Source organism: Bacillus sp. FDAARGOS_235 (assembly GCF_002073415.2).
Taxonomy (GTDB): domain Bacteria; phylum Bacillota; class Bacilli; order Bacillales; family Bacillaceae_G; genus Bacillus_A; species Bacillus_A toyonensis.
Genome location: NZ_CP020437.2, coordinates 3547672 through 3605342, shown reverse-complemented (window position 1 = coordinate 3605342; position 57671 = coordinate 3547672). Strand labels below are relative to the sequence as shown.

Sequence of the window (57671 nt, the reverse complement as noted above, 5' to 3'; positions counted from 1 at the left end):
ATTACAAAAATAATTTTCCTGCTGCCATAAGATTGGCAGCTTTTTTCATCCCGATTGGTGAAGGCTAATAATCAGTGGTGGATGAACAGAATCCCCACTGATTAAAGTTTCACTTTATAAAAACTAACTTTTTCTTTACAAAACATTATTATTCCCTCAACAAAATCTTATTAAAATAGAAGCAAATATCTCCATATATATGTAGATGAGGGAGGAGAATCTTCATGAAGGTCAGTGGATTATATAAAATAGAATGTTACATTTTCAAAGGAATTAATCGCTACTTTGATCAAAAAACATTAAATATCTTTTTCAGCAATATTACTCATATTGGTGGTGCCACTTTCTCCATTGCACTCACACTTTTCTTTTTAATTTTCGCAAAAGGGACTTTGCATCAAGCTGCAATTGCAACTGCTATTTCTTTAGCAATTAGCCATATTCCTGTGCAAATATTAAAAAGATATTATCCACGAAAACGTCCTTATTTAACAATTCAGGATGCAAAATATCCAGTCCATCCATTAAAAGACCACTCTTTCCCGTCTGGTCATACAACGGCTGTTTTCTCTGTGTTCATTCCATTTATTTGCTATAATCCAAGCTTACTTGTTTTTCTATTACCGTTAGCATTATGCGTCGGGATTTCTCGCATTTATTTAGGGCTTCACTATCCGTCAGACGTATTCGTCGGTATGTGCCTCGGCACTTGCTCTGGCATCATCTCTTTTTATCAATGCATCCCACTCTTCACGTAAAGGAGCGATATGATGAGAGTCGCCATATTTACCGATACTTTTACACCACAAATCAATGGGGTTGCGAAAACATTAGAGCGATTAACACGTTACTTTCAAAAAGAAAATATCGCCTATTCTGTTTTCGCCCCTCAGCATACCGCTGAAGATAATTTCGTAGCAAATGTGAACAAAATGAGAAGTATCCCGTTAACAATATTATATCCAGAATGCCGCTTTTCTTTTCCTACTCCGCGCATTAAACGGGAACTTCTTACCTTTAAACCTGATATGATTCACATTGCTACACCTTTCAACATGGGACTTTGTGGATTGTATTATGCAAAAAAGTTAAACATTCCAGTTGTCGGTTCTTATCATACTGATTTCGATGCCTATTTACGCTATTACAAAATCGAATTCCTCTCTAATATGCTTTGGAACTATTTAAAATGGTTTCATAGTCATATGCAAAAGAATTTTGTTCCTTCCTCTGAAACATTACATCAACTAAAAAATAAAGGGTTTCAGTCCCTCTCTATTTGGGGACGTGGTGTAGATTGCACACTCTTTCATCCAGCTTATAATACAGACCTATTCCGAAAAAAATATAATATTACAGCGAAGTATGTCCTTTCCTATGTTGGACGGATTGCTCCTGAAAAAGATATTGATACGTTGCAAGACCTTATCGTTAAATCCGCGCATACTCGAAACGACATTCATTGGCTCATCGCCGGAGATGGTCCTCTAGCAGCAAACTTATGTGAAGCTGTCTCGAAAACAAATGTCACTTTTACTGGCTATTTACAAGGTGAAGATTTAGCTGAAGCATATGCTTGTTCTAACATAATGGTATTTCCATCAGCTACTGAAACGTTTGGAAATGTCGTACTCGAATCACTTGCATGTGGTACCCCTGTCATTGGTGCAAATAGTGGCGGAGTTAAAAATATTATTACAGATGGAAAAACGGGAGTTCTTTGTCCACCAAAAGATGCGGATGCATTTCTATCATCCATTTATTCTTTATTACAAAATAAAGAAAAACTTATACAGATGGGAATAGCAGCTTCGTCTTATGCGAAATCCAAAAGCTGGGATGAGATTTTTCGTGGCTTACTTAATCAATATGCAGAAGTCCTTCAGCACGCCACATCAGAATTACTCGCTTAAACACAAAAACTCCCTTCAAAAAAATGAAGGGAGTTTATTACACGAACACAAATTTTAGTTTAATAAATGATACATAAGGTTAAATATCACTTTATTTCTATATACATTATAACAAAAATAAACATAACTAAACATACTTGTAATAAAAACCCATAAAAATTAATATATGGTTATACAGTGTTTTTACTGTATAGTGATTTTAAGAATTCCCCTTAAAATCAGCTTACTCACATACCTTTATACAGCAATTGTTCCCCAATTCTGTATATCAAAAAACCTTTCATTCATTTGAAAGGTTTTTTTGAGCTTGCGCATATTCTTCTTTCGTATTTACATTTATAAACCATTCTGCATTTGCTTGTATATCTTCTCCGGCAACATATTTCACATTACATTGTAATAAAAGCTGCCCCATACTTCTTTTTTCTTCTTGAAGTAAAGTATAAATCTTTTCTTTCACACGGTTATGATACGCTGCAAGTAACGGTTGTTTTCTTCCATTAATAATAGGTACAACCGCATCATATTCATTGTTCGTTTGCTCTAATAAAATAGTAAACCACTCATGCGAAACATTTGGCGCATCGCAAGGCATAATAGCGTACCAATCTGCTTCTATATATTCCATTCCTGATACAATTCCAGCAAGTGGACCGTTTCCTTTATAGTGCGGAATATCTTCTATAACAGGAACTTGTACGAATTGCTCTACTCGCTCTTTTATATCAGAATGACTAATGACTACAACCTCTTGGAGCGTCCTTGTCATCACTTTCAAAATATGCTCAATAAACGTACTCCCTTGCCAGCTCGCTAACGCTTTCGGCTCACCAAACCTACTCGACATACCACCTGCTAATACAATTCCAGCCCACTTACTCATTGGCGATGCAGTTCGAATGTAATATGACCTAACTCCGGTAAAATCAACTTATTCATCGCAAGGCGAACTGCTCCGCTAGATCCTGGCATTGAAAAGACAACTTTTCGCCCAATTGTGCCACCAATCGCTCTACTTAACATTGCACTACTTCCGATATCTTCTAAATAACTAATCATGCGGAACAACTCACCAAATCCGACAATTTCTTTATCTAATAGCGCTGATACGGCTTCAATTGTGACATCACGTTTCGTAATACCTGTACCACCATTTGTTAATACAACATCAACATCTTCCTTATGATAACCAGCTAACACTGCTTGCTGAATACTTTCTTTATCATCTTTTACAATTGCATAAGAAGTCACTGTATGGCCTGCTTCTTTTAACAATTCATGTAATAGTTGTCCGCTCTTATCTGTCTCTTCCGTACGTGTATCGGAAATTGTTACAATCTTGCAACGCACTTCTTTTGGCGCTTGTTTTTTATGTTCATTGACACTCATTTTTCTTCTTCCTTTCTTAAAGACTTTTCTTCATTTTATCATACATACCTTTACACAATTATGTATGAAGACGATGATGCATCATGATACAATATAAGTATAGTAATCCACAAAAAGGAAAATGAAAAACATTCTTTCTTATCCCCCTAGACTTCACATCATTAGCTAACCTTTAACTTTTCTTATATTTTCTACATAGTAGAATTCAGTTTTTAAAATTGCACTACCAAATAAATCGGAGGTCTACCTATTATGGAACTATACAAAAAATTAACAACAACATTCATCCTCTTATTCGTTGCTTCCATCACTGTCGGTTTTTCTCTAAAAGGAGCAATTCCATACGCCACATTAGTAAGTATTATATTCGCAACGCTATTTTTACTAAGCAGTGCCTTTTGCGCGGGTAAAGCACGTCAAATGAAAGGTTGATTGCATATGTTACATAAGAAACGGACCATTTGTAAATCATGTGAAAAAGAAATACAAACATATGAAAAATCACGGATTCATATGCCATTTCCAGCAAGTGGTATGACTAATATGAAAAAATATATTGAGCTAGACGGAGAAGTGTATTGTAAATCATGCATTCAAATTGTAAGTAAAACGAAATAAAAAAAGCTTTGCGCTCACTGCGCAAAGCTTTTTTTCATATATTATAGACCAGCTTGCTCTTTTAAAGTAGCTGCTTTGTCTGTACGTTCCCATGAAAGATCTACATCAGTACGTCCAAAGTGACCGTAAGCTGCTGTTTGTTTGTAAATTGGGCGACGTAAGTCTAGCATTTTAATAATACCAGCTGGGCGAAGATCGAAGTTGTTACGAACTAGTTCTACTAGTACGTCTTCAGATACTTTACCAGTGCCAAATGTATCAACTGAAATTGATACTGGTTGTGCTACGCCAATTGCGTATGCAAGTTGTACTTCTGCTTTGTCAGCAAGACCAGCTGCTACGATATTTTTCGCAACATAACGAGCTGCATATGCTGCAGAACGGTCAACTTTCGTTGCATCTTTACCAGAGAATGCACCGCCACCGTGGCGAGCGTATCCACCGTAAGTATCAACGATGATTTTACGTCCTGTTAAACCAGCATCACCTTGTGGTCCACCAATTACGAAGCGGCCAGTTGGGTTAATGAAGAATTTCGTTTCTCCATCCATTAATTCTGCTGGAACTACAGCTTTAATTACATGCTCTTTTAAATCGCGATCGATTTCTTCCCATGTAACATCTGGATGATGCTGTGTAGAAATTACAATTGTATCTACACGTACAGGTTTACCATTTTCATCATACTCAATTGTAACTTGCGTTTTTCCATCCGGACGTAAGTATGATAATGTGTCATCTTTACGTACTTCAGTTAAACGGCGAGCTAATTTGTGAGCAAGCGAGATTGGAAGTGGCATTAATTCTTGTGTTTCATTACATGCAAAACCAAACATTAAACCTTGGTCTCCTGCACCAATTGCCTCAATCTCAGCGTCAGTCATTTGACCTTCGCGTGCTTCTAGCGCTTGGTCAACACCCATAGCGATGTCAGCAGATTGCTCATCGATAGATGTTAAAACTGCACAAGTTTCTGCATCGAATCCGTATTTTGCGCGTGTGTAACCAATGCCTTGAATTGTTTCACGAACGATTTTTGGAATGTCTACGTAAGTAGAAGTCGTAATTTCCCCCGCTACCAATACTAAACCAGTTGTTACAGTTGTTTCACAAGCTACACGTGCATTTGCGTCTTTTGATAAGATCGCATCTAAAATTGAATCAGAAATTTGGTCACAAATTTTATCTGGATGTCCTTCAGTTACAGACTCAGATGTGAACAGATGACGTTTTTTTGTCATGTGGTAAACCTCCCTACAGTAATTGTATATATTGTACGGAACTCATCCTTAATTTGCCACAAACTGCGACATACATTTATTCTCCCACACAAGCATACAGAAAAACCTTTCCTACTTAACATAGAGGAAAGGTTTAATTTGCTACTTGCATACTGCTTTTTGCCCTTTGCTCTTATCGTTCGAGACCATTAGCCTCGCACAGGTTTTAGCACCTATTCACATGTATTTACCACTACAAGTGAGGTTGCTGGGCTTCATCGGGCCTGTCCCTCCGCCAGCTCGGGATAAGAGAGTATCCGTCCCAACCTATACTAAAGAAATGATATTCATTTGTCAATTAATATTCACATTTTCCTGAAAGTTTTTCTCAATACGCCTGGAATGAAATATTAATAAGGAAATAATACATTCACACAAACAAAAATAAATAAATAGTATACATTATTTATATAATTGTGTTATACTATTGATGGGGATTACGAGAAATATTTCATTAAATGAAAAGGATGGTATATAAATATGAGTACTGTGAATGTCCAAATCGGTTTACATGAATTATTGAACGGAAGCAATGCACAGATTCAACTAAGTGTTCCGCAATTAGTGGAAAAAGTATTAATGCGAAATGAAGGGAAATTAACTTCTACTGGTGCAGTTTCTGCTTCAACAGGAAAATACACAGGACGTTCTCCTAAAGATAAATTTATTGTGAAAGAAGCATCGGTTGCTGACAAAATTGCTTGGGGAGCTGTGAACCAACCGATTTCTGAAGAACATTTTAATAAATTATATACTAAAGTTTTAGAATACTTAAAAGAAAAAGAAGAGTTATTCGTCTTCAAAGGATTTGCAGGCGCCGATCGCAACTATCGCCTACCAATTCAAGTTATTAACGAATATGCATGGCACAATCTATTTGTACATCAATTATTTATTCGTCCAACTGAAGAAGAATTAACAACTCATGAATCAGAGTTTACAATTGTTTCTGCACCGAACTTTAAAGCAGATCCAGTAATTGACGGTACAAACTCTGAAGCATTCATCATGGTTTCATTCGAAAAACGTATCGTACTAATTGGTGGTACAGAATACGCTGGAGAAATGAAAAAATCAATCTTCTCTATTATGAACTTCTTACTACCTGAACAAGATATTCTTTCTATGCATTGCTCTGCAAACGTAGGTGAAGAAGGTGACGTAGCACTATTCTTCGGTTTATCTGGAACAGGTAAAACAACTTTATCTGCTGATCCAAACCGTAAATTAATCGGTGATGATGAGCATGGTTGGTCTGATAACGGTGTATTCAATATTGAAGGCGGTTGCTATGCGAAATGTGTAAACCTTTCTCATGAGAAAGAACCACAAATCTTTGATGCAATCAAATTTGGATCTGTTTTAGAAAACGTTGTCATTAATGATCAAACACGCATCGCTGACTATAACGATACTACTTTAACAGAAAATACACGTGCTGCCTACCCTATGCATGCGATTGACAATATCGTGCTGCCAAGTGTTGCAGGACATCCAAATACAATCATTTTCTTAACTGCTGATGCATCTGGCGTATTGCCTCCAATCAGTAAGTTATCAAAAGAACAAGCTATGTATCATTTCTTAAGTGGTTACACTAGTAAACTAGCAGGAACAGAGCGCGGCGTTACATCTCCGCAAGCTACATTCTCAACTTGCTTCGGTTCACCATTCTTACCACTTGATGCATCTCGCTATGCTGAAATGCTTGGTGAAAAAATTGAGAAACACGATGCGAAAGTATTCTTAGTAAACACTGGCTGGACTGGTGGCGAATACGGTGTTGGTAAGCGTATGAACTTAGGTTACACTCGCGCAATGATTCAAGCAGCACTAAGCGGTGAACTTGCAAAAGCTGAAACTGCTAAACATGACATCTTCGGTCTTGAAGTACCTCTTCACGTACCAGGTGTACCTGACGAAGTATTAATACCTGAACAAACTTGGGCTGATAAAGCTGCTTACAAAACAAAAGCAATTGAACTTGCAAACGAATTCAAAGAGAACTTCAAAAAGTTCGACAGCGTTTCTGAAGCTATTATTAACTTAGGCGGTCCAATCGCTTAAGTTAAAACTTTCTGTTGGAATAACCCTTTACTCATATGAATAAGTGTCGTGTAACCGAAAAGTTTCGCGTACTCACCGACAAAACCCAATGCGGCTTAACGGTTACACACACTTACATAAAAAAGAAGCTTACGTTTTTACGTAAGCTTCTTTCTATCTATTTTTTATACAAGTACGGAGCTAAAAAAGGCTCTAACCGCTTCTAGCCACCGCTGGATCCTCTATCCCATCTAAAGAGCAGCTTTTATCTTTTTATCTCTTCGTTAATTCTTTCTCATCTTTCATGCTATAGTAGCCTAAATTAACAACAATTAAGAAATAACCGCCCATAATCCCTACTGCAAAAGCCCACATCACCATATGGTGCTCAATTTCGTACATAATAATAGCACCCAAAATAGCAGCGGCAAAACGGTTAAACATACCGAGCGTCGGTGCTTTCGTTTTCTTTACAATGCTATCTCCAAGCTTCTCAATTCGTCTCCCTAAAAGCCAAACACAATACATACTTACGATAAGTCCAATTCCTGCACCTAGAAAATGCGCTGAAAACGGCGTTAACATCCAGCCTAATAGCAGAATACCTAGTAAATAATACGATTGAATTTTAAACGATCTTAATGACATACTAATCATGCTGTACCCCTCTTCAGTAGTTTTAATCTATCCAACAAAAGCTGTATAACTCATTTCTTTCGAGTTCATACTACTTAAAATTCTCTTCACTCAAATTAAAAACAACATAAACCCAATGTTTATGTTGTTTAAATGTTTTCAGAAAATAATATTATACAAGATTTCGAACATCATATTCTTATAATTTGTGACGTTTTTCCAAACATTTTTCGTCCATTTATGAAAAAAGTGATATCAATCTATGAACATACGGATATGATGTAATAAATACACAAATAAAGGGGGCGTCTAATGATTTATTTTTTAATGGCTCTCATTCATCTCATTGTCCCTGCACTTATTGGACTTTCGCTATATTGGTACACGAAAAATCATAGTATTTTCTACGCTGTCCTCGGTGTTCTCCTTCCAGGTATTATTCTTATCACACTCTTCCGTATTCCATTTTTAAACTTAATTCCACTTATTACTGCTATCTTATTTCTCGTCTTCTTACCAAAAATAAAAAAATAGGAAAGCAGATCATAAGTGATCTGTTTTCCTATTTTGATATAGGTTCCTGTACGGTAGTATGAACTTTTACTTTCTCCAATTTTACAAACCATAGACCAAAGAAAATGATTATCCCACCGATCATTTGTTGTAATGAAATAGATTCATTTGCCCATATAGCTGCAAATAAAACCGCTACAATCGGTGTAATATACATATATACCATCGTATGGGATGCCCCAATTTTTTGAACACCGATATACCACATTACTAAACCAAATACTGTTACAAAGAAAATAGAATATAGTAAAGCAAATAGTGTCATCCCTTTTGTAATGTGAAACGGCATGACAAATACATGTGGACCACTTAATAATAAAAGCGGAATTGCTCCAACTAATGCCGACCATGCAGTAACACGTAGTGCTGAATATTTTTTAATTAATGGCCCTGCTAAAACAGGATAAAGCCCCCAGCATATTGATGTAATCATTCCAATTCCATTCCCGTAAAAAGAACTAGCGAGTGAATGCCCCGCTACTAAAACTAATGCTGCACCCACAAAGGCAATCATAGAACCAATTAACTTCCGAGAAGAAAACTTTTCTTGTTTCAAAAAAACCGCAAATAAAGTTGTAAAAATAGGTGAAATAGAAATGAGTAAAGAGGCATTTGTAGCGGATGTATATTTAACAGTTTCCATAAATAACGTTTGATATAGTACAATCCCTACAAAACTAACAACGATTAATCTTGGTATATCTTTTCGCTCCACATAAAGCGACTTTTCAATAAAGAATGTAAGCAATAACAGTAACGGTGCCGCCGCCATCATCCGAATAGCAGTAAACTCAATTGCTGTAAATTCTACAAGCCCATATTTTGCAATGGTATAGTTAATACCCCAAATCATAACCACACTTAAAATTAATAACTCAATTCCCCATCTTCTCATGCGTATCCCCTCCGCAAAGAAAATTATACAGAAAATTCAATCATGTGTACATTTCATTATGTGAAAAAATCTTTTTATTGTATCAAGAGCTTTACTTTGACACATGAAATTATATCGGCGATTTTTAAGTATATCGACTTATCAACAAAAAACGGCAATAATAACACCTTATGCAATAAAAAAGACGATTCCAAAAACATATTGGAACCGTCTTTTCTTTATTATACTCGAACATGTAACTTCATATTTGGATTATAAAACTGGCTCGGGCTTTTTAACTGAAGAGTTCCTCCACCTTCATGCCAATCAACCGTTAACTTATCATCCATAAATACAAGCTTTGTACGATCGGCGATAAAGCTAAGTGTACTTGATTCAATATCTACATCACGCTCATCTTTTTCAGCTACAGCTACTAAATCAATGATTCCGCTCATAACACAACCGCAACCTTCATTATCGTAAAATAATTTTATATATTTCGCTTCATTTGGAATCGTATCCATAATTTTTTTATATGCTGCTTCTGTTACAGTAACGTACATCTGTTAATGTTCATCCTTTCTTCTCATATCATTCATATATTGTACCACTATTTTTCTAAAACTTTGTATACAGAAAATTAAGACTAATATACAATGTATGTGATAAAGGAGGTTCTATCACTGATGTCTCAACTAAAGCGATATCCTATTTTATTAGGCCTATTAGGTAGCTTTTTTATTTCTAGCGGAATGATATTACAACATATACTTCCCTATTCTCCTTCTATTGGTTGGATTCTAGGTTTTATTTGTTTCCTATCCGCTTCTTATTTTGCCATGAACAATAAAAATAACTAATAGAGTAAGAATTAGTTTAAGGAGGATAACACAACATGCCAGCTTTAAAAGAAATAGAACAATCACTCAATCATATATTCCAAATCGAAAAATACGGAAAAGACATTGCCTTTAGTCGCTTTATCCCTGCTGTATATGATTCTATCCAATTTCCATGGCAACAATTTTTTGAAGCAACTTTTGTAGAGCTATTTAACGGTCTTATGATACGAGGGGCTGAAAATGTAAACAAAGTATTTTTATCTGTATTCCCTACAGATGACGTTCTTGAAGCTTTCATTTCACAATCGACACCCGGTGATTTACTCTTTATGCATCATCCACTTGTAATGGAGTGCGGTGATCCGCTTGGAAAATCAGGCCGTGGTTTTATTCCCATTCCAGAAAAATATTTGCAGGCGATAAAAGAAAAACAACTTTCTATATATACATGTCACGGACCAATGGATTTTCATCAAACGTATGGAACAAGCATTTCAATCGCAAAAGCACTCCAAGCCAGTGTAATTGACGGATTTGCTTACGGTGGTCCAGAAAGCGAGCCAGTCGGTCTCATTTGTGAAATAGATGAAACATCAACAGAAGCACTCCAAAAACGTCTAAAAAAACTCTTCCACATTCCTTACACAGACTTCGAAGGTAAACAACACGATTCCATTAAAAAAATTGCAATTATCGCTGGATGTGGCGATGTCGTATCTTTAATGAACGAAGCAGAAGAAAAAGGTGCTGAAGCATATATTGCAGGAGAAATCCATTGCCATATCGACAATGATTACGGTAGACATAAATACTCGCTCATTATGGATTATGTAAAAACAACGAATATGTCACTCATCGGTGTGTCGCACTCTGCCTCTGAATACTTAGTGAAAGAGACATTGATATATGATTGGTTTAAAGAGAACTTTCGTTTGGATATTACTTTAATTCCGCAGGAGAAATGGTGGTTATAAAAGGACACTTTAATTAGTGAAGATGGGTACACACATCAATTTATTTTTTACAGAATAAAAAAGGAGATCGCTCTCAAGTAAGTAATCTCCCTTTTTCCAATATTTTATCATTACATCGGCAACATTACCTTTACCGTCGTTCCAACTCCAACTTCACTTTCAAAGCTCATTTTACCGTTGTGGTCTTTAATAATTTTTTCTGTAACTACTAACCCTAAACCTGTGCCCGTTTCTTTCGTTGTGTAAAAAGCTTCATTTAACTTTGGAATTTTATCTTTTGGAATGCCGCACCCCTCATCTTTCACCTGAACGACGATTCCATCTTCTACGGTAACTTTAATCGTAATCGTCCCACCAACTGACATTGCTTCAATCCCATTTTTGATTAAATTAAAAAACACTTGTTTTAATCGTTTTTCGTCGCATGTAATTGACGGTATGTCTTTACTGTAAATACCTTGTATGTGCACCCCTTGTTCTAAAGCAGGCTTACCCATAACCCGAATAACATAAGCGATAATTTCTTGTATGTTATGAGTTTCTGATTCTAGCGATTTAGATTTCTCAAACCCACTAAGTTCTGTAGTAATTGTATGAATTCGTTCTACCTCTTGCTTCATAATATCGCTATAAATCTTATCCTCGGGATGCTTGTTCGCTTGTTTATTCACAAGTTTTTTTAAAGTTGCTAAAGGTCTTCTAATCTTATAGCCAATAACTGTTGCCATTTTTCCAACAGTTGCTAGCTTTTCTGTTTGTTTTATTTCTTTATCCATCATCTCAATCGTACGAATGTAAGACTGGAATCTCAAAAATATAATCCAACATATAATGGAGAATACGCTACATAATGCCATTGGGATTAAAACGAGAGAAGATTGAATAATGATTCCAATAAGAGCGTACCTTCCAACAATTATCCCTATAACTAACCAAAAATATTTTTTACTCACGAAGATTGGTGCAAATAAAATGAAAAATCCTTCTACTATATTTCCACCATCAAACTCAGCATCACTACCAGAATAAATCATAATATTATGGATAAAATCTAATATATTATAGCCAATTAAAATGATATACTTTACCGCAAATGGATTCTTCCATTTCATAAAATATATGCCGATGCAAAACAATATCACCATCCAAAAATAGAGCCATAAACCTAAACCATCTTCGAATTTTCCTACTCCTTCTTGTTCTCCCCCTATTAAAGGTACGATAAATTCATAGGCAAGATCATATACAAAAAATATAATAAAAAATAAGCTTAAAAATACTTTGAGTGCCTTTATTTCTTCATTTTTAAATATATAGCCTTTATTCATATGGTAACTCCTAGCTTTTCTTCCACTTGGATTTCATAATTTCCAAACTTCATTGGAAGAATGATGTCTATTCTTGTTCCAATATCTCTTTCACTTACAATGCATAATTCACCAAGATGCTCGGCAACAATTCGATCCGCTACCGTAAGTCCTAGACCAATTTTATCTTGTTTCGTTGTATAAAAAGCCTCTGTCACACGGGCTAAATTTTCCTTCTTAATACCGTAACCACTATCGATTATACTTATCATCACATAATCTTTCCCTTTATTTTCTAATCGCAAATCTAAAATGCCACCTTGCTCCATTGCCTCCAGAGCATTATTTATGACATATAAAAAAACTCCTCTTATTTTTCGTTCATCACATTCAACTTCCACTGTTTTTTCTTCCACATTAGAAATAAGTTGAACATTTGATTCATTCATTTTTTCGCGAAGAGTTTTTACTGCTTGTAATACAATTTTTCCTACATCATGTTTCTCATAAATAGAAGGTTTACATGTAGCAACTTCCATTAACTCACTTATCATATTATTCATATTTTCTATTTCAAAGATCATTCGTTTATAAATAGGATCATCTTCATGCTTCTCTCGCTGTAATTGTGTAAATCCTTTTAACGAAGCAAGTGGATTTTTAATTTCATGCCCGACTGTCGCTGCCATTTTTCCGATCACTGCTAATTTTTGTGATTCACTAGCAATCTTAATACTTTCCTTTACAGCTGAAAGATATTGTAAAAATCGATTTAAAATGATGTATGCAGCTATTAATAAAAGTGTGTACATAATAAGAAACATAAACGCTTTTACTTCCTCTAATACAAATAAATAAATCACATATTTCCCTATAATCGTAGCAAGTAAAAACACAAAATACTTTTTATTTAAAAATATAGGTACAAAGAAAATGAGAATAATTTCTATTATATTTACCCCATCAAATGCCGCCTTATTATAAAGAATATACGAAAGTATATTAGCCATTTCTATCCCTATGTATGCAAATAAACATGTATATTTAACAAGGTTTGCTTTCTCTTTTTTTATTAAATATATATTCACGCCGAGTATTGCTGTTCCACAAATAACTTGCCATAGTATGTTATGTCCCTTATCCGTTAGTGATTTATTTTCTAATACGATTGCATAGAAAATTTGATATGCAGTAACAGTAACAAATAGCACCCATAAGAAAATTTTTGCATTCCTTTCTTCTTCTTTATATGATAGAAAACTTTCTTTCACTTTAACACCCCTTCAAAATAATATCTCGAAGAATACCATTTATTATAATAAATGATTTTCATAGACAAACAAAGATAAATCGAACATTTGAGGAAAATCATACCAACAGTGTAATATCTTCAGACTATATGCAAGCATAAAAACTACAATCAATAATACGTATGTTATGGGAGGTGTTTTATATGGACGGCAAAAAAAATAAAAAGACAGAACAGCTCCAATCCTTTACACCCGAAAATGAAGGAAAGGAGATGACAACAAATACAGGTGTTAAAATTTCAAATGATGAAAACTCTTTAACTGCCAGTGATCGTGGCCCTACCCTTCTGGAAGATTTTCTTATGCGAGAAAAGCTTTCTCATTTTGATCGTGAACGAATTCCTGAAAGAGTCGTTCATGCACGAGGATACGGAGCACATGGCATTTTTGAGTTATATGAATCTTTAGAAGAGCTAACAATGGCACACTTTCTACAAAACCCTTCAAAAACAACACCACTTTTCGTTCGTTTTTCTGAAGTAGCGGGATCAAAAGGAGCCAATGAAACGAATCGAGATGTTAGAGGATTCGCTGTTAAATTTTATACAGAAGAAGGAAATTTCGACTTAGTAGGAAATAACATACCAATTTTCTTCATTCAAGATGGTATTAAATTTCCTGATCTTATTCACGCCCTTAAACCAGAGCCACATAATGAAATTCCACAGGGCCAAACAGCACATGATACTTTTTGGGACTTCATCGCCAATAATCAAGAATCAGCTGCAATGATGATGTGGATTATGTCCGACCGTACAATTCCAAGAAGTTTTCGAATGATGCAAGGATTTGGCGTTCATACATTTCGTTTCGTTAATAAAAATGGAAAGTCGCGATTCGTAAAATTCCACTGGAAGCCAAAGCTCGGTGTTCATTCGTTAATTTGGGATAGAGCATACTAACACATATAAGGGGGATACTTCATGTTTGTTACGGTCGAGAAAGATGTTCATATTTTTGTGCAAGACGTTAATCCCGGTCCCGGTAGTAAAACTGTTTTTTTCGTCCATGGCTGGCCTTTAAATCATCAAATGTATCAATATCAACTCAATGTTTTACCGGAGCACGGCTTTCGCTGCATCGCCATGGATATACGCGGAAATGGGCAATCTGATAAGCCATGGACTGGTTACACGTATGACCGATTAGCTGATGATATTGCAATTGTTCTGGAAGCACTCCAAGTAGAAAATGCTACGTTAGTCGGTTTTTCAGTCGGCGGTGCTCTTTCTATTCGCTATATGTCTCGCTACAATGGGCGTCGTATTTCTAAGCTCGCATTAATTGATGCCGTCTCTCCTTCTTTCGTGAAAAATCAAGAGTCCCCTTACGGTGTACCAAAAGAACAAGCAGATACCCTCATTCATCAAATGTATGTAAATTTACCAAAATTTTTAAGTGATGTATCTTTATCATTTTTCAATAGAAACTTAGGAGCTGCAACCCTTGAATGGTTTTCTTATCTCGGTATGCAGTCCGCTTCCTATGCTCTCATCAAAATTATGCAAGCAGCTGCAAACGAAGACGTAACGAAAGACTTAAGTAAAATTAACGTTCCAACAAAAATATTCCACGGCGTTCACGACCAACTGATCCCATACAAAAGTGCTGAACTCACGCAAAAACGGATTAAAAATGCTCAACTACATGCTCTTACAAATAGTGGTCACGGCTCTCCAATCGACCAAGCAGATGAATTAAATGCAGAACTTATAAAATTTTTAAATTCATAGTTTCCTTACAGCAAATTCTTTTTTATTAACTATCTTTTTTGTTTACCCAATTAAACCGGCCCATTCGTAAGTAAGAATAACTACGATACGAATGATACATTCTGTTATCTTCTCATCTCCTGTTTTAATTTATCCCATCGAATATCATTACAACTTATTTTTCAAAGAAAGTGAAAGTATATGCCCTATAGGTTATTTGTTGAAGTGAATGAAGTTTTCACAAAATAAAATTCACACATTTCTCACAAATCAATTAATAAAACGATTACATTTTTGTTTATACTAAATGTACAAGTAATACTCCCTAAACCCAGCTTGTCTGGTTACCCCGTTAAATACTATGAAAAAAGGACTTGTATCCTATACAAGTCCTTTTTTGTTTCCCCTATTTAAAGAGTATATCTTTACTATACTGCTTTCCAACGAGTAAATCATATTGAATCATTTTATATTGCTCTAACATTTCTTTTTGTTTCTTTGTTAAGTCTTTAATCTCTTCGCCATTTTTATCAACTTTTAATTCATCTCTAAGCACTGGGATTTCTTTATATAATCCCGATAAAAATTGATAAAATGGTGATTTATTTAATCCTGCGTAATCAAAAACAAGATTTGAGAAATACATTGGACTTACTAAACCTAAGTTGTCATTTGGTATATCAAAATTTGCATACATTAACAATGGTGTTTCTGCCATTGATAATCTTTCACTTACAGTTTCTTCATTCTCTATATATCCAGCCTCTTTATAAATAGCCTTATTTGTCCCTAGTACTGGTAAATGATCTCCAAAAAAGACTAATAAAGTAGGTCTTTCTAATTCATCAAGCTGGTCTATTAAATATTTTAAAGCTTCATCGGAGCGCCTTACACCTTCCGTATATATTTCTAATTCTGCCTTCGATGCATCTTCTGTTAATCCATTAACTTCTATTTGATTTTCTTCAAATCGTCCCGGATTATACGGAAAATGATTTTGCATCGTTACCGCATGAATAAATGTAGGCTGTTTTCTCTTATTCAATTCATCTATTATTTCTTTACTCATAGACAAATCACTAACATTGTCCCCAGCTAATTCTTTATGCTTCATCGTATCTTCTGCATTAAAGTTATCAAATCCAAATACATTATATACAGTATCTCGTTTGTAAAATGAGCGATCAAAAGCATGAATTGCACTTGCATAGTATCCTTGTTTTTTCAATTCACTTGCAATAGATGGGATTTCTTTCTGACCTGTAACAGCTTGTTGATACGGTATAGAACCGGGCATTAACAAACTCATTGAATAACTCGTTAGCGCTTCAAATTCGGTATTCGCTGTATTCCCCCCAAATGTAGGAGCTATTGTTTGTCCACCTGGAAAATTCTCAATATAATGATGTAGATTCGGGACTGGATCTTCGCTAAATGAAAGATTCGTTAGTTTTGTAGGGTCCCAAAAAGCCTCGCTCATCAGAAATATAATATTCGGTTTCTCAGCTTTTTTTTGTTCACTCACATTAACACCATATTGTTTCTTTATGTCATTCGCAATTTGAAGCATATTTTCCTTTGAATATTTTTCTGGTTCCTGAATAACTGTCGTATCTAAGTTACTTAAAAATCCTAAAACCAAGCCATTTTGACCATAGTTCATATTTTGATTCCATAAAGGGAAGTATACCCCACCCTTTACAAATAACTTATTCACAAATGTATTAGGGTAATTACTAAACGCATACACCATAAACAGAGATGTACATATTAAAACAATTCGCATACCGATATGGATTTTTATAGATTTAATATGCTTTCGAATAGTAAAAACAACAAATGCAAATACAACTATACTAATGATTCCTATTAATATATTTTTCAAACTAAAATAATCCATAACCATTGGTATAACTGACTGCATATGCCCTATTTGTGTAAAGTCAGATGGATATAGCGGCTCTCCTCTGAACATACTCTTGAAGTAATTAACAATCCCTAAAATAATAAAAGAACAACTAGTTAACATTACACTTAGTAAAATTTTTCCAATTGAATTGTAAACTAAAATATACACCATATAAATGAGTAAAACGCTGAATAGGTACTGTGTATACTGCAAATAAATCCAGTTATTCACAAGCAAAAAATTCATATATTCTTGTATGAATATATAAATAAAAACTATTAAATGAGCTATTGGCAGCAATAAAATATGAACTCTTATAGCTGGTCTAAGTTTATTGATTATCCCTTTATTCAAATAATCAATAAAAAATAGTATGCTCCATAAAATTATAGTAATTATACTTAACGTGATTCCTTCATTAAAAAATAACTTCGTCTTCTCTAATTCGAAATAGCCTAATGTAATAACAAACAACGTTTCTAAAAAAACAGTCCATATTCCGCTAATAATGAAAGAAAGTAATGGGCTCTTTCTTTCTTGCTGAACGGAAAAATTATAACGAAATTCATTTCTTCTTTGTTGCTGAACTACAAAATCCAAACTCAACTTATTTCCCTCTTTTCTCTTCTTGTTTTCTTCTCTCTATTTCACCCCGCATCAGTAAAAAACATTATACTTATGATCTTTATATCTATTTTTATTATATATATATAACCTTAAATACCCCTTAAAAAATAACATTTTTTCGTACTTTTTACAACAAAACAGATTCTAAAAAGTACAAAAATACTGCATATACAAACTATATTACAAAAGGATTCTACCTTCAAAAAAAGTTAAAATTCACCGTTATTTTAGGAGATATAATCTATTTATTATGCAAATTAAAATACGAAGCAAAACCTGATCAAACTTGCAGGTTTTGCTTCGTATTTTGATTTCTATTTTTTATTCCTTACAAACTAAGAGGACAAATCATGATGCCTTTAAGAACGTGTTGAAACATCTACTATAAAAGAGAAACTATCCACATTCTCCATATAATACATACGATTACTATAAATACAAAATCAAAAAAATCTAATCTCGGACCTTTTTCCATATGCATATGTAGCCACATATGCATCCATTTCATTTTTGTATATTTTTGAATGCTTTTCTTTGCAAATCGGTAAATGAGCAATTGTATAATAAAAAATCCAACTACGAAAATGAACAATAAAATGAGAAAATCGACCACAAAATCCCTACCTATTTTTGCAGTGATTTTTCTACTATCTGATTTCTCAAAACCCACTCCTCAAACTGAGCACTTCCAAATTCCCAGCTTAAATCACGAGCATGTACAGAAAAAACGTAATGACCAGCATATTCGTCCATAAACCTTCCTAACTCTACATCCTCTTTCTGAATACCGTATACTCCAAAATTAAAATACACATCCCATACGTCTTCATTCTTCCTCTTATAAGCAATCGATTCCATATCACATTCTGTTCCGAAATAATCAAGATGTAAATGTACGCTATCATCATATTCGTACTTCATTTTATCACCCCTTATATTTGTACTTCTTTATCACTCAAAAAATTCCTGCTATCTATACTCACATATGGGCACTTACCTACATATCATGCTTGTAGAGTGACTTCTAGGAGGTGTTATATAGTGAAAAAATTAATAGCTGTTTTTTGCATCATGTTACTAACTGTTTTCACTTTTGCTGCTTGTAGTAGTAAAAAAGAAGGGCCAAAAGATCAAACTCAAAACATTCGCGTCGGCGAAGTTACCCATTCTCTTTTCTATGCACCGTTATATGTTGGGATTGAAAAAGGTTTTTTTAAAGATGAAGGACTAAATATTGACCTACAAACAACAGCTGGCGGAGATAAGACGATGACCGCCCTATTATCTGGTGGAATTGATATTGCTCTTGTCGGTTCTGAAACGTCTATTTACGTTCATCAACAAGGAGCAAAAGACCCTGTTATTAACTTCGCACAGCTTACACAAACAGATGGGACATTTTTAGTTTCACGTAAAAAGCTAGATTCTTTTAATTGGAATGACGTAAAAGGTGTTACGTTTTTAGGTCAGCGCAAAGGCGGCATGCCGCAAATGGTTGGAGAATACGTTTTAAAGAAAAATGGCATTGATCCTCACAAAGATACGAACTTAATTCAAAACATCGAGTTTGCTAATATTGCAAATGCCTACGCATCTGGTACTGGAGAATTTGTACAGCTCTTTGAACCGACTGCAAGTATATTCGAAAAAGAAGGTAAAGGTTATATCGTCGCTTCGTTCGGAAATGAATCTGGTACTGTTCCTTATACATCGTTCATGGCAAGAGAAAGTTTCTTAAAGAAAGATAAAACTGCTGCTGAAAAGTTCACACGTGCGCTCTATAAAGCGCAGCAATGGGTTGATACACATAGTCCCGAAGAGATCGCTAATGCCGTTTCTCCGTTATTTAAAGACACTTCAAAAGACATTACAGTAAAAGTAATTGAACGGTATAAAAAGCAACATTCTTATGCGACAAATCCGCTATTAGATGCGGAAGAATGGAAACAGCTCCAAACTATTATGAAAGACGCTGGTGAATTACAAAAAGAAGTCCCACATGAAGCGCTCGTCAATACGAAAATTGCCGAAAGCGTTATTAAGAAATAGAGGCGAAGTGTATGAGTTTTTTACAAATACGTAACGTTTCTCACTGCTTTTTCGCAAAAGAGAACGCCAAACTAATTCTCGAAGATATGAGTTTACAAGTGGAAGAAGGAGAATTTATTTCTATACTCGGTCCAAGTGGTTGCGGCAAAACGACGCTTCTCTCGATTATCGCTGGGCTACTTGATCCAATTGAAGGTATCGTATTTTTAGATGGTGAACCAATTACAACAAAAAGTCCATCTATGGGTTATATGCTCCAGCAAGATTACTTGTTTCCGTGGAAAACAATTGAAGAAAATATTATGCTTGGACTGCATATTCGAAAGATTTATGATGAACGAACGAAAGAACATACTTTAAAGCTTTTAAAACAAGTCGGTTTGCATGATGTAGAACAGCAATATCCTCGTGAATTGTCCGGTGGTATGCGTCAACGCGCTGCACTCGTTCGAACATTAGCGACTGATCCAAAAATTTTATTGTTAGATGAACCATTTTCCGCTCTCGATTATCAAACAAAGTTAAAACTAGAGGATCTCGTCTTCACATTATTACGTAACTTTAAAAAAACATCTTTACTCGTGACACATGATATTGAAGAAGCAATTGCGATGAGTGATCGTATTTATTTACTACAAGCGAATCCTGGGAAAATTGCAAAAACGTTCGTCGTCCCAGAAAGTATTCGCTCCTTATCACCGTTAGAATCGCGCCATCACTACGACTTTCCAGCCCTTTTCCAAGACATATGGAAGGAGCTGGAGCGCCTTGGATAATATAAAACAGCTACATGAACAATTTCGAAAGAAAGAACGCAGGCGTGCATGGATTGCTCGCTCGCTACAACTTTTACTGCTCATTCTTTTCTTTGCATTATGGGAAATAGCTAGCAAAAACGAATGGATTGATCCTTTACTCTTTAGCTCTCCGTCGAGTATTTGGGATCTCTTTCTTAGCAAGTGGATTGACGGTTCGCTTTGGATTCATATATGGACGACGCTACTTGAAACAGGAGTAGGCTTCATTCTTGGAACAGTACTCGGGGCTATTATTGCCACGTTCCTTTGGTGGATACCACTTTTAGCTCGCGTTCTTGATCCATATCTCGTCGTCCTAAATGCAATGCCCAAAGTCGCACTCGGCCCTATTATCATTGTAATCTTCGGTCCTAATATTTCATCGTCTATTGCAATGGGCGTAATCATTTCCATCATCATTACCATTCTCGTTATTTACAGCGCATTTCAAGAAGTCGATTCTAACTATATAAAAGTAATGGACACATTTGGCGCAAATAAATGGCAATGCTATAAGCAAGTTATACTCCCCTCATCGTTCCCTGCAATTATTTCAACGCTAAAAGTGAACGTTGGATTATCATGGGTCGGTGTTATTTTCGGTGAGCTTCTCGTTTCTAAACAAGGGCTTGGCTACTTAATTAGCTATGGATTCCAAGTCTTTAACTTCACACTCGTCTTACTGAGTGTGCTACTCACATGTGTTCTCGCAACACTGATGTATGTGTTTGTAGAAGCATTTGAAAAACTTCTAATCGGAAAACGAAAAAGAAGCTGACTCAAAACGATATGCTAGAGTCAGCTTCTTTCTTTTACCTTTTATCACACATTTTTGTTTCATTTGTAACATTTCCATCGGCAACCGTAACTGTATGGAAACAGTCTTTCACACGTACTGTAACGACATTATCTTTTCGATCTATTACATGATAATCGTTGAACTTTTTATTTAGTGCACTACGAATTTGCTCCCCTTCAAAAATCGGAAAACCGTGAGACATTACCCAGATGAGACCAGCAACAGCAAGAATCGTTTTCATACGTTTCATTACCTCCTCGAGAGTAAACTTATAGTCCCTACAACACGCGCATTATAATTGTGTCTAAATTGTGACATTTTTATACTAATTCTCTTTTATAGCACTAGTTCCTTCTTCTTTTTTAAAAAAGACAGAATTTTCAACTTTCTCAACATAAAAAACGTAAAGAACTAAAATTCTTCACGTTTTCTCTTGGCTAAAATATATCGGATACATAGCTCACATTCGTGTCCAATTGGTTACTCTATCGTTTTCGAAACATCATATAATCCAGCTAACACTTCCGCTCTCATTTTTACAAGCTCAGGGAACTGATAGAAAAACGCAATTTTTTTATATTTTAACTCAGTTCCTTCTTCCACCTTTTTTGAATCTTGTAAAATAAACGCTGTAAATGTATCTGCAATGTCTTCTGCTACATTTGTCGTCCCGTAAAGAGAAACAAACTCATTTTGTTTCTCTTTAAAAAATTCAATTTGAACTTCTTCGCTTTCTTCCACTTTCTTTTCTGTCCACTCCTGCTCAATTGGTTTCCAGAACAAATTGTGGAATTGATTTATATAAGAGCTCTCCTTCGCACATCCTTCTTGCAAGAAAAGAGATTTACATTTATTTTGGTATGATGAAATATCTTTTTCTTCTTCAAAAGCCTTTAAGTATTTTTCATTTACTGATATTTGTTTATGCCCGAGTGTTAATACGTGTGCTGTCTCATGTATTAATGTTTTCATCACTTGATCAATATTTACTGCAGAATCAAGCGTATCTAAACTAAGGGTCCAATCTTTCGGATACTCTACACTCGGCATAACGTGGGCGACAATTCCATCGTAACCATCTGTTACCATGTCAAACTCTTTTATGTCAGTGCGATACTTAGCTGGAATAAGAGTGCTATACATCTCCCATAATGATTGATGATACGCTTTATCTTGACGTTGTTTTAGTATCTCTTCTTTCGCTTCTTTATCTTCTGCGAACGCCTTATTCAATCGTTTCCGATCTAGTTTATCGAAATACGGATCTACAATTTCATCACCATCAATATAATAAGAAGCTAAAAAGAAATAATTTTCATCATCCTCTTTTTTCATTTCCGCTTCTTTCATATCATTACTTGAATTTCCTTCTAAAACATAATCCTCTAGTACTTCAAGTTCTGAAAGTCCATCTATTTTTTTATATACTTTTTGAAGCGTCTTATCACCTATTTGTGCACATTCTTCTGTCGTTTCGCACACATCTTTTTTCTCTCTTTTTGAAGTTTGCTCCGACATATCACATCCAGCTACTAAGCCCGTTGAAATCATAAAACACACTAACTTGCCATACAGTTTTTTCATACACCCCTCCATTATTCCATTCTACAAAAATATCATAATCATTTTTTAACGAATATGCGATAATTAATTATAAAAACTGTATGGAGGTTTCCCATGATTCGAGCAGTCTTATTTGACTTAGATGGAACACTATTAGATCGTCGCCAATCTCTAGAGCAATTTATTCGTGATCAATATAATCGTTTCGCCTTTCATTTGATAAACATAGAAAAATTCGAGTATTGCTCTCGTTTTCTCGAGCTCGATAATAATGGTTACACGTGGAAAGATAAGGTATATTCCACTCTCCTTTGCGAATACAACATTACCACTTTAACGCCAGAGCAACTGTTGCACGACTACATTACAAACTTCCGACATCATTGTATTCCTTTCCCAGACATGCATGAACTACTTCAACAATTAAAACAGCGAAACATTAAAATTGGTATAATTACAAACGGCTTTACTGAATTTCAAATGAGCAACCTTCGAGCATTAAACATACATACGTATACAAATACAATTCTCGTTTCAGAAGCGGAAGGAATCAAAAAACCTCATCCTGAAATTTTCGAACGTGCTTTACAAAGGCTGAATGTAAAAGCCGAAGAATGTCTTTACGTTGGAGATCATCCAGAAAACGACGCGCTCGGTTCTGAACAAGTAGGAATTCTTGGCGTTTGGAAGAGAGATTTATTTTGGGGTGACTTCGAGCATTCACGTGTGATAGATGATTTATTAGATGTTCTTTCGTTTTTAGAGGTATAAATAAAAACAAGGTAATAGTAAATAAATTATATAAGCGATTTACCGCCAAAAAGAGGAGGCCGTTATTTAAAAACACCTCCTCTTCCTTTATTGTTCATAAACTGTAAACTGCGGTTTACTCGGATGATCTTTTACTAGTGCATCATCTGGAAACTTTGAAACTTTTTGATACAGAGCAATGTCACCAATACAACCTGCTGTTAGTAGAACCCCTAAAAATGAGATCGCTTGAACATTCATCGCTAATCCAATTGCAATTGGTAAAATTCCAGTAGGCAAAAATGGCAACATTAAAACTTTCTTCATTTGCTTTACTGTAATTTCTTTTTTAGAATGAGCGTATGCTACACCTAATTTCCAATTGACACCCCATGTTAGTTCACTCCACGGAACACCTCCGATATAGCGAAATCCTATTAAATGTATCGCTTCATGTATACAAACGAGAACAATCATTCCAATAATTAAAAGAAACATAACGGGCAATGTAATTTCAACTTGAAACCCGCCTGAAAAAAGCGCATGTAAAAAACTAATTCCAATCGCTAGAGCTAATATTATAAAAAATGAATAGATATTTAATTTAACCATCGAAACAGTAACAGTCGTTTCTTTTCTTTTATCCATCTTCTCCTCCTAAAATGTAAATACATCTTTACAAAATTGTATAATATACCCAAAATTATGTAAAGATATATTTACATTCTCGAACAAAAAAAGAAACCGGCCATTTTACTTCGTAAAACAGCCGATTTCTTCTATATGTTTCATCGTACGCGCTAATACATCGTCGCGCATAATAAAGCTAAATTTTCTATCAGTTTTAATGTTATCAGGAATGTCTTTTAATAAAACAGACCCTTTCGTTTCTTCGTAATGCGTATGTTCTTCTACCGCACTAATTGTTGCAAAATAAATGTTTTTAATGATTATTTTGTCTTTTCCAGATACTTTATATTGTCCTAAGTAAGTTAAATCCGAAACTATGCCGCCGGTTTCTTCATGAACTTCTCGAACCGCCGCTTCTTCCGGTGTTTCCCCTAGTTCTACTTTACCACCTGGAAATTCAAGACCGCGACGTAAATGATGCGTTAATAACCATTGATCCCCGTACCGGCATACAACCCAAACATGCTTTGGCTCAGGAGAAAATGGATAACGTTCAAACGATAATTGTACAGTGTTGTGGTAATAATCTTTAAATTTGTACATGCCATTACTCCCCTATTGATGGTTACAAGTTTTTCCTACCACAAATTGTAGCATATTCTCGCTTTTCTGCATAATATTATCCAATTACAATCCATTGATTATTCCCATTTGTGCGACTAATTCTTTCGTCTCATGATTTCCTAATTCGTAAATCATTTTATATGCTTTTTGTAGTTGTTCATCATATCGATCATTATTTGAATCGTGATGATATTCAACAAATGGAACGTGAGACCGTACAAATGAACCTAAATCCTCTACATATGCTTGATCAAAGTACGCTCTTAACTCCGTAATTTCCTCATCATTTGCGTAAACTTCAAAATTGTACGTATCTGCCGTCTTCACTTGTGAAATTTGACCATTACCTATTGATATATAATATGTTTTTTTCTTCTCCATGTAACACCCTTCTTTCATCCTTTTAGTTTCTATTGTTTTCATCAATTACAAAATTATGTAAAATAAAGAAAAGGAGGGATTTCATGTTCAAAATATTAATTATCGGTATTATAATCGTCCTAGTCATACTAGTACTCTCCGTCATGACGATTAATAAAGGCTATGCATACAAACATTCCGTTGATAAACCAGAAGATAATCCTTATACAAAAAATAATAAGGAGGATTCATAATATGCTTCGTGTACTTCGCATTGCAATCGCACTCACTGTGATCATAATGTCGATAATCGGGCTCTATACAGGTCAAAATAACTTTCTACCACTTTCACAATTTTTATTAGGAGCTCTCATGTTCCTCATTGCAATGGAACAAATAAAAAAGAAGGATTCAGGAACAGGATTCATTTGTATTGTTGCCGGTGCTTTCATTTGGATTGTTCTTATCATTAGCTATATAAAATAAAGGGGATACATGTATGCTAAAAGGATTGCGAATTACTTTTTCACTTATTGCTTTATGTATAGCAATCTATAGTTTCTTTACTAGTAATAGAGAAATTATGCCTTATATGTTCATCTTTTTAGGGATGATGGCTTTCGTTATTAGTATAGAGGAAATCTTAAAACAGCAAAAAGGTGGTAGTATACTTGCTCTGTTAGCAGGAGCTGGTGCTTTATTTCTTGGCTTCTCAGAAATATTTCGATAAATAGTCTCTTTAAAGGAGGTATACAATGCTAACTGGATTACGCTATTTTTTCATGCTTCTCACATTCTCTCTTTGCACTTATTCTCTTGCTACCGACAACTTCACACTTCTCCCATACATGCAATTTGCTCTCAGTTGTTTCTTTATTCTTCTAGGAATTAATGAACTGAAATCCGGAAGAAAATCAATGGGCATCTCGCATTTTTTCGTTTCTAGTCTTATGCTCTTCATTGTAATATCGAATTACTTTCACTAAAGATAACATGTAATTTCCAATCACCTACTGCCTTTCATTTCTTAAAAATGCTCATAAGTGAAACTCATTGTTTTTCTATAAAACCTGTACTTTTCTCTTTTACAAATAAAAAAACTGCCTTTTCACAGGCAGTTTTTCTTTATCCAAATACTTTTTCAAGTTCGTCTTTATCTTGGCTTAACCAGAAGTTCATTAAGCGTTGTGCTCCTTCTAAATCGTGAAGCTTCGCTTGGCCACATTGTGTTTCGTTTGCAGCTGGAATTTCTGTAATTTGAACCGCATCTTTTAATGTTAGTTCTAATAAATCAATGATTTCACGAACTGTTGGTGTTCCGCTTACAACAAGATAATATCCTGTTTGGCAGCCCATTGGTGAAATATCGATAATATCAAAATGCGGATAACGATCAATATATTTACGTAAATTAAATGCTAATAAATGCTCTAACGTATGAATAACATCTGGTTTCATTGCTTGTTTATTCGGTTGGCAAAAACGAATATCGAATTTATTTACAATACCGTCACTACCTACGTTATGAACTCCGCAATGTCTTACATAAGGTGCCTTTACAATCGTATGATCTAATTCAAAGCTTTCTACTGATGGCATACAACATCTCTCCCGCTTTTAATTTAATTCCGTTATATCCAATATGATATAACGGAAATACACATTAGTAAAGTATTATGTACAGTCGTGCTATAATACTTTAAGAATATGCTGAAAAGGAGACCATTATGAAACAGATTTTCATTGGAATTATACGCTTTTATCAAAAATTTATTTCGCCGATGACACCGCCAACGTGCCGCTTTTATCCGACTTGTTCTCATTACGGATTAGAGGCGTTTCAAAAGCATGGTGCATTGAAAGGTTTTTGGCTTACTTGTAAGCGTATATTAAAATGTCACCCTTTCCACCCGGGAGGATTTGATCCTGTCCCAGATAAAAAGGATGACAAAGTAAATTCTTAATTGTCGTAACCATTCACAACTAAATCTAATTTTCCTGTATCAGGATCTATAACAAGACCGTGAACAGGTACTTCTTCTGGAAGTAATGGATGATTGCGAAGTATTGATACACTATGTTCTACACTTTCTTCAACACTAGAGAACCCTTGTAGGAATCTTTCTAAATCGATTCCAGAATAACGAAGTGTATCTAATTTCTCATCTGTTACACCGCGCTCTTTCATCTTCTCAATTGTACTGCTTGCTTGAATTTTTGCCATACCACAATCATGATGACCAACTACACAAACTTCATCGGCACCAAGTTCGTATACAGCAACTAAAATACTACGCATAATACTTCCGAATGGATGGGAAATAACAGCGCCTGCTACTTTAATAATTTTCACATCACCGTTACGCATATTCATCGCTTTCGGTAATAATTCAACAAGACGAGTATCCATACAAGAGATAATTACCATTTTTTTATTTGGAAATTTTCCTGTTTCATACTCTTCGTATTTTTTCTCTTCAACGAATTTTTCATTGTATTGTAAAATCTCTTCTAATGACTTCATAGTACAGAACCCTCTTTTCTCTCATTTACATTACATATGTAGTGTACCAAAATTTGAAAAACTCAAAAAGGATATTGCTTTATAGTAAAAATGAGATATTTTCAGATAACCGACATAATTCTTTCAAAATATACACACACCTTTGTAACAAGTCTCACATACTTTAAACGTATTTTCACTATAAACTGATTGTAGATAATGTAAAAAAGGAGTGAATATTTATTATGTCCGACGTTCTGTTACTAAGTCGTTTTCAATTTGCAATTACTATTTTTTATCACTTTTTATTTGTACCTTTAACAATCGGACTTGTTATTTTAGTAGCATGTATGGAAACTCAATACGCCCGCACATTGAATCCAACATACCGCAAAATGGCAAATTTCTGGGGTAAATTATTTACAATTAACTTCGTAATGGGGATTATAACCGGGATTACGATGGAATTCCAATTTGGAACAAACTGGTCTGAGTACTCCAAATATATGGGAGATATTTTCGGATCCCCTCTCGCAATCGAAGCACTCGTTGCCTTCTTCTTAGAATCTACGTTCATGGGAATATGGTTATTCGGTAAAGACAAAATTTCACCAAAGTTCCGTGCCTTCTGTATGTGGATGGTTGCACTTGGAACAAATATTTCCGCACTTTGGATTATTACAGCAAACGGCTTTATGCAAAATCCTGTTGGCTATGTAGTACGTAACGGCCGCGCTGAATTAAATGATTTCTGGGCACTTGTTACAAATCCATATGCTTGGAACATGTTCTTCCATACTGTAATTAGTTGTTATATCGTTGGTGCTTTCTTCGTTATGGCCATTAGTGCCTATCACTTGCTACGTAAAAATGAAGTGGAATTCTTCAAAAAATCATTTAAGTTTGGTTTAATGTTAGGCTTATTCGCCGCAACTATTACACCGTTTATGGGACATCAATCTGGTGTATCGGCAGCTAAATATCAACCTGCTAAAGGAGCTGCGATGGAAGCAGTTTGGGAAACTGGAAAAGGACAAGGTTTCTCAATCATTCAAATTCCTGATGTGAAAAATGAAAAGAACTTTGAACTACTTACAATTCCAAAACTCGGAAGTTTCTTCTATACAAACTCATTTGATGGAGAAATTGTTGGTTTAAAAGATATTCCGAAAGAAGATCGTCCAAACGTTAACCTCGTGTACTATAGCTTCCGCTTAATGGTCGCACTTGGCATGTTCTTTATGGCATTAACTTGGTTCGGTTTCTATTTAAACCGAAAAGGAAAACTAGAAAACTCAAAACGTTATTTAAAAATTACAATGTGGTCTGTCTTACTTCCGTACATTGCGATTAACGCTGGCTGGATTGTCGCTGAAGTAGGTCGTCAACCATGGACAGTTTATAAACTAATGCGTACAGCAGAATCTGTATCACCTATATCAGTTCCACAAATTTGGTTCTCATTAATTAGTTTAATATTGTTCTATACTTTACTTTTAATTGCAGACGTATACTTAATGCTAAAGTTCGCAAAAAAAGGACCTGCTGCATTAGAAGAGCCTGCTACTGAAGGAGGTACAGCTCATGTCTCATGATATGCTTGCAATCATCTGGTTCGGTTTATGGGGCGTAATTTGGACAGTTTACTTCATTCTTGATGGCTACGCACTCGGTAACGGAATGATTTTCCCATTCGTTGCGAAAGACCGACAAGAACGAAATCAATTACAAGAAGCAATTGGTCCATTTTGGGGTGGTAATGAAGTATGGTTAATTACAGCTGGTGGCGCAACATTTGCTGCCTTTCCAATCACATATGCAAATATGTTTAGTTACCTATACACACCACTATTTTTAGTATTACTTGCACTATTTGCTCGTGCTGCTGGACTTGAATTTATGCATAAAGATGATTCACCAATTTGGCAAAAAACTTGTAAATGGGCATTTACAATTGGTAGTTTCCTAATCGCTTTTTTATTCGGTGTTACATTCGCTAACCTATATTACGGACTACAAATCGGAAAAAATGGCTATGAAGGAAATTTACTTAGCTTACTAAACCATTACGGTATTTTAGGTGGTCTGTTCTTCACTGCTATATTCGTCGTATCTGGTGCTCTTTGGGTTATGATTAAAACGACTGGTGAAGTATCCGATCGTGCTTATAAAATCGCAAGACCATTTTCAATGGCAGCTGCTATCATTTTAGCTATCTTCTATGTAGCAACTGCAAATCGCACAAACTTATTCCAAAACTTTACGGAATATCCGGTACTATTTATTCTTCCAGTACTTGCAATGTTAATGAGTGTACTCGCACTTATTATGGTGTACAAACATAAAATCGGCCTCGCCTTTACATTTGTTTGCTTAACAATCGCAATGTTTATGACAACTGGCTTTGCAGGTATGTTCCCAAGAATGTTACCTTCTCGCATTAACGACGCCTATAGTACAACGTTATACAACGCAGCTGGTAGCCAATTAAACTTAAAAATTATGTTCTTCGTTGCAATAGTTATGGTACCAATTGTTATTGGCTATCAACTTTGGAGCTACAGTATTTTTAAAAATAAAATCCATAAAGACTCTGCTAAAGGATATCACTAAGATAAAAAGACACTTCGTTTGAAGTGTCTTTTTTACGTATGATTTTCGATAAAGTGAAACTATAATCAGTGGGGATTTTGTTCATCCCCACTGATTATTAGCCCACACCAATCGGACATTTCCGGGCAGTTGATTCCCTACCTAAATACTCAGCACAAGCCGATCTGTGAGGTGGGAGTCTTACTGCCCGTAAATAGCAGGATAAGATGTTATACTTTCAATCTAACAACTATGATACAGAAGAATCACAAACAGCTCACAACTAAATTGTATCATAGGGCAAATTCATCATTTTATGCAATTTTACATATTGCACTATAAGGTAAATTGTATCTCTTGGTCATTTACATCATTATCCCTTACATCTGCTGTACTAATCCCGCTAAATGTTCTCACATTTAATCCAGTGTTCGATGATCCCGATCCATTATAAGCTTTCGTCTTTTCAATCGGTTGCACGTTATATTTATCCCCTAAATTAATCGTCCCATTGCAGTTTTCAATAATAACACCTTCAACAACTGCCGGCATATTGTCACCTACTTTCATTTCCTTACTTTCATTTTATGAAAATCGCCTATAAAAATAGCATGTTTCAATAAGAAAAAGCACTCAAAATGAGTGCTTTTTCTCTAAGCATGAATGGCAAGTTTGGAGACAGTTGACTTCTTCAAAATTTTATTAGGGGTAATATTTTGAAAAAGAAAGCCTTTCATATTTAACTTAACACCACTGGAATATATAGTAAATTGATAATGTTTATACGGAAGATTGCTAATGTTTAGTATAGATAGTTTCCACTATGTTAACAGTAAAAACTCATCTCCACTAAACAATAAAAAGTGCCCTCAAAGAAGACACTTTTCATAAACAGACACTATAAAACAGAATTATTTATCCCGCATTAACGGGCAGTAAGACCCCCACCTCAAAATTCAGCGAAAGAAAAAAAGTTAGGTGGGGGATCAACTGCCTGTAAATGCCCGATTGGTTCAACTAATAATCAGCTGGGGATGAATCCCCCACTGATTAAAGTTTCACTTTATTGTTATACGATTGTTAGATACAAAAAATTGAGGGAAATGCTTGTACAAAATTTTGCTTTATAAAGTCTGTCTACAACTTATATTTTAATCCTCTTCATTTGAAAATAAATATAATATGCACAATTACATACAAAAAAGAAAAGACACTCTACCGAGTGCCTTTTCAACCATTTTACTTTTAATATATCGCCTTACATACATTTTAACATATGTATCTATATAATTTATTGAGAAAATTCAAAATCCTTTTTCTTTCATTTTCACTTATGAAATCATGTAATATAAAAGATATGTCAAATTCTTATACAAGTTGAGGTGTACTATATTTATGCTGTATTTTGGAATTATTCCTCTTATTTTGTTTATTATTTTTCTTATCTCTTATTTAAAAGATCCGCGAAAAATCATAAACGGCTTTTTATTTAATGCCTTTATCTGTTTTTTCCTTCTTTTTTGCGTAATCGTATCTTTGAACTCAGATAGTGCTGTCTTGCGTTACATTATATTTTTACCTTTTTTAGCACTCCTCATTATGCTTCCTTTCGGTATTATCGCTTTAATGTTTGGATTATTTCTTAATGCAAGAATTTTAATGAAGCGAGAAGGACGGCGGTTCACTAACTGTTTAACGCTCCTTGCTGCTTTAGGGATGTTATTCTTTATGTTACTCCCTATTATAAATCCAGCAAGTTTGGTCTCATCACATTTAGAGCCTATTTTTGCAGGTATTTCTCTTATAAGCGTATATTTCTTTATACACTTATCTAACTTTTTAAGTGCTTATTTTCTATACCAATTCAACAGACCAAGACGTAATCAAGATTTCATCATCGTTCTCGGTAGTGGCTTAATTAATGATAAAGTACCACCTTTACTTGCAAGCCGCATTAATAAAGCTATCGACTTTTATTGGAAACAAGCAGCTGTGAATACACCACCAACAATTATTTTCTCTGGTGGACAAGGTCCAGATGAAGGGCTTCCTGAAGCAGAAGCGATGCAAAATTATGCGGTCGAAAAAGGAATTCCTCTTGAACATACAGTGCAAGAAAATCGCTCTGTAAACACATATCAAAATATGTCGTTCTCTAAAGAAATTATGGCCTCTTTAAAACCTGAAGGTAAGTATAGAAGTATTTTTACAACGAATAATTTCCACCTTTTCCGCGCTGGTATATATGCAAGACAAGCTGGCCTAAATAGCCAAGGAATTGGATCAAAAACCGCATTTTATTACTGGCCTAATGCAATGATTCGTGAATACGTTGCGATTGTCGTAATGGGACGTAAACGTCATATGAAGTTTTGCGGAGCTATTTTAGGATTCGCTTTATTCGTGTCAGTACTTAGCTTTATATTTTCTTAATAGCATCCCATCCTTTGAAAGGATGGGATTTCTTATACTCATTTCAAAAATATTTTAAAGATAATATGGCGATAATATTCCCTCCATACATCCATTAAAGGAGAATTTTTTCAAATTAAATGTTAAAATGAAATTTAGGTGTGAATGATGTAACAAACAAGAAACTAGTTTGAAACGAGGAAATTATATGGAGAAAACTATCAAAAACAAGCCCAATAAGCTAAAAATCGCTTCAAAAGCTTTGATGATTATTATTGGGGCATTTATTACAGCGTACGGATTAGAGGCTGTCTTAATTCCAAATAACGTATCCGACGGTGGTGTAACTGGTTTAAGTATCGTTAGTTCAAGATTATTTGGATTGCCATTAGGGGCTCTAATCGCAGTTATTAACATTCCTTTCGTTTGGTTAGGATATAAGCAAATCGGTAAAAGCTTTGCAATTTATTCCATTATCGGGATTGCCTCATTAGCAATAGGTACCGTTGTCATGCACGGAATACCAACTATTATTGAAGGCGATACATTATTAGTTACAGTTGTTGGTGGTATTATTATCGGTTTTGGTATGGGACTAGCATTACGTAACGGCGGAGCATTAGATGGAATCGATATGCTAGCTGTATTACTTTCTCGCAAGTTACCTTTTGGAACGAGTGACCTTATTTTATTCTTAAACATGTTCGTGTTTATTTTCGTATCAACAGTATTCGGTCTTCAAGGAGCTATTCTTTCGGCAATTGCTTACTTTATTGCTTCGAAAGTGATTCATATCGTTGAAGTTGGTTTAAGTGGTTCGAAAACATTTAAAATTATCACAAAAGAGCCTGAATTAATGGTAGAAACAATTCGCGATCGTTTAGGCCGAAGCGCAACGTATAACGAAGTATACGGTGGTTATTCAAGAGAGAAATTCAAAGAAATTTCTTGTGTAATTAACCGTTTAGAAGAAAGTAAAATGAAAGATCTTATTAATGAAATCGATCCAAATGCCTTTATTACAGTTTATGACGTAGCAGAAGTAAAAGGCGGTAATTTCAAGAAACGTGATATTCATTAATCGTTATGAAAAACGAGGCTGTGCCAACATTTTGGCACAGCCTCGTTTTATTATTAAGTTGCTATCGTTGTCAGTTTTTGTCGGTAAGTCGATATATTTCAATAATCGCTGATATATTTTGAGTTGCGGTCGATATATTCCAATAAGCGCTGATATATTTTTACTCGCCCCACCGGCTCCCTCGTTTAATCCACTCTACATACTTTTGAAAAACCGGCACTTCTTGTTGAAAACGAAGCGGAACATATAGAAAAAGAGTACATGTACATAGTATCCATAGAATACCTACTACAAAGTGAAATTTCATTGTTGTGCTAATAAACAAACTGAGGAATAAGACGAGGAACATAATCAAACTAAACCTTTTATATATAGTCATAATAATCTCCTCCTTATAACTTAATTGTACCAGCTACAAGGAATTAATTTCCATAATAAAAAGACCGAAAAGCAAATTCTACTTTTCGATCTTTTTAACTATCTTCGCTTCGTAATTTTTCCTGAACCACCGACCCTCGTTTTCGGAGGAGATGTATTCCTTGGCGGGGTTTTAATAGATGATTTCGGCTTCACATCTGATCCGCTTGAACCACCTGGTGTTTTTGTAATTTTCCCTTTGCTTCCGGTAGAAGGTGGAGGCGTCGTATTATTTCCTTTTTCAGTAATACTTCCCTTATCACCTACTGATGACTTCGAATCTACATTATCGCCTCGCTTAATGATAGATCCTTTCCCTTCCTTCGTAATTGGAGGCGGGGTTTTCTTTTCTTCTTTCGTAGGTGGCCTTTCCGGAATAACTGGTTTATGATTTTGTCTGTCATTATATCCTCGATAATCACCAGATGATGATTTTTTTGAACCGAATATATCGTTTAATATACTCCCCATAATATACCCTTGCAAGAAGGATGGTTGGTAATTTTGACGGACAAACTCTTTATTACTTATTTCAATTAACGTATCAGACGGTTTCTCTTTATCCTTTTGCAGATTATAAATCTTATCAGAATAAACGAGGAACATTTGATTTTCGTCTTCTTTAGATGCTTGCTTCGGTTCTCTTTCATTAATGAGTTCCTTTGCTACTTCAGGAACAGACCGATTGGCGGCCCTATACACGTAAGATTCTTGTTTACCTTCCTTTGCAACAGACTCGAGTGGATAACGGTCTTGAATCGACTTCGTCTGCCCGCCTTGACAGCCTGATAAAGCATAACCGGCAACAACAAGTAAAATAACGATAGCAAGTATAGGGATCACGAACGATTTAATCATGGTAAACAATCGGTTTGACATGATTACGCCCCCTTACGTTGCTCTTATAATTTGTACATCTGCAGGAATGATTGCTTCTCCCTCATACATCATTGTGCGACCATTTTGCCATTCAATACGTAATAATTTTCGGTTATCAGATTGAAATTCCCATACGTACTGTTCTTCTGAAGCAGAGAATGGTGTTTTTCCCATTACAACAACACGTCCGTTATATTGCTCTTCCATATGGTACTCGGTATCATCCATTTCAATTGTCGTCGGAACTTCATCAATTGAATCTAAACGACCATCAATTGGTGTATATAATTTGTAATACGTATTTTCACGATCTTCAATTTTCAAATAACGAATATCTTTCCCATCTTGCAGTGTTAAAACAATCTCCTTACGAGAATGCATGCTCGTTTTTCCAGTTAATTCGTACATAACTAATGAAACTTCAATCATATCGCCAGGAGCTAATGTCAAAAGACTCTTTTCCGGCTTCGGCGGCTCTGGACTTTTCATTATATTTTTAATTCGTTTAAATAAGCTCACAATCTACCCCTCCTTTTCTCTTTATAAACAAGCACCTAAAATAAGTGCACCAACAATATGTAATGATCCAGCTAACATCGCATGCGCAACACTGCCTTCTTTCGTACCTTCTTCTAAATCCAAACCAGACATTTTCTTTAACACAAACTCAATAAACATTTCTACCACTAGTAAAATAACGAAAGAAACTGCTGAAGCAAGTAGTGCTTGCCATAAGTCATTCGCTTTCGTTATTGATTGAGATAAAATGTACCCTTGTGCGAATAATTTCATGACGAAACGAGTTGTTACAGCTGTATTCCCATTTTTTATTTCTTTTAAATCATTGTATTTTGTAAAAATTGAATCAACCCACATAATTGCAAATAAAAGTACTGCACTCGCTCCAGTCCATACGAGCATGGCTACTACATTCATCCATGTCATTGCAAAACCTCCTCTAAATATAAAGTGAAACTTTAATCGGTGGGGCGTTTTCCATCCCCTACTGATTATTAGCTCCCACCAGCCTCTCTGCTTTCACGAAATGTTGGGGCGGGAGTCTTACTACCGGCAAATAGCGGGGTAATAGAAAACCGACATGAATTTGTTTAGACATGTCGGTTCATTTGTCTCTATTCTATATTATTTCTCATACTGCTTCATAATACGAGCTAATTCATCGTCAACAGCAGAATTTTTGTTTAAGCTTGCGAATTCATCATCTAATGACTTTTCTTTTTTGTAAACTTCACCGCTTGCTTCTGCTTCAGCTTCTAATTGAAGAGCTTTCTCTTCCATACGGCTTAAACCAGCTTTTGCTGAATTTGAATCAAACCCAGACATCGCCTGATTAATATTCTTTTGTGCTTTCGCTGCATTTACACGTGCTACAAGTGTTTCACGTTTATTTTTCAGCTCTGTTAATTGCTTACGCATTTCTTCTAACTTCGCACGAAGATTATCAGCAGCTGCTTTATTTTGCTCATAGCTTGCTTTATACTCATTCATTTTTTGCTCTGCATTTTGTTTTTCTTCTAGTGCACGGCGCGCAAGATCTAAGTTACTAGCTTGAACAGCCATATGAGCTTGATCTTCACGCTTTTTCACAAGTGCTTCTTGTTCTTCAAATAATAATTTAAACTTTTTCTCAAGCGCGATTTGAGCTGCTACACTTTTCTCAGCTTCTTGTACATCCGCTTGCATATCGCGTAAATATTGATCCGTCATCTTAACTGGATCTTCCGCTTTTTCAATTAATGAATACACATTTGACATTGTTAAATCTCGTAATCGTTTAAATACAGACATCCAAATTCCTCCTATGATATACCTCATATTTCAAATTCACTACTTGGAAAACTTAAAAATCTCCCTTTACAGTAAAGAATATTCATTTTTACAGCCTATGTGTTTATTATAACAAAACTAATATGTCCTTACATGTTATTTCCAAAATATAGCCAATATAATATGACATTCCAGATATAACATTGTATTCCTAATATATTATATTACCAATATATTATAATTAAAACCATCAAAAATTGACTTATTTTTATTTACTTTCACTAAATTACATTATTGTAATGTTACTGTAAGCTAACTCGATAGTTACATTCCGATATTTCTTATACACTAATACCAGAAGCAACAAACAAGCTTCTCAAACTGTAAGAACTAATACAAAAACTGTATTTACTATAAAACATATGACAAGGAGAAATCATCATGAAAAAATTAGTAGGAATCGGATTAGCAGCAGCAATTTCATTCGGAGCATTATCAGGTTGTTCTTTATTAGGAGAAAAGGCAAACGGCTTTGTATTGTACGGATCAGAAGAGCAAGTAACACAAATTGCAGATAAAAACAAAAAAGAAGTGAAAGAAAAAGACTTCTATAAAATGAAACTTACAACGTTAGAAGATAAAAAAGTTCTTGTAATGGATAAAAAAACTGGTGAAGAACTAGTGAAGAAAGAGTTACTTAGCAAAGTGGATGCAAAAGACGACACGAAACCACTTGATAAATTACCAGCTGTAACAACAGAACAAGGTGTATTATTCGCAAAAAACAAAGTTGAAAATGCTAAAATCGATGGCGCGAAATTAAAATATGAAGGCAACATAATTATCGGAAGTGGCCGTGCATATGCAGATATGTTCGCGATTGTTGATGATGCAACTTACAACAATGTAAAAGGTGAAGAAAAATCGGTGGGTGTATTAAAATTTGATAAGGACCCGAGTAAAGAATTCCCTGGCAAAAATGATGTAGAAACATCACAACTTGTAAAAATTAAAAAGTAAGAAAAAAGCTTTGCGAGATTCGCAAAGCTTTTTTTCTACTTGTGAGCGATTTGCTCCATATCCGGACTACAAGTTTGCGACTGGCATGACTTATTTAAAGAACATGCTGCGCATTTTCCTTTTTTACTTCTTTTTACGAAATTAACTAACGTATATGCTGCATAACCAAAAATGATAGCTCCAATTATAATATTGACCATCATCATACATCTCCTTTTAGAATCCGAGTAAAGATCCAACTTGGTATATAATAAGCGTTAATACATAAGCAACTACGAGCGGATAAACGACTGAGAAAATCGTCCATTTCGCTGATCCTGTTTCACGTTTAATAACAGCTACTGTCGCTAAGCACGGAACGTATAATAAAATAAAGAACATAAATGCATACGCTGATAATGCTGTATAATGTGCTCCCATTACGTTTCCAAGCACATCTTCTTTAACCGCATAAATAATCGCCATTGTAGAAACGACAACTTCTTTCGCTAAAAATCCTGTTAAAAGGGATGCTGCAGCTTGCCACGTTCCAAAGCCTAGCGGTGCAAATAGCGGTGCGATAAATCCACCAATCATCGCTAAGTAACTGTCTCCCATATCAACACCAAATCCTGATGGACCTGCATAATTTAATAGCCAAATGACAACCGAACCACCAAAGATGAATGTACCAGCTTTACGAACAAACCCTTTCCCTTTTTCCCATGTGCTAAGCCATAACGTTTTCGCTTGTGGCACGCGGTAAGGCGGTAGTTCAATGACGAAAATAGATTTTTCCGCTTTTAAAATAGTAAGAGACATTATTTTTGTAACTAATAACGCAAGGACAATCCCTGCAACGTATAAAGAGAACACAACAGTTGCCTGACTATGAGGGAAGAACACTCCCGCAAATAATGCATATACAGGTAAACGTGCTGAACAAGACATAAATGGTGTTACTAAAATTGTAAGTAAACGCTCTTTCTCCTGTTCAATCGTTCTCGCTGCCATAATACCTGGAACGTTACAGCCAAAACCGATAATCATCGGAATAAAGGCTTTTCCATTTAAACCGAAGAACTCCATAATTCTATCCATAACAACTGCAATTCGCGCCATATACCCTGAGTCTTCTAATAATGAAATGAAAAAGAATAGTGCAAAGATTTGTGGAACGAATACTAACACAGCACCAACACCGGCAATAATACCTTCTGTAACAAGCGCTTGAATAAAATCAGAAGCTCCAATACTTGTAAGTCCAGCCGTCACCCAATCCGTAAGCTGGCCACCAAAAAACTCATCTAACATATCCGATAAAGGTGTACCAATCCAAGTAAACGTAACCTGAAAAATAAAAAACATAACTGCTAAAAAGATTGGAAGTCCTAAAATTTTATGTGTAATTAATCTATCAATTTTTTCTGAAAAAGGAATTTTTCCTTCTTTCTCATGCTTCATAACATTTGTTTTTAACTTTTCAATATACGCTTCACGAGTTTTGTAAATGTGCTCTTCTAACGTACAATCAAGTTTTCCTTCTAAGCGAGATCGAATGGCTATGAGTTCCTTATAAATTGGTAATGCTTTTATTTCTTTTTCTACTACTTCGTTATTGCTTAAAAATTGAAGTGCTAACCATCTCGGATGCTCGTAATTCACTGTCTCTAAAAGAGCAATTACTTCTCCAATTCCTTCATCCATTTGTACACCATATGAAATAAGGAATGGCTTTTTCTCTTTTTTGTCATTTTCTTTAAGAGTCGTAAGCAGTTCTTCACAGCCTTTTCCACTTCTTGCAACGACAGGCACAACTGTTACACCTAATAGTTCTGATAATCGTTTTACATCAATTACAATTCCTCTTTGCTTCGCCACATCAACCATGTTTAAACCAATTGAGACTGGCTTACCAAATTCAAGTAACTGCAACGTTAAATGCATATTTCTTTCAAACTGCGAGGAATCTACGATATTTAACATATGATTAAATTCTTCTGTTAATAGAAAGTTTGTTACAACACCTTCATCACGTGAAACTGGATTTAAATCATAAACACCTGGTAAATCAATTAATGTTCCTTGTCTATCTTTTAATTTACCAACCTTCTTTTCTACTGTTACACCGCTCCAGTTTCCTACATATTCATAAGAACCAGTAAGTGCATTAAATAATGATGTCTTCCCTGTATTCGGATTCCCTAGCAAAGCTACCTTATTCACGCTAATTCCACCTTTATCATTTTCGCGTCACAATGACGAATACTAATTAACTGTCCACGACACTCCAATGTACAAGGACCTTTAAACATCGCTTTCTGTTTCAGGCGAAGTTCGCTTCCTTCAGCAAGACCGAAAGCAGCTAGTCTACGCTTTAATAGCTGATCTAAAGACTGAATACTTTTTACTAACACTTTCTCTCCAATTTTAATATCTACTAAGCTCATAACCTTCCCCCTCAGAAGAGAATGATAATTATTTTCAAAAAAATTATACCACACCCAATTTCTCTTGTACTATACCCTTTTGCTTCATATTTATTAACATTTCGCTACAATTGTATTTCAATTATTGTCATACTGTATTCGTTTGCCATTCTCATCCATTTCGCTTACAATAAACAATAGCAAATAAAGAATCTCGTTATCACTGGGGGAGCCATGCCGCTGAGAGGGAACACTTCGTTCCGACCCTTCGAACCTGTTAGTTAATGCTAACGCAGGGATTGTGCAAACGTCCGAAATACATACCTCATTTTTATTTACGTATTTCGTATCCTCCTATGATATCTATTCTTTTTTGTACAACTTGGATTTAGGGGGAGACAACATGCGTAACACTAATTTACAAGCGATGATCGAATCTGCTATTCTTGCAGCCTTCGCCATGGTCATCGACATTTTACCATTATCAATTAAACTTCCAACAGGCGGTTCTATCTCATTCGCTATGATTCCTATTTTTATTATTGCTTACCGCTGGGGCTTTAAATCAGCTTTCTTAGGTGGTTTAGTTTGGGGACTGTTACAAATTGTCGTAGGTGATGCCTACATTTTAACACCAGTTCAAGCATTCATTGAGTACTTCATTGCCTTTGCTTTTATCGGATTTGCCGGGTTATTCTATCGTCCAATTCAAAATGCACTTTTAGCATCTAATGCGAATGGCAACGAACAATCAAACTTAAGTAGCCATAAAGATAAACCTTCATCAAAACAAAACCAAGGAAAGAAAGTAATTGGATTCATTATCGTTGCTACATTTATCGGTAGTCTAGCTCGTTACTTCTGTCACTTTATTGCCGGTATTATTTTCTGGGGACAATATGCACCGAAAGGTCAATCAGCTGTGCTATATTCATTAATCGTAAATGGCAGCACAATGCTTGGTTCTTTTATTCTATGTACAGTTTTACTTATATTTTTATTTATCACTTCACCACGCTTATTCAAAAGCATCAATGCTTATCAAATAAATGCAAACAAAAAGGGCGCTTAACTAGCGCCCTTTTTTATATCAAAATTCTCAATGAGTAATATCGATAATAAATACAATAAATGCACAAAGAAAAATAAATACCATCACACCTAGTAAATTGCTATTCATGGCTAATCTACTCCTTACATAACCTCTTTTTCTAACAAGATTATATCTCTTAAAAATAAAGATTAGGTAAAGATAATATGAAAATAACTTAAAAAAAAGCGTAGCATGTATGATCTACGCTTTTTTCAGTAAGTAGAAGTAAAATAACACACCATCTTCTGTATTCTTTACCCCATATTCAGCATCGTGCAGTTCTAAAATATTCTTTGAAATAGCAAGCCCAAGCCCTGTTCCACCTTGTGAACGATGACGTGCTGCATCCACGCGATAAAAACGATCCCAAATTTTATCTAATTGCTCTTCTTCAATATGAGTACCTTTATTTTCAATACACACTTTTATACGATTTTTCTCATCTATTGTAGAAATAATAATATCCTCTTTATTCGGTGTATAACGTATGGCATTCGTAATGAAGTTCACGATGACTTGTTCAATCCGGCCTTGATTTGCGACTACTTCAAATGGACCTATATTTTTATGAACACGAAGTTCTTTTTTCTCTATTTCTACAGAAAGGTGTTCACATATATCTTCAATTACTGTATCGATATAAAATGAATCCATTTTCATTTTATATGTACCTGACTCAAATTTAGCTAACTCAAGCATATCTAAAATTAACGTATCCATTTTATCTACTTCTCGTTCCATCGCTTGAAAATAGTACTCTTTTTTATGTTCAGCTACCCCATCCTTTAAAATAGAAATACAGCTTTTCATAATACTTAACGGTGTTTTTAATTCATGTGAAACACCAGAAATGAATTCCTTCCGCGTCTTTTCTAGCTTTCTTTCCTTTTCAATATCTTGTTCTAGCTGTCCAATATGCGAATGGAGTTTATTCGATAGCGTATTAATATTTTTCGATAAATCACCAATTTCATCTTTTGAAGTAATTGGTATTTTTTCTGTGAAATCTAAATGCGCTATTTTTTTCGTTGTATCATTTATTTTTAGTAGCGGTTTTGCAATTTGTTTCGAGTAATAAAACGAAGCTAGAAAAACCAAAACGACTACAAATGCAATAATGTAAATGTAATAATCTTGTACCATTTGTACAGCCTCATCTACTGGTTGTAAAGAAGCCATCGCATATATATATGCTACTGATCCATCTTTTTCTTTTATTGGCTTAATTAATAATTTATATTTTATATCATTTTTTTCATAGTCCATTGTTTGTGTTGCATATTGTATGTGCTTGCTCTCTTTTAATAATAAATCCGTTTGAAATTCTTTTATGTTATCCAAGAATATACTATTTTTATAAATTGGATTCACAGGACCTTTTACATCTGGGAACTGTACTTTTGTAACACGTCCTCCTATGTAAAAGCCTAATTCCTGAGCAGCTTCTTCCTGAACAGCTGGTTTCTTTTCCTTAACAAGTTGCTCCCCAGCTGCTCTCCTTTTCTCCTCATCTAATTTAATTTTCTCCTGAAACGCTTTTTCTAATGGCTTATTAGATCCATTTAAATTTTGCTTACTTAACATGAAAGAGAATGGAATAAAACTATCTTCTTGTTTCACCCCAGAAACAGACATTGTTTGTCCTAAAAACTGATCTGATGATTTATTATCAATCTCCTCTATATTGACGAGATTGTATAAGGGAATCTTGAATATTTGTTGTCCAAACTCCTTTTGTTTCCTACGGTCTATCGTTACCTCAAAATAAAAATCATCCACATGTTTTAAATTCCCATTCTGATCTAATGTCGTAATCCACGTATTATTTTCTCTAAAAAAGTCTTGCTCCAGTTTCTGAATTCCTTCTGCATTTCCTGCGTAATTTAAATAATTCTTTTCAAAGGAATTTAAATTCACTTTAATATCTTCTACTTTTCGATTCGCATAATATTGTTTGAAAAATATCGTTTGTCCAATAAATATCGTCGCTAAAATTAACATACATAATGCTGTTGTGAGAGTAAATAATTTTAGTACAATCCCTTTTCTCATACATTCCCCTCAAACTTATATCCAGTTCGCACTACAGTTGTAATGTACTTTGCTTTCTCTCCTAATTTATTTCTTAAATTACGAATATGGCTATTAACCGTTCGATCATCACCAGCAAATTCATATCCCCAAATTCTTGAAATTAATTGTTCCCTTGTTAGTACAATTCCTTGGTTTTTCATGAAATACACCAATATTTCAAACTCCGTATGCGTTAAACTAACATCTACCTCATCAACAGTAACAGTACGTGATGGAAAATGAACGTGGATACCATGAATTGATAACGTATCATCTTCATTCTCTAAAGGTTTCTTCGATGCTTTTCTACTTTCTAATAATCGTTTCGCTCTTGCTAATAAAATTGGTGGACTGTACGGCTTCGTCACATAGTCATCTGCCCCAAGTTCAAAACCAAGTAACGTATCATCTTCATCTACGCGCGCCGTCAACATAATAATAGGCACCTCGGACGTCTTCCGAATTCTTCGGCAAACAGACCATCCATCGAGTTCCGGCAACATAATATCTAAAATAACTAAATCAACCTCTTCTTCTTCAAATACAACTAAAGCTTCTTTCCCGTCCCTTGCTTCAAACACTACATATTGTTCACTTAAAAAATAATCTTTTAATATTTCACGTAAAATCTCTTCATCTTCAACAATTAAAATGTTTTTTGACATAACCTATGTATCCCCCTCTCGCCTTCAGAAACTATAATTTTATTTTGAATAACTAGCAGTTAACTTCGCCTCGATAATATATCTATCCGGTGCATCTCCTATATAATCAAATGGGTAACAAGTTGTCAGTGTTAATAGTGGTTCTTCTTTTTTTATAATAACAGTACGATCATCCGCATGGGTAATCCACGTCTTTTGAATTTCATATGTGTAAGTTTTATTATCATACTCTAAAGTAAGAGTATCCTTTTCTTTCAACTCTCCTAAATCTGTAAATACAGTATCCCGGTGCCCACTTAATACAGTATGTCCCCCTCCAGATGGCGTTGTCGTTAAATCGCTAACAAACATACCAACTCCTTTTTTGAGCGTTGCATCATTCGCTCCCCAATATATAGAAAACTTCTTCTTTATTTTCGGTATATTTAACATTGCTACTTTTTCTCCTTCTTTATGTTCTATTTGAGAAGAAGGCACTTGAGAAGTTACAGGTGTTTCATGAGCAAGTTGAGTATCTTGTATATTTTTAAGATTCTTTATTTCTTCTGCCGTTAATTCTTGCGCAGAGCTTTTTCCTTTATACCATTCCACAGCGTAATATGATCCCATGAATAGCCCTATGGCCATCAATATGATACCGATATAATTGAGTAACTTCATGTTTCATCCCTCCATGCAAAAAATGGTAGGAATAACCTACCATTTTTAATATGTGAAATTATCCCATTCTTTATAGGACAATATTTTATTTACGCCTTAACTTTATTACGACGATTCAAACCAAATAATGTACCTACCGCTACAAGACATGCGCTTAATCCCATCATTGCTACATTATTAGATGCTGTATTTGGTAATTTTTCACCTTTTACAACTGGCTTCGCTACTTCTTTTTTTGCCGCATCTTTTTTTTGTTGCACTTGTGCTTCTTCTTTTTTCCTTACTTCATTCTTTTGTTGCTCTTTTATCGCAGCTTCTTTTTTAGCCATATCACTTTTCTCTTGGACTTGTGCCGCTTGCTTTTTCTCTTCTTCATTTTTTTGCTGCGCCTTAATTGCTTCTTCTTTTTTAGCTTTATCTTGTTGCACTTGCGCTTCTTCTTCCTTTGTTACTGTTCCAGTATCCGCACTTGCTACTGAAGAATATCCTACTGTTAAAAGTGCCATTGCACAGATCGGTAATAGTTTCTTTTTCATTTTATCTCTCTCCTCTTATACGTTTTACATCACTTCGCATCGGATGTATCACTAGAATAAACAAGAGAGATAAATATAAGATGCAGATGAAATATATTTCATTTAAAGATTTCATTGTAGAAAAATAAAAAACATCGCAATATATACGATGTTTTTTGAGTGCGTGTCTCAATATTTACATGTTACTTTCGCGTGTTTCAGAAGTAGAGCGGGCCGGAGCGATAACTAATTGTCTCGGCTCAGTTTTCTTGAAGTGATTTTTGACGTTACACTTACGACGTTGAACAACCCACGCTTTAATAGGATTTGTTAAAATAATCTTTTGCTCTTCGTTAGGGGCCTCTTCTTCCAATCTACAACTTTCGCTCCATTTACGCCATTTCATTGTAATTTGCGAAGAAGAATGATCGTCTTTACGATCAAACAAGTGCAAAAAATCCATTTCTCCAGCTAGCATTACGGTGTTACTAGTCGCTAAAAAAGAAAAGGTTGTCCAACGTTTCTCCATGCCCTCCTACTCCTTCTTCACATATAGAGTGCCTAAAACTTAATTTACCTAAAATGTGCTTGCCTTTTACCTTACACCCCTAGTTTATCCAAAATACTATTATGCAACTATCGATTTGTCTTACAACTACCTTACAGTTTTGTAAGAAACGAAAAAACCTTCACTATATATACGTGAGGGTTTCTTAATTCTTATCTATATGATTTTTCATATTATCAAGTCCAGCTTCTTTGAGCTGTGATATCATACCGTGGGAAATTGCGCCTAATACTAAAGTCATTCCAATTAGTGAAATGCGAATTGCAGGTACATCAATTATGTAAGCCAACATACCAAGAACAATTGTTAACAGCAATGCTTTTATAAATGTTACACTTGTATACTGTTTCTTTTTCATCATAATCACCCTTTGTGGAAGCGTTTTCTTAATGTAATCAGTATATCATATCATCTGATTATTTTGTGGGGATTTTTGTAAAAACCTTATGTCTTCTTTGACTTTTTTCTTTCTATCCTTTACAGTCGAAATGTTCACAAGTTTTACACTGTAGGAGGATTCAAATGAAAATTGAAATAAAAGACACTTTAATTTCTGAAGAACAATTACAAGCAAAAGTAAAAGAACTAGCACTTCAAATCGAGCGTGACTTTGAAGGAGAAGAAATCGTAGTAATCGCAGTATTAAAAGGTTCATTCGTATTCGCTGCTGATTTAATTCGTCACATTAAAAACGAAGTAACAATCGACTTTATCTCTGCATCTAGCTACGGAAATCAAACAGAAACAACTGGAAAAGTAAAACTATTAAAAGATATCGATGTAAACATTACTGGAAAAAACGTAATTGTCGTAGAAGACATTATCGATTCTGGTTTAACACTTCACTTCTTAAAAGATCACTTCTTCATGCACAAACCAAAAGCATTGAAATTCTGTACGTTACTTGATAAACCTGAACGCCGTAAAGTGGACTTAAAAGCTGAATATGTTGGCTTCCAAATTCCAGACGAATTTATCGTTGGCTACGGTATCGACTGCGCAGAAAAATATCGTAACTTACCATTTATCGCTTCAGTTGTAACGGAGTAATATAATAAAATAAAGTGAAACTTTAATCAGTGGTTTTTTTCTCCCACTGATTATTAGCCTTCACCAATCGGGCTTTTACGGGCAGTTAATCTCCCACCTGACTTCCTCGTATTCGGCGAAATTTGAGGTGGGAGTCTTACTGCCCGTTAATCGGGGTAAACTTCCATCAATTACTGATGGAAGTTTATTTTCTATCACAATTCGTAAAAGACAAAGGGAGAGAATAAAAATGACAAAGAAAAAATTTGAAAAAGTACTCCTCATCGTAAATCCAAAAGCTGGACAAGGCGACTTACATACAAATTTAGCGAAAATCGTACCACCTCTTGCGGCGAATTTTCCTGACTTACGTATCCTTCATACGAAAAAACAAGGTGATGCAACAAAATATTGTCAGGAGTTTGCTAGTAAAGTAGATTTAATTATCGTCTTTGGCGGTGACGGAACTGTATTTGAATGCACAAACGGCTTAGCTCCTCTTGAAACTAGACCTACACTTGCAATTATTCCAGGCGGAACTTGCAACGACTTCTCTCGCACACTTGGTGTTCCGCAAAACATTTCAGAAGCGGCAAAACTTATCACAAAGGAACACGTAAAACCAGTTGACGTTGCAAAAGCAAATGGACAACATTTCTTAAACTTCTGGGGCATTGGTCTCGTATCTGAAGTATCAAACAATATCGATGCAGAAGAAAAAGCAAAACTTGGAAAAATCGGCTACTACTTAAGCACAATTCGAACTGTAAAAAATGCTGAAACATTCCCAGTTAAAATCACTTACGACGGACAAGTATATGAAGATGAAGCTGTTCTTGTTATGGTTGGAAACGGTGAATATCTTGGTGGTATTCCCTCCTTTATTCCGAACGTAAAATGTGATGACGGTACACTTGATATTTTCGTAGTTAAGTCAACAGGCATTCAAGCGTTTAAAGATTATATCGGAAAGAAACTATTTGAAGACTCAAATGAAAATGATATTTTCCATGTAAAGGCGAAATCCATTCATATTGAAACAGAAGAAGAAAAAGAAGTAGATACAGATGGCGAAAGTTCACTTCATACACCGTGTCATATTGAATTGTTGCAAGGGCAATTTACGATGATTTATAATCCTGCGGTTGTATAAGAAAAAACGAGTGCTATCACTCGTTTTTTCTCTTCTAATCTAGTTATGTTGTTGAATCATTTCTTGTATTTCTTTAACTCTCTCCAAAGTAATTCCATTTCTTTGTTCGATCGCTAAAGGATGCTCGGTTGGCTCTAATTCAACATACGGCGCCATTCCTACTTCTCTTATATGTACATTTGTTTTTAAATTTAGTGTTTCTGGATAAACTGGTATTTCTACAGATAACCAACCAAAGTAAGGATCACTATTTTCTCGGCCTCTTTCATCCCACTTCTCTAATACTTCATCATAACTTTCTTTACTAAGTGATGCCCACACAGTCCAAATGAAATTTTCGTGATAATCAATTATAGGAATCTCTAAACATCCTCTAATAAAGTAATGTTCATCGTCCATTACACAAAGATCTGATGTTAAATGGAACCGTCCCTCTCTTTCATGAGGCGCCACCTCGTAATAATAATATGGCGCTACACTTTCGTAGCATAAAGGAAGTGTAAAACGATTCATCTGTACTTTTTCTCCGGATTTTCTTCTTCTTTTCATTTGTTATTCTTTCTCCTATCCTTTTCAGTCACAATCAAATTCTACCCAATTTTTCCAATGCGTATTAGCATTTTTATTCACAATAACACTTGGATCTTTCTTCTCTATTGCAGCGGCTACTGATTGGAAGAATTCATTTTCACTTACTTTTTCTTCTTCAACATGTTTCCATTCTTCCGTTTCATAAGCTACTTGCCAGTCGCCTTCTAAACCAAACTCTTCTAAAATTTCTTCTTTATCCCACCATAATAATTCTTTAGCTTCATCATTAGTAGCAAGCATACGCATGAAGTATGTTGGATACTGCTCTGTCGTTTGTACTTCTATTCCATTATTCGCATAATCTTCTTCTGTAAATTGATATTCAAAATGATGCTCACGAATCTTTAAACTGCCGTTATAAATATCCAGTATAAATTCACCTTCATCATCAAACAACTCATAATCGCCATCATTTAATTGCAAAATACCATCATCACCCATTGAATGAGTAATTCTATCTCCATATACTTGAATATCATTAAATACACCTAATGAACCTGTACCAACAAATTGAAACACCATTAACCAATCCTGATTCTCTTTAAAGAAAATATGGATATTTCACTTGTGAAATATCCATATTTTCATTATCTAAGATAGGAAATTCATACTTACTTTGCTTTCTATCTAATAACCTTAAAATATCTTTTTGCACATTTATCACCTTTTCATTAATATTATCTAACATTTACCGTGCTCTCATGCAGCTGAAAAAATTCCTCTTTCATTGAGTAATAAAAACTCTCAATCTGTTACTTGAAAAACTTCAGAATCTATATTTAATATTTTTTATAAATCTTGATGATTAAAGTTATCTTTTAGACCATGCGTATGATAATTAGCATGGATACCATCAATATCTTCTGCTAATATGCTATGCATGTACCATCCATGCTCTTGTAGCATATTTTCTTCCCATGCATCTGAATCCTCTTCTAACTCTTCATTAAGTAAATTCGGATCATACCACACATCTTCGTAATCTCCATCAATTAAAAATCTCCAACCAGGTGGTAACCCTAAATACTTCTTTATTTCAGGTGCCCATTCATCAATATGTTGAACGTGTAAAGGAAGAAAGAAATCTTCTTCTGTCCCCATTTCTTCACCAGCCCAAATGTACCAACCTGTCGTTCCGTTTTCTACAGGCATTCGTAACCCATTAATTGGAACGGTACCACTTTTCACATTTTGCGCTATCCCTAACTTAAAGTTATCTGGTGATTCTACATACTCCGCCTCATATTTTTCACATATGCGTAGTTGCTCTTTTATGCATTTCTTCATCCTCTTAGCATACTCCTCAATTTTTGAAATATAGATTTCTTTGGCGAAGCACTCTCTAACTTCCATACCCCACACGGATTATAAAATGGATCCTCTTGTTCATAACGACTATCTATATAATGAGATAAAAGATACACTGGAGCATCTTCTTTGAAACTAATTGTATCTCCATCTTTCAAATTAGGTTTTTCCAATATATTATGTAGGTTAAAATCATTTAATAAATCTACAGCTACTTCCGGCTCTATTCCTCCGTCTAAAACAACGTCTGGTAGATTAAATGCTTGCATTCCACATGAATAATAACCGTCCTCTTCATCTCCAACTAAAGTTACAAGATGTGAATACATAGGAAAGATTTCCTTATCCTCTGCAAGCCCTTGCCATTCTTCTTTTGAATAAGCTACACCTGCTGTTTCAACTTTTAAAGCAAGTCCACCTGCATTTAAAAGTTCCATTCCTACATCAATTACTTCTTGTAACCTCTCTGTATCGTCAACTTTTGCAATAACATACACTGTATAAGTATGCTTCTCCAAATCCCGAAGCAATTCTTCATCAAAACGCTCACCACTTGCATAGAAGAAAGCCTCTCTCAAAGAAGGATCTTGTTCATATATATCGATTTCAAAGCCAATCTCCTTCTCCTTATGGTGCATACTATTCCCTGCTAACATATAGTTACTTTTACTCACAACTTCTTGTATTAATTCTGTTCTATCTTTCCATAAACCAGGTACTCCAATAACGATTTGTGTCTCCATTAACATGCTCCCTTTTCAATTAAAATCACTACAATATTTTGAATGATAAAAAAGCATAGCTGAATTACTAAGCACCTTCTACTAATCTTCTTTAAAACCCTTAAGAAATACGTAGTAAGCATTTCTTATATATATTGCTCTATATTAAATCCTAGTTATTTCTATATTGTATTTTATACTACCTATTAATTAGCGCTACTTACTTTCATTAAAAATCTAATGAATTCTAGAAAGAAACTCAACTAAAGAACATAAGGTTTTAAAGAAAAAATATCTATTCCGACTCTTTATCGACACTTTTCGATTTTCTATTTCATAATCACTCAAAATGAATTACAATATATTCATACAAAAAGATATCGTAAACTAAGTGTAATATCTACCTTGTTTATTAGTATTAAATAAACAAAAAATCCCGTGTCCAAACTCAACATGGGATTTTTTCATTTACTAACAATCCGAAAATAAGCACGAACCGTCAACAAATAATAACCAATATAAATAAAGCTATACACGCCAATGCTAATTAACAACGGAACTGCAATTTCATACGGAATAACTGTCGCTAATCCTTTCAGCGCAAATAAAGTGTGTAATATACCAAGTACTAAAGGAGTGAAGAAGATAAATCTCATTTGTTTTGCGATTGCCTTTTTCATTTCTTTTTTCGTAACACCGAGTTTTCGAAGAACGATGTACCGTTCACGGTCTGCATGTGCTTCTGTTAATTGTTTGAAGTAAATGATAGACCCTGTTGCAAGTAAAAATACTAGACCTAAGAAAGTTCCACTAAACATCATTAAACCTGACGTTTCAATACCGCTGCGGAATATCGTATAGAAATCGCTGAATTGCTCTCTTCCTTCTGCATCTTCTTCCGTTATTACTTTCTTTAATTTCTCTGTTAACACTTTACTATTTCTTTCATCTTTCACATCAATATTTTTCACAGTATGAGCTCCAATTGTCTTCTTCGCTTGCTCATACACTTCATCCGGAACGACAAATAGAAGTTCATATAAGTTTGTAATGTTTTGTGCTTGGACATCTTTCACTTGTACCGGTGCTGCTTCTCCAATTGGGAATATAGCTTTTCTCCCTTTATATACACCACTATCTCTATTTCCTTCACTATACATAGCATCAAATGCATACGCTTCGGTCTTCTTTAAAGACACAGTTTCTTCATTCAAATATTTTGCTATTCTATTAAATGCTGACTGTGCGATTATTTCAGTTGTTCTTGCATGTAAACTATCTTTATTTGAAATATCATCACCGTATTCACCTATCACTTTTACTGTCTCTAACTCATATTGATGAATGACTTCATTCTTTTCTTCTTTTAAAATCTCATTCACTTTACGATCCACATGATTATCTTTCATTTCATATGAATAACTAACTGGCTTATATTTTTCCGCCTGCATATATGTGTTGTAATACATTGTTACAGAAGTTCCAACCGCCGTTAAAGTTACTGCACTTAATACTGCAATCGTCGCTAACGATTTCGCATTTCCTTTAATGCGGTATAGTAACTGCGATGTCGTCACAATTTGCATTCCGTTATAGAATGAAGATTTTTTGTTTCGCACTCTTTTTAATACAAAAATAGTAAAGAACATAAATAATAAATACGTTCCAAGTACTGTTGCTAATAAAATGTAAAGAGCAAGTGGCATAAAGTTATCACTGTTTGCATTTTTAATAGCCGTTACTGATAAGAAATACCCTGATCCAATTAATAATATAGAAATGATAGCCATTATTTTAGAACCTTTTGGCATGACTTCGCCTTCGTTATCTGCACGGAATAGCTCAATTAACTTAAATTGATAAATAACGCGGTACCCTTTAAACGATGTGTATAAAATAATGAAACAAAAAATAACTGCTGTATCTATAACCGCTCCAATCGGTACTTCAAAGTGAACTTTTACACCTAACTCCATCATATTTACAAGTAAATTCAGGAACCCTTTTGAAAGTAAACTACCTATTATAATTCCGATTACTAACGATAATAACCCCATTAACATGTTTTCATAAAAAAGCATTTTACCTATTTCTTTCTTTCGAATACCAAGTAAAGAATAAAGACCTATTTCTTTCTTACGTTTTCGTGTAAAGAAACCATTCGAATATATAATAAATATCGTAACAAAAATAATGAGCATTACACTCGCAAGCTGGAATCCTCGTCCGATGTTATCTCCAGCTTCACTTATTTGTGAATTGTATTGCAGCGCCTTAAATGTAAAATAAATGACGATGCTAAAAATCATAGACGCAAAGTATATAAAATAATCTTTAAAATTTCGTTTTATATTACGAAGCGCAATGCTAGATAAGCTCATTTATAGCACCTCCAGAAATTGAAGACATCACATCAATAATTTGTTGGAGGAATTGTTTGCGTGTCATATCCCCGCGGTGTAATTCTTTGTATAACTTGCCATCTTTAATAAATACAACACGTTTACAATAACTTGCCGCAAATGCATCATGCGTTACCATTAAAATTGTTACACGATCTTTTTCGTTTAATGTTTTCATGCTTTCTAATAAATCTGTCGCTGACTTTGAATCAAGTGCACCCGTTGGCTCATCCCCAAAAATCATACTTGGATTTGTTACAATCGCTCTTGATGCTGCACAGCGCTGTTTTTGTCCACCTGATGCTTCATACGGATATTGATTTAAAATATGATCTATTCCAAACTTCTTCGCAATCGTCTCGACTCGTAATTCTACTTCTTTCGCCTTCACTTTTGATAAAGCGAGTGGCAGTGCAATATTTTCTCGTACTGTTAACGTATCTAACAAGTTATAATCTTGAAAAATGAATCCTAAATGATTACGACGAAATAGCGCCAATTCATCATCATTCATCTTCACAATATCTTTTCCATCAATTAAAATCTCACCTTTTGAAGCTGTATCAATGGTAGAAAGGACATTTAAAAGTGTCGTCTTACCAGAACCAGACGGTCCCATAATACCGACAAACTCTCCTTCTTTTACCTGTAAATGAATATCTTTCAACGCTTCAAACGTATTCCCGCCTGTATCATATATTTTCGAAATCCCTTTCGCCTCTAACATTGTTTTCATCTATCTGTACCTCCTGTTATGATTCTTGATGTCCTCTTTAAGCAACAGAATTCAGTATAGATATATTTTCTTAACAAATAGTGCTATGGTTTCTTAAGGTTTTCTTAAAAAGAAAAATCCAAAGCCGTAACAACCAACTTTGGATTTACTATTATTAAAATATCAAATTACACTTCGAACAAAAAGGAGCAGAATTCCCTTTTCTAATTTTCGCATTACATTTTGGACAATATACATATTGCTCTTCTATCTTTTGCCGCTCTAGCATATTTAAGGATACTATTCTCATACTACACATAATCCCAATTAATATAAGGCTAACAATGAGTAGCATATCTCTCACTCCCCTCTATATTTTACCATAAAATAACAAACCCGATTCTCTCATCTAGAATCGGGTTTATACTTACAGTCCTAACTCTGCCTTCGCACCATCAGGAATTTTATCTACATCTATTTGCACTTTATCGTGTAAAAACTTCCCTCTTGTAATTACATGCCAATACGATCCTATCGGTAATTCATCTACCCCATTAATCGTAACTTCTTTTACCTCTCCTTTTTCATCATAAGCTTTTACTGTATACTCACGACCTTTATTTCCATCTAACTCTTTTCCATCATTATCGATCACTGCATAACGATATTCTAAATCAAGAAATGGGTTCATTCGATCAATTGTAGCACTCCCATTTAATAAATATGCCGCCCCTGCTACAATCACAAGTAATGATCCTAAAATAAATCTTTTCATCTATATTCCGCCTTTCATTATGTTTTTCAATAAGACCTTTCTAAGTATAGAGAACCTTTCTTAATAAAAACTCGTACAGTTTCTTAACTTTTTCTTAATGTAACAGGGCTGTGCATCAGCACTTCGATAAATAAAGCCATATTCATAATAAAAGGAGGCTGCCGCCTCCTTTATTTACTCATCACTGTATTCCTTTTTTGTCTGTATAAATAAAACACACTCACAATCACTGCGATGATTCCTCCAAAATACACGCCATACTCTATCGCAATCGCCACAATACTTTCAATATGTTGTCCAAATATAGAACCAAGCACAAAGTAAACGAGCGTCCAAACAAAGCCTGTCGTATAGGAATATAAAACATACGTCTTAAATGACATGTTATTCATTCCAACTAAATACGGCACGATATGTCTTACAACCGGTATGAAATAACTCGTAATTAGTGCGTAATGTCCGTATGCCTCGACCATTTCTTGTGATTTTATAAAATACTTCGCCTTCTTCTTTTTCATTAATTTATGGAGTACTTTTGTCCCAAATATTTTCCCTAATATATATCCTAAAGAAAGCCCGGACACAACGCCTAAATATGTTAATAAAAACGCAGGAATAACACTTAATATACCTAATGAAGATACAAATCCTCCGCTCATCACAATCATTTCATCTGGAATTGGCATACCGATAATTCCTAACCATAAACAGAAAAATAATGCCCAATACCCGTACTGTTCAATGTATGATAATAATTCATGTAATTCCATTATGCATACGCTCTCCTTAGCTCTTTTTTACAGCTAAAGACGTAAGCTGGCGGGAAATTGAGCCACACTTTTTCTAATGTAATTTCAGGGAAGAAATGCTGTATAAAGCCTTTTTTCACAAGTGAATATTGAAATGTTATGAATTCCCCATTCTCATGTATCGCTTCCATTGCATTGTTTAAAATACGTTTTGAAACTTCTTCTGGTAAAGAAGTAAAAGGCAATCCTGATAAGACGTAATCAATGCATTCTATATTGAACTCTTCCATATACTTCTTTATATTTTCAGCTGAACCATGTACAACAATGACGTTCTTTTCATCTTTAAATTTTCTCTTTAGCTCTTTGCAAAACACTTCATTAATTTCAATAAGAAGAAATATTGTTTCCTTCTTCTTTCTCTTCATAATTTCTTTCGTAAAGACTCCTGTACCAGGACCTAACTCTACAATGCATTTCGCTTTATTAAAATCAATTACATCTACCATTTTCTTTGCTAATATTTTTGAACTTGGTGCAATTGCACCAGTATGTTTCGGATGTTTAATAAATTCATGTAAGAATGTTATGAGTTGCATGTAAACCTCTCCCCATTCGATCAATAGTTTTTAACTTGTATCTAAGTATAACTAGCGTTTCTTAATAAAAATTGAGGAGATTTCTTAAGATTTTATGAAGAATAAAAAACAGCCACCGCCTATAGCGATAGCTGTCCCCTTATTACTTCGCACTCACAATCTTATAATAAGAGCGAACTGTTAAGAAATAATATCCGATATAAATAACGCTGTATACTCCGATACTAATTAGAAGCGGAATCATAATTTCAAATGGTAGTATGTTCCCTAAACCTTTTAATGCAAACAAACTGTGTAGAATTCCGATTACTAACGGAATTGCAAAGATAAAGCTCACTTGTTTTGCAATAGCTTTTTTCATTTCTTGTTTCGTTACACCGATTTTATGAAGGACAACGTAACGCTCACGATCTGCACTTGCTTCTGTTAGCTGCTTGAAGTAAATAATAGAACCTGTTGCTAGTAAGAATACAAGTCCCAAGAACATTCCGATGAACATCATTAGTCCAGTTGCTTCAAGTCCCATATGGAAACCAGTATAGAAGTCTCTAAATGGTGGTGCCATTTCTGATTCACCAGCTGGCATCACTTTTTTTAATTTTTCTGTTAATAATTTACTGTTTCTTTCATCTTTTACATCAATATTTTTCACAACACGTGTTCCAAATGCTTGCTTCGCTTGTTCATACATTTCATCTGGAACGACAACAACTAATTCACCTAAATTCGTAATTGCATTATTATTTGCACCTTGGATCTTCAATGTCTTCGTTTCATTTCCAATTTGGAATACCGCTTTATTTCCTTTATATTCAGGGCTAAACTCATACCCTTCAATATAAGAACTATCATATATAAAGGCTTCACCAGCAGCCACATTCACTGTTTCCGCATCGATTTTTTGCGCAAGTTTGTTGAATTCAGATTGAGATATAAATTGATATTTCTCTGAGATACTGTAGTTCATATTAAAGATAAAATCGACTTTAGCTCCTTCAAACTTTCCTTTTACAGGAACCATCTCAACTTCAAATTGATTTTTTACAGGATGATTTTCTTTCTCTTCAGCAAAAATCGCATTTACTTTCTTATCTAGTTCTGCATCTTTCTTCTCATAAGAGTAGCTGTATGGTGCAACTGCTTTTGATTGTGTAAATGTGTTGTAATACATCGTAACTGACGTACCAACTGCTGTTAATGTTACCGCACTTAAAATAGAAATTGTCGCAAGTGACTTTGCATTCCCTTTAATACGATATAGTAGCTGTGACGTCGTTACCATATTCATACCGTTATAAAACGATGATTTATTATTTCTTGCACGTTTCAATACGAATACAGTAAAGAACATAAATAGTAAGTACGTACC

General features: G+C 34.8%; 67 protein-coding genes, 3 pseudogenes and 2 riboswitches (2 of these 72 only partly in view). Of the genes and pseudogenes, 26 read left to right on the top strand and 44 right to left on the bottom strand.

Translation table 11 applies throughout. From position 1 onward, the window contains the following. The 3 genes from A6J74_RS20680 to A6J74_RS20670 form a co-directional block, all read left to right on the top strand. A protein-coding gene (locus A6J74_RS20680) for a gamma carbonic anhydrase (RefSeq protein ID WP_000640192.1) crosses the window boundary here: on the top strand, positions 1–13 show its final stretch. It extends 500 nt beyond the left edge of the window; the window shows 13 of its 513 coding nt (coding positions 501–513); its start codon lies beyond the left edge, outside the window; the stop codon is at positions 11–13. A 211-nt stretch (positions 14–224) separates the two neighbouring features. Beyond that, positions 225–758 (top strand): phosphatase PAP2 family protein, encoded by a 534-nt coding sequence (locus A6J74_RS20675; RefSeq protein ID WP_000868586.1) that lies wholly within the window; start codon positions 225–227, stop codon positions 756–758. A 12-nt stretch (positions 759–770) separates the two neighbouring features. Next, entirely contained in the window at positions 771–1913 is a 1143-nt protein-coding gene (locus tag A6J74_RS20670; RefSeq protein ID WP_001261593.1) for a glycosyltransferase family 4 protein, read from the top strand. A 280-nt stretch (positions 1914–2193) separates the two neighbouring features. Here the strand turns inward: A6J74_RS20670 and A6J74_RS20665 are convergent, their stop codons facing one another. Then, on the bottom strand, positions 2194–2796 hold the full coding sequence (locus tag A6J74_RS20665; RefSeq protein ID WP_000049466.1) for a molybdenum cofactor guanylyltransferase: 603 nt from the start codon (positions 2794–2796) through the stop codon (positions 2194–2196). Then, positions 2793–3302, bottom strand: a complete 510-nt coding sequence (locus A6J74_RS20660; protein WP_000115581.1) for a MogA/MoaB family molybdenum cofactor biosynthesis protein — start codon at positions 3300–3302, stop codon at positions 2793–2795. Before A6J74_RS20660 ends, A6J74_RS20665 begins: the two co-directional genes overlap by 4 nt. A 252-nt stretch (positions 3303–3554) precedes the next feature. On the opposite strand from A6J74_RS20660, the gene A6J74_RS20655 reads away from it, so the two are divergent. After that, positions 3555–3734 carry a hypothetical protein gene (locus A6J74_RS20655; RefSeq protein WP_000424805.1) on the top strand — a complete coding sequence of 60 codons (180 nt, stop codon included), beginning with the start codon at positions 3555–3557 and terminating at the stop codon, positions 3732–3734. A 6-nt stretch (positions 3735–3740) separates the two neighbouring features. After that, complete coding sequence (locus tag A6J74_RS20650) at positions 3741–3920, top strand: hypothetical protein (protein WP_000902511.1); 180 nt, start codon at positions 3741–3743, stop codon at positions 3918–3920. Between the two features lie 41 nt (positions 3921–3961). On the opposite strand, the gene metK is transcribed toward A6J74_RS20650, so the two are convergent. Further along, positions 3962–5161, bottom strand: a complete 1200-nt coding sequence (gene metK / locus A6J74_RS20645; RefSeq protein ID WP_000163114.1) for a methionine adenosyltransferase — start codon at positions 5159–5161, stop codon at positions 3962–3964. 169 nt (positions 5162–5330) lie between these two features. Continuing rightward, positions 5331–5452: riboswitch (SAM riboswitch) on the bottom strand. A 228-nt stretch (positions 5453–5680) separates the two neighbouring features. Between metK and pckA the strand changes: the two genes are divergently transcribed. Then, on the top strand, positions 5681–7267 hold the full coding sequence (pckA, locus tag A6J74_RS20635) for a phosphoenolpyruvate carboxykinase (ATP) (protein WP_000108808.1): 1587 nt from the start codon (positions 5681–5683) through the stop codon (positions 7265–7267). 252 nt (positions 7268–7519) lie between these two features. Here pckA and A6J74_RS20630 read toward each other — a convergent pair whose 3' ends face one another. Beyond that, positions 7520–7903 carry an ATP synthase subunit I gene (locus A6J74_RS20630; protein ID WP_000624935.1) on the bottom strand — a complete coding sequence of 128 codons (384 nt, stop codon included), beginning with the start codon at positions 7901–7903 and terminating at the stop codon, positions 7520–7522. A 291-nt stretch (positions 7904–8194) separates the two neighbouring features. Between A6J74_RS20630 and A6J74_RS20625 the strand changes: the two genes are divergently transcribed. Beyond that, positions 8195–8416 (top strand): hypothetical protein, encoded by a 222-nt coding sequence (locus A6J74_RS20625; protein WP_000639048.1) that lies wholly within the window; start codon positions 8195–8197, stop codon positions 8414–8416. A 28-nt stretch (positions 8417–8444) separates the two neighbouring features. Here the strand turns inward: A6J74_RS20625 and A6J74_RS20620 are convergent, their stop codons facing one another. Further along, entirely contained in the window at positions 8445–9350 is a 906-nt protein-coding gene (locus A6J74_RS20620; protein ID WP_001255426.1) for a DMT family transporter, read from the bottom strand. Positions 9351–9571: 221 nt separating this feature from the next. After that, the gene (locus A6J74_RS20615; protein ID WP_000289564.1) at positions 9572–9895 is read right to left on the bottom strand and encodes an iron-sulfur cluster biosynthesis family protein; all 324 of its coding nucleotides are present in this window, start codon (positions 9893–9895) and stop codon (positions 9572–9574) included. Between the two features lie 332 nt (positions 9896–10227). On the opposite strand from A6J74_RS20615, the gene A6J74_RS20605 reads away from it, so the two are divergent. Continuing rightward, positions 10228–11148, top strand: coding sequence for a Nif3-like dinuclear metal center hexameric protein (locus A6J74_RS20605; protein WP_001111099.1), 921 nt, complete (start codon positions 10228–10230; stop codon positions 11146–11148). A 110-nt stretch (positions 11149–11258) separates the two neighbouring features. Here the strand turns inward: A6J74_RS20605 and A6J74_RS20600 are convergent, their stop codons facing one another. Together A6J74_RS20600 and A6J74_RS20595 are read right to left on the bottom strand one after the other, a co-directional pair. Beyond that, positions 11259–12476, bottom strand: a complete 1218-nt coding sequence (locus A6J74_RS20600; protein ID WP_001032640.1) for an ATP-binding protein — start codon at positions 12474–12476, stop codon at positions 11259–11261. Then, positions 12473–13726, bottom strand: a complete 1254-nt coding sequence (locus tag A6J74_RS20595) for an ATP-binding protein (RefSeq protein ID WP_000664869.1) — start codon at positions 13724–13726, stop codon at positions 12473–12475. Before A6J74_RS20595 ends, A6J74_RS20600 begins: the two co-directional genes overlap by 4 nt. 182 nt (positions 13727–13908) lie before the next feature. Between A6J74_RS20595 and A6J74_RS20590 the strand changes: the two are divergent. Both A6J74_RS20590 and A6J74_RS20585 read left to right on the top strand, forming a co-directional pair. Then, a pseudogene (locus A6J74_RS20590) lies at positions 13909–14661 on the top strand (catalase); the annotation flags it as partial. Between the two features lie 27 nt (positions 14662–14688). Next, positions 14689–15498 (top strand): alpha/beta fold hydrolase, encoded by an 810-nt coding sequence (locus A6J74_RS20585; protein WP_000498282.1) that lies wholly within the window; start codon positions 14689–14691, stop codon positions 15496–15498. A 385-nt stretch (positions 15499–15883) separates the two neighbouring features. Here the strand turns inward: A6J74_RS20585 and A6J74_RS20580 are convergent, their stop codons facing one another. The 3 genes from A6J74_RS20580 to A6J74_RS20570 form a co-directional block, all read right to left on the bottom strand. Further along, entirely contained in the window at positions 15884–17992 is a 2109-nt protein-coding gene (locus tag A6J74_RS20580; RefSeq protein WP_000050732.1) for an LTA synthase family protein, read from the bottom strand. A gap of 403 nt (positions 17993–18395) precedes the next feature. Beyond that, positions 18396–18626, bottom strand: a complete 231-nt coding sequence (locus A6J74_RS20575) for a hypothetical protein (protein ID WP_000227439.1) — start codon at positions 18624–18626, stop codon at positions 18396–18398. A gap of 11 nt (positions 18627–18637) precedes the next feature. After that, positions 18638–18934, bottom strand: a complete 297-nt coding sequence (locus A6J74_RS20570) for a DUF3986 family protein (RefSeq protein WP_000873109.1) — start codon at positions 18932–18934, stop codon at positions 18638–18640. 120 nt (positions 18935–19054) lie between these two features. Here A6J74_RS20570 and A6J74_RS20565 point away from each other — a divergent pair, with 120 nt between their 5' ends. From A6J74_RS20565 to A6J74_RS20555, 3 genes are read left to right on the top strand one after another with little or no spacing between them, the layout of a single operon-like run. Continuing rightward, a complete protein-coding gene (locus tag A6J74_RS20565) occupies positions 19055–20062 on the top strand; it encodes an ABC transporter substrate-binding protein (protein ID WP_000733219.1) in 1008 nt (335 codons plus the stop codon). 11 nt (positions 20063–20073) lie between these two features. Next, positions 20074–20838 carry an ABC transporter ATP-binding protein gene (locus tag A6J74_RS20560; RefSeq protein WP_000009038.1) on the top strand — a complete coding sequence of 255 codons (765 nt, stop codon included), beginning with the start codon at positions 20074–20076 and terminating at the stop codon, positions 20836–20838. Continuing rightward, a complete protein-coding gene (locus A6J74_RS20555) occupies positions 20831–21637 on the top strand; it encodes an ABC transporter permease (protein WP_000368773.1) in 807 nt (268 codons plus the stop codon). Before A6J74_RS20560 ends, A6J74_RS20555 begins: the two co-directional genes overlap by 8 nt. A 34-nt stretch (positions 21638–21671) precedes the next feature. Here the strand turns inward: A6J74_RS20555 and A6J74_RS20550 are convergent, their stop codons facing one another. Beyond that, a complete protein-coding gene (locus A6J74_RS20550; protein WP_000849116.1) occupies positions 21672–21899 on the bottom strand; it encodes a hypothetical protein in 228 nt (75 codons plus the stop codon). Positions 21900–22138: 239 nt separating this feature from the next. Then, positions 22139–23242 (bottom strand): hypothetical protein, encoded by a 1104-nt coding sequence (locus tag A6J74_RS20545; protein ID WP_000737837.1) that lies wholly within the window; start codon positions 23240–23242, stop codon positions 22139–22141. A gap of 93 nt (positions 23243–23335) precedes the next feature. Between A6J74_RS20545 and A6J74_RS20540 the strand changes: the two genes are divergently transcribed. Then, positions 23336–23992: an HAD family hydrolase gene (locus A6J74_RS20540; protein ID WP_000617322.1), complete on the top strand. Its 657-nt coding sequence runs from the start codon at positions 23336–23338 to the stop codon at positions 23990–23992. 87 nt (positions 23993–24079) lie between these two features. On the opposite strand, the gene A6J74_RS20535 is transcribed toward A6J74_RS20540, so the two are convergent. The 3 genes from A6J74_RS20535 to A6J74_RS20525 form a co-directional block, all read right to left on the bottom strand. Next, positions 24080–24619, bottom strand: a complete 540-nt coding sequence (locus A6J74_RS20535) for a DUF3267 domain-containing protein (RefSeq protein ID WP_000361299.1) — start codon at positions 24617–24619, stop codon at positions 24080–24082. Positions 24620–24724: 105 nt separating this feature from the next. Beyond that, the gene (gene mutTA / locus A6J74_RS20530) at positions 24725–25204 is read right to left on the bottom strand and encodes an antimutator 8-oxo-(dGTP/GTP)ase (protein WP_000276384.1); all 480 of its coding nucleotides are present in this window, start codon (positions 25202–25204) and stop codon (positions 24725–24727) included. A gap of 84 nt (positions 25205–25288) precedes the next feature. After that, on the bottom strand, positions 25289–25606 hold the full coding sequence (locus tag A6J74_RS20525) for a hypothetical protein (RefSeq protein WP_000412304.1): 318 nt from the start codon (positions 25604–25606) through the stop codon (positions 25289–25291). Positions 25607–25689: 83 nt separating this feature from the next. Between A6J74_RS20525 and ytzI the strand changes: the two genes are divergently transcribed. From ytzI to A6J74_RS20510, 3 genes are read left to right on the top strand one after another with little or no spacing between them, the layout of a single operon-like run. Next, positions 25690–25839 (top strand): YtzI protein, encoded by a 150-nt coding sequence (gene ytzI, locus A6J74_RS20520; RefSeq protein ID WP_000472801.1) that lies wholly within the window; start codon positions 25690–25692, stop codon positions 25837–25839. A 1-nt stretch (position 25840) separates the two neighbouring features. Then, complete coding sequence (locus A6J74_RS20515; protein WP_000946673.1) at positions 25841–26071, top strand: DUF3953 domain-containing protein; 231 nt, start codon at positions 25841–25843, stop codon at positions 26069–26071. Between the two features lie 13 nt (positions 26072–26084). Then, complete coding sequence (locus A6J74_RS20510; RefSeq protein ID WP_000911975.1) at positions 26085–26315, top strand: DUF3953 domain-containing protein; 231 nt, start codon at positions 26085–26087, stop codon at positions 26313–26315. A 395-nt stretch (positions 26316–26710) separates the two neighbouring features. Here the strand turns inward: A6J74_RS20510 and luxS are convergent, their stop codons facing one another. Next, positions 26711–27184 carry an S-ribosylhomocysteine lyase LuxS gene (luxS, locus tag A6J74_RS20500; RefSeq protein ID WP_001141371.1) on the bottom strand — a complete coding sequence of 158 codons (474 nt, stop codon included), beginning with the start codon at positions 27182–27184 and terminating at the stop codon, positions 26711–26713. 128 nt (positions 27185–27312) lie between these two features. Between luxS and yidD the strand changes: the two genes are divergently transcribed. Beyond that, on the top strand, positions 27313–27549 hold the full coding sequence (yidD, locus tag A6J74_RS20495) for a membrane protein insertion efficiency factor YidD (protein WP_000809334.1): 237 nt from the start codon (positions 27313–27315) through the stop codon (positions 27547–27549). On the opposite strand, the gene A6J74_RS20490 is transcribed toward yidD, so the two are convergent. Then, on the bottom strand, positions 27546–28109 hold the full coding sequence (locus A6J74_RS20490; protein WP_000838170.1) for a beta-class carbonic anhydrase: 564 nt from the start codon (positions 28107–28109) through the stop codon (positions 27546–27548). The two genes, yidD and A6J74_RS20490, sit on opposite strands and share 4 nt — an antisense overlap. Before the next feature lie 224 nt (positions 28110–28333). Here A6J74_RS20490 and cydA point away from each other — a divergent pair, with 224 nt between their 5' ends. Then, positions 28334–29683 (top strand): cytochrome ubiquinol oxidase subunit I, encoded by a 1350-nt coding sequence (gene cydA, locus A6J74_RS20485; RefSeq protein ID WP_001286179.1) that lies wholly within the window; start codon positions 28334–28336, stop codon positions 29681–29683. Beyond that, positions 29673–30701, top strand: a complete 1029-nt coding sequence (gene cydB, locus A6J74_RS20480) for a cytochrome d ubiquinol oxidase subunit II (RefSeq protein ID WP_000017645.1) — start codon at positions 29673–29675, stop codon at positions 30699–30701. Before cydA ends, cydB begins: the two co-directional genes overlap by 11 nt. A gap of 315 nt (positions 30702–31016) precedes the next feature. Here cydB and A6J74_RS20475 read toward each other — a convergent pair whose 3' ends face one another. Further along, the gene (locus A6J74_RS20475; RefSeq protein WP_002039815.1) at positions 31017–31250 is read right to left on the bottom strand and encodes a spore germination protein; all 234 of its coding nucleotides are present in this window, start codon (positions 31248–31250) and stop codon (positions 31017–31019) included. Between the two features lie 825 nt (positions 31251–32075). Here A6J74_RS20475 and A6J74_RS20470 point away from each other — a divergent pair. Further along, the gene (locus A6J74_RS20470; protein ID WP_000965208.1) at positions 32076–33113 is read left to right on the top strand and encodes a YdcF family protein; all 1038 of its coding nucleotides are present in this window, start codon (positions 32076–32078) and stop codon (positions 33111–33113) included. Positions 33114–33300: 187 nt separating this feature from the next. Beyond that, positions 33301–34173, top strand: a complete 873-nt coding sequence (locus A6J74_RS20465) for a YitT family protein (protein WP_000415908.1) — start codon at positions 33301–33303, stop codon at positions 34171–34173. A 160-nt stretch (positions 34174–34333) separates the two neighbouring features. Here A6J74_RS20465 and A6J74_RS20460 read toward each other — a convergent pair whose 3' ends face one another. The 5 genes from A6J74_RS20460 to A6J74_RS20440 all read right to left on the bottom strand — a co-directional run bounded on the left by A6J74_RS20460 (position 34334) and on the right by A6J74_RS20440 (position 37278). Beyond that, entirely contained in the window at positions 34334–34552 is a 219-nt protein-coding gene (locus A6J74_RS20460; protein ID WP_000158335.1) for a hypothetical protein, read from the bottom strand. 98 nt (positions 34553–34650) lie between these two features. Next, on the bottom strand, positions 34651–35469 hold the full coding sequence (locus A6J74_RS20455) for a DUF4247 domain-containing protein (RefSeq protein WP_000071184.1): 819 nt from the start codon (positions 35467–35469) through the stop codon (positions 34651–34653). 12 nt (positions 35470–35481) lie between these two features. Continuing rightward, on the bottom strand, positions 35482–35988 hold the full coding sequence (locus A6J74_RS20450) for a DUF4178 domain-containing protein (RefSeq protein WP_000051753.1): 507 nt from the start codon (positions 35986–35988) through the stop codon (positions 35482–35484). 21 nt (positions 35989–36009) lie between these two features. Next, positions 36010–36414, bottom strand: coding sequence for a DUF350 domain-containing protein (locus tag A6J74_RS20445; protein ID WP_000220091.1), 405 nt, complete (start codon positions 36412–36414; stop codon positions 36010–36012). A 198-nt stretch (positions 36415–36612) separates the two neighbouring features. Continuing rightward, a complete protein-coding gene (locus tag A6J74_RS20440; RefSeq protein WP_000110292.1) occupies positions 36613–37278 on the bottom strand; it encodes a PspA/IM30 family protein in 666 nt (221 codons plus the stop codon). A gap of 420 nt (positions 37279–37698) precedes the next feature. On the opposite strand from A6J74_RS20440, the gene A6J74_RS20435 reads away from it, so the two are divergent. Beyond that, positions 37699–38277, top strand: a complete 579-nt coding sequence (locus A6J74_RS20435; RefSeq protein ID WP_000737472.1) for a lipoprotein BA_5634 family protein — start codon at positions 37699–37701, stop codon at positions 38275–38277. A gap of 35 nt (positions 38278–38312) precedes the next feature. On the opposite strand, the gene A6J74_RS20430 is transcribed toward A6J74_RS20435, so the two are convergent. The 3 genes from A6J74_RS20430 to A6J74_RS20420 are packed head-to-tail and all read right to left on the bottom strand — an operon-like array spanning position 38313 to position 40706. Beyond that, a complete protein-coding gene (locus tag A6J74_RS20430) occupies positions 38313–38480 on the bottom strand; it encodes a FeoB-associated Cys-rich membrane protein (protein WP_000989597.1) in 168 nt (55 codons plus the stop codon). Positions 38481–38493: 13 nt separating this feature from the next. Next, positions 38494–40482 carry a ferrous iron transport protein B gene (gene feoB / locus A6J74_RS20425; protein WP_001044841.1) on the bottom strand — a complete coding sequence of 663 codons (1989 nt, stop codon included), beginning with the start codon at positions 40480–40482 and terminating at the stop codon, positions 38494–38496. Further along, positions 40479–40706, bottom strand: coding sequence for a FeoA family protein (locus A6J74_RS20420; RefSeq protein WP_000060512.1), 228 nt, complete (start codon positions 40704–40706; stop codon positions 40479–40481). The genes feoB and A6J74_RS20420 overlap by 4 nt, the downstream gene beginning before the upstream one ends. 194 nt (positions 40707–40900) lie before the next feature. After that, a riboswitch (TPP riboswitch) is annotated at positions 40901–41002 on the top strand. 86 nt (positions 41003–41088) lie between these two features. Here A6J74_RS20420 and thiT point away from each other — a divergent pair. Next, positions 41089–41757, top strand: a complete 669-nt coding sequence (thiT, locus tag A6J74_RS20415; protein WP_001246601.1) for an energy-coupled thiamine transporter ThiT — start codon at positions 41089–41091, stop codon at positions 41755–41757. A 222-nt stretch (positions 41758–41979) separates the two neighbouring features. Here the strand turns inward: thiT and A6J74_RS20410 are convergent, their stop codons facing one another. The 6 genes from A6J74_RS20410 to A6J74_RS20385 all read right to left on the bottom strand — a co-directional run bounded on the left by A6J74_RS20410 (position 41980) and on the right by A6J74_RS20385 (position 46620). Then, a complete protein-coding gene (locus A6J74_RS20410; RefSeq protein ID WP_001225346.1) occupies positions 41980–43830 on the bottom strand; it encodes a sensor histidine kinase in 1851 nt (616 codons plus the stop codon). Continuing rightward, on the bottom strand, positions 43827–44516 hold the full coding sequence (locus tag A6J74_RS20405) for a response regulator transcription factor (protein ID WP_000041867.1): 690 nt from the start codon (positions 44514–44516) through the stop codon (positions 43827–43829). Before A6J74_RS20405 ends, A6J74_RS20410 begins: the two co-directional genes overlap by 4 nt. A 39-nt stretch (positions 44517–44555) precedes the next feature. Beyond that, a complete protein-coding gene (locus tag A6J74_RS20400; RefSeq protein ID WP_000771583.1) occupies positions 44556–45176 on the bottom strand; it encodes a class D sortase in 621 nt (206 codons plus the stop codon). Positions 45177–45265: 89 nt separating this feature from the next. Further along, entirely contained in the window at positions 45266–45712 is a 447-nt protein-coding gene (locus A6J74_RS20395; RefSeq protein WP_000728020.1) for an LPXTG cell wall anchor domain-containing protein, read from the bottom strand. A gap of 175 nt (positions 45713–45887) precedes the next feature. Beyond that, positions 45888–46220: a hypothetical protein gene (locus A6J74_RS20390; RefSeq protein WP_000415609.1), complete on the bottom strand. Its 333-nt coding sequence runs from the start codon at positions 46218–46220 to the stop codon at positions 45888–45890. Positions 46221–46404: 184 nt separating this feature from the next. Continuing rightward, on the bottom strand, positions 46405–46620 hold the full coding sequence (locus tag A6J74_RS20385) for a hypothetical protein (RefSeq protein ID WP_002039823.1): 216 nt from the start codon (positions 46618–46620) through the stop codon (positions 46405–46407). A 161-nt stretch (positions 46621–46781) separates the two neighbouring features. Here A6J74_RS20385 and hpt point away from each other — a divergent pair, with 161 nt between their 5' ends. Together hpt and A6J74_RS20375 are read left to right on the top strand one after the other, a co-directional pair. Next, positions 46782–47309, top strand: coding sequence for a hypoxanthine phosphoribosyltransferase (gene hpt, locus A6J74_RS20380; protein WP_000687583.1), 528 nt, complete (start codon positions 46782–46784; stop codon positions 47307–47309). Between the two features lie 229 nt (positions 47310–47538). After that, positions 47539–48441, top strand: a complete 903-nt coding sequence (locus A6J74_RS20375) for a diacylglycerol/lipid kinase family protein (protein WP_000162589.1) — start codon at positions 47539–47541, stop codon at positions 48439–48441. Positions 48442–48480: 39 nt separating this feature from the next. On the opposite strand, the gene A6J74_RS20370 is transcribed toward A6J74_RS20375, so the two are convergent. From A6J74_RS20370 to A6J74_RS20320, 11 genes and pseudogenes are all read right to left on the bottom strand, one after another. Then, complete coding sequence (locus tag A6J74_RS20370; RefSeq protein WP_000830223.1) at positions 48481–48990, bottom strand: DUF2199 domain-containing protein; 510 nt, start codon at positions 48988–48990, stop codon at positions 48481–48483. A gap of 24 nt (positions 48991–49014) precedes the next feature. Continuing rightward, a pseudogene (locus A6J74_RS20365) lies at positions 49015–49720 on the bottom strand (DUF7003 family protein). A 104-nt stretch (positions 49721–49824) separates the two neighbouring features. Then, a pseudogene (locus tag A6J74_RS20360) lies at positions 49825–50319 on the bottom strand (immunity protein Imm33 domain-containing protein); the annotation flags it as partial. Continuing rightward, positions 50316–51083: a DUF4261 domain-containing protein gene (locus A6J74_RS20355; protein ID WP_000449854.1), complete on the bottom strand. Its 768-nt coding sequence runs from the start codon at positions 51081–51083 to the stop codon at positions 50316–50318. The pseudogene A6J74_RS20360 and the gene A6J74_RS20355, both read right to left, overlap by 4 nt. Before the next feature lie 443 nt (positions 51084–51526). After that, complete coding sequence (locus A6J74_RS20350; protein ID WP_000059451.1) at positions 51527–53443, bottom strand: ABC transporter permease; 1917 nt, start codon at positions 53441–53443, stop codon at positions 51527–51529. Continuing rightward, positions 53430–54200 (bottom strand): ABC transporter ATP-binding protein, encoded by a 771-nt coding sequence (locus A6J74_RS20345; protein ID WP_000855628.1) that lies wholly within the window; start codon positions 54198–54200, stop codon positions 53430–53432. The genes A6J74_RS20350 and A6J74_RS20345 overlap by 14 nt, the downstream gene beginning before the upstream one ends. Positions 54201–54354: 154 nt before the next feature. Further along, positions 54355–54534 carry a hypothetical protein gene (locus tag A6J74_RS20340; protein WP_000924677.1) on the bottom strand — a complete coding sequence of 60 codons (180 nt, stop codon included), beginning with the start codon at positions 54532–54534 and terminating at the stop codon, positions 54355–54357. Between the two features lie 72 nt (positions 54535–54606). Continuing rightward, complete coding sequence (locus A6J74_RS20335; RefSeq protein WP_000819389.1) at positions 54607–54954, bottom strand: YxeA family protein; 348 nt, start codon at positions 54952–54954, stop codon at positions 54607–54609. A 170-nt stretch (positions 54955–55124) separates the two neighbouring features. Further along, positions 55125–55724, bottom strand: a complete 600-nt coding sequence (locus A6J74_RS20330; RefSeq protein ID WP_000418929.1) for a DedA family protein — start codon at positions 55722–55724, stop codon at positions 55125–55127. Further along, complete coding sequence (locus tag A6J74_RS20325; protein ID WP_001176051.1) at positions 55724–56302, bottom strand: class I SAM-dependent methyltransferase; 579 nt, start codon at positions 56300–56302, stop codon at positions 55724–55726. Before A6J74_RS20325 ends, A6J74_RS20330 begins: the two co-directional genes overlap by 1 nt. A gap of 142 nt (positions 56303–56444) precedes the next feature. Next, positions 56445–57671, bottom strand: partial view of an ABC transporter permease gene (locus tag A6J74_RS20320; RefSeq protein ID WP_000176171.1) — the 3' portion only. The gene runs 723 nt beyond the window's last position; only the last 1227 of its 1950 coding nucleotides appear in the window; its start codon lies beyond the right edge, outside the window; the stop codon is at positions 56445–56447.

Coding starts and splice junctions, on each gene's coding strand:
- hpt (WP_000687583.1), top strand. CDS start 46,782: ATGAAAATTGAAATAAAAGACACTTTAATTTCTGAAGAACAATTACAA.
- thiT (WP_001246601.1), top strand. CDS start 41,089: ATGCGTAACACTAATTTACAAGCGATGATCGAATCTGCTATTCTTGCA.
- cydB (WP_000017645.1), top strand. CDS start 29,673: ATGTCTCATGATATGCTTGCAATCATCTGGTTCGGTTTATGGGGCGTA.
- A6J74_RS20600 (WP_001032640.1), bottom strand. CDS start 12,476: ATGAATAAAGGCTATATATTTAAAAATGAAGAAATAAAGGCACTCAAA.
- A6J74_RS20525 (WP_000412304.1), bottom strand. CDS start 25,606: ATGGAGAAGAAAAAAACATATTATATATCAATAGGTAATGGTCAAATT.
- A6J74_RS20605 (WP_001111099.1), top strand. CDS start 10,228: ATGCCAGCTTTAAAAGAAATAGAACAATCACTCAATCATATATTCCAA.
- cydA (WP_001286179.1), top strand. CDS start 28,334: ATGTCCGACGTTCTGTTACTAAGTCGTTTTCAATTTGCAATTACTATT.
- A6J74_RS20630 (WP_000624935.1), bottom strand. CDS start 7,903: ATGATTAGTATGTCATTAAGATCGTTTAAAATTCAATCGTATTATTTA.
- A6J74_RS20420 (WP_000060512.1), bottom strand. CDS start 40,706: ATGAGCTTAGTAGATATTAAAATTGGAGAGAAAGTGTTAGTAAAAAGT.
- pckA (WP_000108808.1), top strand. CDS start 5,681: ATGAGTACTGTGAATGTCCAAATCGGTTTACATGAATTATTGAACGGA.
- A6J74_RS20655 (WP_000424805.1), top strand. CDS start 3,555: ATGGAACTATACAAAAAATTAACAACAACATTCATCCTCTTATTCGTT.
- A6J74_RS20475 (WP_002039815.1), bottom strand. CDS start 31,250: ATGAAAGTAGGTGACAATATGCCGGCAGTTGTTGAAGGTGTTATTATT.
- A6J74_RS20330 (WP_000418929.1), bottom strand. CDS start 55,724: ATGGAATTACATGAATTATTATCATACATTGAACAGTACGGGTATTGG.
- A6J74_RS20660 (WP_000115581.1), bottom strand. CDS start 3,302: ATGAGTGTCAATGAACATAAAAAACAAGCGCCAAAAGAAGTGCGTTGC.
- A6J74_RS20325 (WP_001176051.1), bottom strand. CDS start 56,302: ATGCAACTCATAACATTCTTACATGAATTTATTAAACATCCGAAACAT.
- A6J74_RS20340 (WP_000924677.1), bottom strand. CDS start 54,534: ATGCTACTCATTGTTAGCCTTATATTAATTGGGATTATGTGTAGTATG.
- A6J74_RS20355 (WP_000449854.1), bottom strand. CDS start 51,083: ATGGAGACACAAATCGTTATTGGAGTACCTGGTTTATGGAAAGATAGA.
- A6J74_RS20410 (WP_001225346.1), bottom strand. CDS start 43,830: ATGAGAAAAGGGATTGTACTAAAATTATTTACTCTCACAACAGCATTA.
- A6J74_RS20405 (WP_000041867.1), bottom strand. CDS start 44,516: ATGTCAAAAAACATTTTAATTGTTGAAGATGAAGAGATTTTACGTGAA.
- A6J74_RS20510 (WP_000911975.1), top strand. CDS start 26,085: ATGCTAAAAGGATTGCGAATTACTTTTTCACTTATTGCTTTATGTATA.
- A6J74_RS20375 (WP_000162589.1), top strand. CDS start 47,539: ATGACAAAGAAAAAATTTGAAAAAGTACTCCTCATCGTAAATCCAAAA.
- A6J74_RS20435 (WP_000737472.1), top strand. CDS start 37,699: ATGAAAAAATTAGTAGGAATCGGATTAGCAGCAGCAATTTCATTCGGA.
- A6J74_RS20370 (WP_000830223.1), bottom strand. CDS start 48,990: ATGAAAAGAAGAAGAAAATCCGGAGAAAAAGTACAGATGAATCGTTTT.
- A6J74_RS20465 (WP_000415908.1), top strand. CDS start 33,301: ATGGAGAAAACTATCAAAAACAAGCCCAATAAGCTAAAAATCGCTTCA.
- ytzI (WP_000472801.1), top strand. CDS start 25,690: ATGTTCAAAATATTAATTATCGGTATTATAATCGTCCTAGTCATACTA.
- A6J74_RS20390 (WP_000415609.1), bottom strand. CDS start 46,220: ATGGAGAAACGTTGGACAACCTTTTCTTTTTTAGCGACTAGTAACACC.
- A6J74_RS20625 (WP_000639048.1), top strand. CDS start 8,195: ATGATTTATTTTTTAATGGCTCTCATTCATCTCATTGTCCCTGCACTT.
- A6J74_RS20560 (WP_000009038.1), top strand. CDS start 20,074: ATGAGTTTTTTACAAATACGTAACGTTTCTCACTGCTTTTTCGCAAAA.
- A6J74_RS20570 (WP_000873109.1), bottom strand. CDS start 18,934: ATGAAGTACGAATATGATGATAGCGTACATTTACATCTTGATTATTTC.
- A6J74_RS20665 (WP_000049466.1), bottom strand. CDS start 2,796: ATGAGTAAGTGGGCTGGAATTGTATTAGCAGGTGGTATGTCGAGTAGG.
- A6J74_RS20490 (WP_000838170.1), bottom strand. CDS start 28,109: ATGAAGTCATTAGAAGAGATTTTACAATACAATGAAAAATTCGTTGAA.
- A6J74_RS20460 (WP_000158335.1), bottom strand. CDS start 34,552: ATGACTATATATAAAAGGTTTAGTTTGATTATGTTCCTCGTCTTATTC.
- A6J74_RS20675 (WP_000868586.1), top strand. CDS start 225: ATGAAGGTCAGTGGATTATATAAAATAGAATGTTACATTTTCAAAGGA.
- A6J74_RS20445 (WP_000220091.1), bottom strand. CDS start 36,414: ATGACATGGATGAATGTAGTAGCCATGCTCGTATGGACTGGAGCGAGT.
- A6J74_RS20515 (WP_000946673.1), top strand. CDS start 25,841: ATGCTTCGTGTACTTCGCATTGCAATCGCACTCACTGTGATCATAATG.
- metK (WP_000163114.1), bottom strand. CDS start 5,161: ATGACAAAAAAACGTCATCTGTTCACATCTGAGTCTGTAACTGAAGGA.
- A6J74_RS20540 (WP_000617322.1), top strand. CDS start 23,336: ATGATTCGAGCAGTCTTATTTGACTTAGATGGAACACTATTAGATCGT.
- A6J74_RS20470 (WP_000965208.1), top strand. CDS start 32,076: ATGCTGTATTTTGGAATTATTCCTCTTATTTTGTTTATTATTTTTCTT.
- A6J74_RS20455 (WP_000071184.1), bottom strand. CDS start 35,469: ATGTCAAACCGATTGTTTACCATGATTAAATCGTTCGTGATCCCTATA.
- luxS (WP_001141371.1), bottom strand. CDS start 27,184: ATGCCATCAGTAGAAAGCTTTGAATTAGATCATACGATTGTAAAGGCA.
- A6J74_RS20650 (WP_000902511.1), top strand. CDS start 3,741: ATGTTACATAAGAAACGGACCATTTGTAAATCATGTGAAAAAGAAATA.
- mutTA (WP_000276384.1), bottom strand. CDS start 25,204: ATGTACAAATTTAAAGATTATTACCACAACACTGTACAATTATCGTTT.
- A6J74_RS20585 (WP_000498282.1), top strand. CDS start 14,689: ATGTTTGTTACGGTCGAGAAAGATGTTCATATTTTTGTGCAAGACGTT.
- A6J74_RS20545 (WP_000737837.1), bottom strand. CDS start 23,242: ATGAAAAAACTGTATGGCAAGTTAGTGTGTTTTATGATTTCAACGGGC.
- A6J74_RS20350 (WP_000059451.1), bottom strand. CDS start 53,443: ATGAGCTTATCTAGCATTGCGCTTCGTAATATAAAACGAAATTTTAAA.
- A6J74_RS20670 (WP_001261593.1), top strand. CDS start 771: ATGAGAGTCGCCATATTTACCGATACTTTTACACCACAAATCAATGGG.
- yidD (WP_000809334.1), top strand. CDS start 27,313: ATGAAACAGATTTTCATTGGAATTATACGCTTTTATCAAAAATTTATT.
- A6J74_RS20615 (WP_000289564.1), bottom strand. CDS start 9,895: ATGTACGTTACTGTAACAGAAGCAGCATATAAAAAAATTATGGATACG.
- A6J74_RS20345 (WP_000855628.1), bottom strand. CDS start 54,200: ATGAAAACAATGTTAGAGGCGAAAGGGATTTCGAAAATATATGATACA.
- A6J74_RS20550 (WP_000849116.1), bottom strand. CDS start 21,899: ATGAAAACGATTCTTGCTGTTGCTGGTCTCATCTGGGTAATGTCTCAC.
- A6J74_RS20400 (WP_000771583.1), bottom strand. CDS start 45,176: ATGAAGTTACTCAATTATATCGGTATCATATTGATGGCCATAGGGCTA.
- A6J74_RS20385 (WP_002039823.1), bottom strand. CDS start 46,620: ATGATGAAAAAGAAACAGTATACAAGTGTAACATTTATAAAAGCATTG.
- A6J74_RS20395 (WP_000728020.1), bottom strand. CDS start 45,712: ATGAAAAAGAAACTATTACCGATCTGTGCAATGGCACTTTTAACAGTA.
- A6J74_RS20335 (WP_000819389.1), bottom strand. CDS start 54,954: ATGAAAAGATTTATTTTAGGATCATTACTTGTGATTGTAGCAGGGGCG.
- A6J74_RS20440 (WP_000110292.1), bottom strand. CDS start 37,278: ATGTCTGTATTTAAACGATTACGAGATTTAACAATGTCAAATGTGTAT.
- A6J74_RS20430 (WP_000989597.1), bottom strand. CDS start 38,480: ATGATGGTCAATATTATAATTGGAGCTATCATTTTTGGTTATGCAGCA.
- A6J74_RS20535 (WP_000361299.1), bottom strand. CDS start 24,619: ATGGATAAAAGAAAAGAAACGACTGTTACTGTTTCGATGGTTAAATTA.
- A6J74_RS20620 (WP_001255426.1), bottom strand. CDS start 9,350: ATGAGAAGATGGGGAATTGAGTTATTAATTTTAAGTGTGGTTATGATT.